This window comes from Novosphingobium sp. (genome assembly GCF_036803765.1).
In the GTDB taxonomy this organism is placed as follows: Bacteria; Pseudomonadota; Alphaproteobacteria; order Sphingomonadales; family Sphingomonadaceae; genus Novosphingobium.
Genome location: NZ_DAIRTS010000008.1, coordinates 114,870 through 169,049 on the forward strand (window position 1 = coordinate 114,870; position 54,180 = coordinate 169,049).

Annotated in this window: 64 protein-coding genes and 1 other annotated feature (2 of these 65 running past the window's edge); of the genes, 10 read left to right on the forward strand and 54 right to left on the reverse strand. The window is 66.5% G+C overall.

Annotation, left to right across the window (positions count from 1 at the left end; all coding sequences use genetic code 11):
• The 3 genes from V7Q48_RS07500 to V7Q48_RS07510 all read right to left on the reverse strand — a co-directional run.
• On the reverse strand, positions 1–759 hold the 5' portion of the coding sequence (locus V7Q48_RS07500; RefSeq protein WP_333837251.1) for a glucan biosynthesis protein. Its footprint begins 837 nt before the window's first position; 759 of the gene's 1,596 nt are visible here — the first part of the coding sequence; its start codon is at positions 757–759; its stop codon lies beyond the left edge, outside the window.
• 76 nt (positions 760–835) lie between these two features.
• On the reverse strand, positions 836–2,074 hold the full coding sequence (locus V7Q48_RS07505; protein WP_333837253.1) for an efflux RND transporter periplasmic adaptor subunit: 1,239 nt from the start codon (positions 2,072–2,074) through the stop codon (positions 836–838).
• Entirely contained in the window at positions 2,071–3,213 is a 1,143-nt protein-coding gene (locus tag V7Q48_RS07510; RefSeq protein WP_333837254.1) for a hypothetical protein, read from the reverse strand. Before V7Q48_RS07510 ends, V7Q48_RS07505 begins: the two co-directional genes overlap by 4 nt.
• Before the next feature lie 204 nt (positions 3,214–3,417).
• Between V7Q48_RS07510 and V7Q48_RS07515 the strand changes: the two genes are divergently transcribed.
• The 4 genes from V7Q48_RS07515 (at position 3,418) to V7Q48_RS07530 (ending at position 9,084) form a co-directional block, all read left to right on the forward strand.
• Positions 3,418–4,197, forward strand: coding sequence for an SDR family oxidoreductase (locus V7Q48_RS07515; protein WP_333837255.1), 780 nt, complete (start codon positions 3,418–3,420; stop codon positions 4,195–4,197).
• A gap of 27 nt (positions 4,198–4,224) precedes the next feature.
• The gene (locus V7Q48_RS07520) at positions 4,225–6,102 is read left to right on the forward strand and encodes an ABC-F family ATP-binding cassette domain-containing protein (protein WP_333837257.1); all 1,878 of its coding nucleotides are present in this window, start codon (positions 4,225–4,227) and stop codon (positions 6,100–6,102) included.
• 102 nt (positions 6,103–6,204) lie between these two features.
• On the forward strand, positions 6,205–6,564 hold the full coding sequence (locus tag V7Q48_RS07525) for a hypothetical protein (RefSeq protein ID WP_333837258.1): 360 nt from the start codon (positions 6,205–6,207) through the stop codon (positions 6,562–6,564).
• A 141-nt stretch (positions 6,565–6,705) separates the two neighbouring features.
• Positions 6,706–9,084: a membrane-bound PQQ-dependent dehydrogenase, glucose/quinate/shikimate family gene (locus V7Q48_RS07530; RefSeq protein ID WP_442947106.1), complete on the forward strand. Its 2,379-nt coding sequence runs from the start codon at positions 6,706–6,708 to the stop codon at positions 9,082–9,084.
• A 65-nt stretch (positions 9,085–9,149) separates the two neighbouring features.
• Here V7Q48_RS07530 and V7Q48_RS07535 read toward each other — a convergent pair whose 3' ends face one another.
• The 5 genes from V7Q48_RS07535 to V7Q48_RS07555 form a co-directional block, all read right to left on the reverse strand.
• Positions 9,150–10,631, reverse strand: a complete 1,482-nt coding sequence (locus V7Q48_RS07535) for a SulP family inorganic anion transporter (RefSeq protein WP_333837261.1) — start codon at positions 10,629–10,631, stop codon at positions 9,150–9,152.
• A gap of 67 nt (positions 10,632–10,698) precedes the next feature.
• Positions 10,699–10,754: a sequence feature (sul1 is cis-regulatory element that is thought to sense ions involved in sulfur or methionine metabolism; They are found in Alphaproteobacteria), on the reverse strand.
• A 72-nt stretch (positions 10,755–10,826) separates the two neighbouring features.
• Positions 10,827–11,783 carry an EamA family transporter gene (locus V7Q48_RS07540; RefSeq protein WP_333837262.1) on the reverse strand — a complete coding sequence of 319 codons (957 nt, stop codon included), beginning with the start codon at positions 11,781–11,783 and terminating at the stop codon, positions 10,827–10,829.
• Between the two features lie 46 nt (positions 11,784–11,829).
• Positions 11,830–13,368, reverse strand: coding sequence for an oligosaccharide flippase family protein (locus V7Q48_RS07545; RefSeq protein WP_333837263.1), 1,539 nt, complete (start codon positions 13,366–13,368; stop codon positions 11,830–11,832).
• The gene (locus V7Q48_RS07550) at positions 13,352–14,446 is read right to left on the reverse strand and encodes a glycosyltransferase family 4 protein (RefSeq protein ID WP_333837365.1); all 1,095 of its coding nucleotides are present in this window, start codon (positions 14,444–14,446) and stop codon (positions 13,352–13,354) included. The genes V7Q48_RS07545 and V7Q48_RS07550 overlap by 17 nt, the downstream gene beginning before the upstream one ends.
• 5 nt (positions 14,447–14,451) lie before the next feature.
• On the reverse strand, positions 14,452–15,321 hold the full coding sequence (locus V7Q48_RS07555) for a glycosyltransferase family 2 protein (RefSeq protein WP_333837265.1): 870 nt from the start codon (positions 15,319–15,321) through the stop codon (positions 14,452–14,454).
• Positions 15,322–16,058: 737 nt separating this feature from the next.
• Here V7Q48_RS07555 and V7Q48_RS07560 point away from each other — a divergent pair.
• Positions 16,059–16,208, forward strand: coding sequence for a hypothetical protein (locus V7Q48_RS07560; protein ID WP_333837266.1), 150 nt, complete (start codon positions 16,059–16,061; stop codon positions 16,206–16,208).
• Between the two features lie 30 nt (positions 16,209–16,238).
• On the opposite strand, the gene V7Q48_RS07565 is transcribed toward V7Q48_RS07560, so the two are convergent.
• The 40 genes from V7Q48_RS07565 to rpsL form a co-directional block, all read right to left on the reverse strand.
• A complete protein-coding gene (locus tag V7Q48_RS07565; protein WP_333837267.1) occupies positions 16,239–17,114 on the reverse strand; it encodes a sugar transferase in 876 nt (291 codons plus the stop codon).
• A gap of 85 nt (positions 17,115–17,199) precedes the next feature.
• Positions 17,200–17,478, reverse strand: a complete 279-nt coding sequence (locus V7Q48_RS07570; protein ID WP_333837268.1) for a hypothetical protein — start codon at positions 17,476–17,478, stop codon at positions 17,200–17,202.
• A 125-nt stretch (positions 17,479–17,603) separates the two neighbouring features.
• Complete coding sequence (locus V7Q48_RS07575) at positions 17,604–18,422, reverse strand: NUDIX domain-containing protein (RefSeq protein ID WP_333837269.1); 819 nt, start codon at positions 18,420–18,422, stop codon at positions 17,604–17,606.
• A 359-nt stretch (positions 18,423–18,781) separates the two neighbouring features.
• A complete protein-coding gene (gene grxD / locus V7Q48_RS07580) occupies positions 18,782–19,108 on the reverse strand; it encodes a Grx4 family monothiol glutaredoxin (RefSeq protein WP_333837271.1) in 327 nt (108 codons plus the stop codon).
• Positions 19,109–19,132: 24 nt separating this feature from the next.
• Positions 19,133–19,366 (reverse strand): BolA family protein, encoded by a 234-nt coding sequence (locus tag V7Q48_RS07585; protein ID WP_333837273.1) that lies wholly within the window; start codon positions 19,364–19,366, stop codon positions 19,133–19,135.
• Positions 19,366–19,689 (reverse strand): DUF1476 domain-containing protein, encoded by a 324-nt coding sequence (locus V7Q48_RS07590; protein ID WP_333837275.1) that lies wholly within the window; start codon positions 19,687–19,689, stop codon positions 19,366–19,368. The genes V7Q48_RS07585 and V7Q48_RS07590 overlap by 1 nt, the downstream gene beginning before the upstream one ends.
• 64 nt (positions 19,690–19,753) lie before the next feature.
• A complete protein-coding gene (locus tag V7Q48_RS07595; protein WP_333837277.1) occupies positions 19,754–21,883 on the reverse strand; it encodes a prolyl oligopeptidase family serine peptidase in 2,130 nt (709 codons plus the stop codon).
• A gap of 246 nt (positions 21,884–22,129) precedes the next feature.
• Positions 22,130–24,316, reverse strand: coding sequence for a prolyl oligopeptidase family serine peptidase (locus V7Q48_RS07600; protein ID WP_333837279.1), 2,187 nt, complete (start codon positions 24,314–24,316; stop codon positions 22,130–22,132).
• A 142-nt stretch (positions 24,317–24,458) separates the two neighbouring features.
• The gene (gene rplQ, locus V7Q48_RS07605) at positions 24,459–24,884 is read right to left on the reverse strand and encodes a 50S ribosomal protein L17 (protein ID WP_333837281.1); all 426 of its coding nucleotides are present in this window, start codon (positions 24,882–24,884) and stop codon (positions 24,459–24,461) included.
• Positions 24,885–25,010: 126 nt separating this feature from the next.
• On the reverse strand, positions 25,011–26,072 hold the full coding sequence (locus V7Q48_RS07610) for a DNA-directed RNA polymerase subunit alpha (RefSeq protein WP_333837283.1): 1,062 nt from the start codon (positions 26,070–26,072) through the stop codon (positions 25,011–25,013).
• A 121-nt stretch (positions 26,073–26,193) separates the two neighbouring features.
• Complete coding sequence (rpsK, locus tag V7Q48_RS07615; RefSeq protein WP_008065643.1) at positions 26,194–26,583, reverse strand: 30S ribosomal protein S11; 390 nt, start codon at positions 26,581–26,583, stop codon at positions 26,194–26,196.
• Positions 26,584–26,638: 55 nt separating this feature from the next.
• Complete coding sequence (gene rpsM / locus V7Q48_RS07620) at positions 26,639–27,007, reverse strand: 30S ribosomal protein S13 (RefSeq protein WP_333837296.1); 369 nt, start codon at positions 27,005–27,007, stop codon at positions 26,639–26,641.
• A gap of 358 nt (positions 27,008–27,365) precedes the next feature.
• Positions 27,366–28,436: an SRPBCC domain-containing protein gene (locus V7Q48_RS07625; RefSeq protein ID WP_333837298.1), complete on the reverse strand. Its 1,071-nt coding sequence runs from the start codon at positions 28,434–28,436 to the stop codon at positions 27,366–27,368.
• A 47-nt stretch (positions 28,437–28,483) separates the two neighbouring features.
• A complete protein-coding gene (locus tag V7Q48_RS07630; RefSeq protein WP_333837299.1) occupies positions 28,484–29,128 on the reverse strand; it encodes an adenylate kinase in 645 nt (214 codons plus the stop codon).
• 35 nt (positions 29,129–29,163) lie between these two features.
• The gene (secY, locus tag V7Q48_RS07635; protein ID WP_333837300.1) at positions 29,164–30,531 is read right to left on the reverse strand and encodes a preprotein translocase subunit SecY; all 1,368 of its coding nucleotides are present in this window, start codon (positions 30,529–30,531) and stop codon (positions 29,164–29,166) included.
• Between the two features lie 137 nt (positions 30,532–30,668).
• A complete protein-coding gene (rplO, locus tag V7Q48_RS07640) occupies positions 30,669–31,148 on the reverse strand; it encodes a 50S ribosomal protein L15 (protein WP_333837301.1) in 480 nt (159 codons plus the stop codon).
• A gap of 452 nt (positions 31,149–31,600) precedes the next feature.
• The gene (gene rpmD / locus V7Q48_RS07645; protein WP_333837302.1) at positions 31,601–31,777 is read right to left on the reverse strand and encodes a 50S ribosomal protein L30; all 177 of its coding nucleotides are present in this window, start codon (positions 31,775–31,777) and stop codon (positions 31,601–31,603) included.
• Positions 31,778–31,783: 6 nt separating this feature from the next.
• Complete coding sequence (gene rpsE / locus V7Q48_RS07650) at positions 31,784–32,503, reverse strand: 30S ribosomal protein S5 (protein WP_333837304.1); 720 nt, start codon at positions 32,501–32,503, stop codon at positions 31,784–31,786.
• Between the two features lie 2 nt (positions 32,504–32,505).
• Positions 32,506–32,856 carry a 50S ribosomal protein L18 gene (gene rplR, locus V7Q48_RS07655; RefSeq protein ID WP_333837307.1) on the reverse strand — a complete coding sequence of 117 codons (351 nt, stop codon included), beginning with the start codon at positions 32,854–32,856 and terminating at the stop codon, positions 32,506–32,508.
• Positions 32,856–33,389, reverse strand: a complete 534-nt coding sequence (gene rplF, locus V7Q48_RS07660) for a 50S ribosomal protein L6 (protein ID WP_333837309.1) — start codon at positions 33,387–33,389, stop codon at positions 32,856–32,858. Before rplF ends, rplR begins: the two co-directional genes overlap by 1 nt.
• Positions 33,389–33,784, reverse strand: coding sequence for a 30S ribosomal protein S8 (gene rpsH / locus V7Q48_RS07665; protein ID WP_333837311.1), 396 nt, complete (start codon positions 33,782–33,784; stop codon positions 33,389–33,391). The genes rplF and rpsH overlap by 1 nt, the downstream gene beginning before the upstream one ends.
• An 11-nt stretch (positions 33,785–33,795) precedes the next feature.
• Positions 33,796–34,101: a 30S ribosomal protein S14 gene (gene rpsN / locus V7Q48_RS07670; RefSeq protein ID WP_333837313.1), complete on the reverse strand. Its 306-nt coding sequence runs from the start codon at positions 34,099–34,101 to the stop codon at positions 33,796–33,798.
• Between the two features lie 28 nt (positions 34,102–34,129).
• Entirely contained in the window at positions 34,130–34,711 is a 582-nt protein-coding gene (gene rplE, locus V7Q48_RS07675; RefSeq protein ID WP_333837315.1) for a 50S ribosomal protein L5, read from the reverse strand.
• Positions 34,704–35,021, reverse strand: coding sequence for a 50S ribosomal protein L24 (gene rplX, locus V7Q48_RS07680; protein ID WP_333837317.1), 318 nt, complete (start codon positions 35,019–35,021; stop codon positions 34,704–34,706). Before rplX ends, rplE begins: the two co-directional genes overlap by 8 nt.
• The gene (gene rplN, locus V7Q48_RS07685; protein ID WP_333837319.1) at positions 35,021–35,389 is read right to left on the reverse strand and encodes a 50S ribosomal protein L14; all 369 of its coding nucleotides are present in this window, start codon (positions 35,387–35,389) and stop codon (positions 35,021–35,023) included. Before rplN ends, rplX begins: the two co-directional genes overlap by 1 nt.
• Positions 35,390–35,475: 86 nt before the next feature.
• Positions 35,476–35,745 (reverse strand): 30S ribosomal protein S17, encoded by a 270-nt coding sequence (rpsQ, locus tag V7Q48_RS07690; protein ID WP_333837321.1) that lies wholly within the window; start codon positions 35,743–35,745, stop codon positions 35,476–35,478.
• 11 nt (positions 35,746–35,756) lie between these two features.
• Positions 35,757–35,960, reverse strand: a complete 204-nt coding sequence (gene rpmC, locus V7Q48_RS07695) for a 50S ribosomal protein L29 (protein ID WP_333837323.1) — start codon at positions 35,958–35,960, stop codon at positions 35,757–35,759.
• 12 nt (positions 35,961–35,972) lie between these two features.
• On the reverse strand, positions 35,973–36,407 hold the full coding sequence (gene rplP / locus V7Q48_RS07700) for a 50S ribosomal protein L16 (protein ID WP_110762455.1): 435 nt from the start codon (positions 36,405–36,407) through the stop codon (positions 35,973–35,975).
• A 22-nt stretch (positions 36,408–36,429) separates the two neighbouring features.
• Positions 36,430–37,125 carry a 30S ribosomal protein S3 gene (rpsC, locus tag V7Q48_RS07705; RefSeq protein ID WP_333837328.1) on the reverse strand — a complete coding sequence of 232 codons (696 nt, stop codon included), beginning with the start codon at positions 37,123–37,125 and terminating at the stop codon, positions 36,430–36,432.
• A 3-nt stretch (positions 37,126–37,128) separates the two neighbouring features.
• Positions 37,129–37,506, reverse strand: coding sequence for a 50S ribosomal protein L22 (gene rplV, locus V7Q48_RS07710; RefSeq protein ID WP_333837330.1), 378 nt, complete (start codon positions 37,504–37,506; stop codon positions 37,129–37,131).
• Positions 37,506–37,784 (reverse strand): 30S ribosomal protein S19, encoded by a 279-nt coding sequence (gene rpsS, locus V7Q48_RS07715; protein WP_333837332.1) that lies wholly within the window; start codon positions 37,782–37,784, stop codon positions 37,506–37,508. The genes rplV and rpsS overlap by 1 nt, the downstream gene beginning before the upstream one ends.
• 6 nt (positions 37,785–37,790) lie before the next feature.
• Positions 37,791–38,627, reverse strand: coding sequence for a 50S ribosomal protein L2 (gene rplB / locus V7Q48_RS07720; protein ID WP_333837334.1), 837 nt, complete (start codon positions 38,625–38,627; stop codon positions 37,791–37,793).
• A 16-nt stretch (positions 38,628–38,643) separates the two neighbouring features.
• Positions 38,644–38,949, reverse strand: a complete 306-nt coding sequence (locus V7Q48_RS07725; protein ID WP_317975809.1) for a 50S ribosomal protein L23 — start codon at positions 38,947–38,949, stop codon at positions 38,644–38,646.
• Positions 38,942–39,565, reverse strand: coding sequence for a 50S ribosomal protein L4 (rplD, locus tag V7Q48_RS07730; RefSeq protein ID WP_333837338.1), 624 nt, complete (start codon positions 39,563–39,565; stop codon positions 38,942–38,944). The genes V7Q48_RS07725 and rplD overlap by 8 nt, the downstream gene beginning before the upstream one ends.
• A 3-nt stretch (positions 39,566–39,568) precedes the next feature.
• Positions 39,569–40,294 (reverse strand): 50S ribosomal protein L3, encoded by a 726-nt coding sequence (rplC, locus tag V7Q48_RS07735; protein ID WP_333837340.1) that lies wholly within the window; start codon positions 40,292–40,294, stop codon positions 39,569–39,571.
• A gap of 341 nt (positions 40,295–40,635) precedes the next feature.
• Positions 40,636–40,947, reverse strand: a complete 312-nt coding sequence (gene rpsJ, locus V7Q48_RS07740; protein ID WP_068072885.1) for a 30S ribosomal protein S10 — start codon at positions 40,945–40,947, stop codon at positions 40,636–40,638.
• Between the two features lie 146 nt (positions 40,948–41,093).
• Entirely contained in the window at positions 41,094–42,284 is a 1,191-nt protein-coding gene (gene tuf, locus V7Q48_RS07745) for an elongation factor Tu (RefSeq protein ID WP_333837344.1), read from the reverse strand.
• A gap of 89 nt (positions 42,285–42,373) precedes the next feature.
• Positions 42,374–44,446, reverse strand: coding sequence for an elongation factor G (gene fusA, locus V7Q48_RS07750; protein ID WP_333837345.1), 2,073 nt, complete (start codon positions 44,444–44,446; stop codon positions 42,374–42,376).
• Positions 44,447–44,551: 105 nt separating this feature from the next.
• Entirely contained in the window at positions 44,552–45,022 is a 471-nt protein-coding gene (rpsG, locus tag V7Q48_RS07755; protein ID WP_022675066.1) for a 30S ribosomal protein S7, read from the reverse strand.
• Between the two features lie 102 nt (positions 45,023–45,124).
• Positions 45,125–45,496, reverse strand: a complete 372-nt coding sequence (rpsL, locus tag V7Q48_RS07760; protein ID WP_022675067.1) for a 30S ribosomal protein S12 — start codon at positions 45,494–45,496, stop codon at positions 45,125–45,127.
• A gap of 584 nt (positions 45,497–46,080) precedes the next feature.
• Between rpsL and V7Q48_RS07765 the strand changes: the two genes are divergently transcribed.
• A complete protein-coding gene (locus tag V7Q48_RS07765; RefSeq protein WP_333837347.1) occupies positions 46,081–46,770 on the forward strand; it encodes an energy transducer TonB in 690 nt (229 codons plus the stop codon).
• A gap of 39 nt (positions 46,771–46,809) precedes the next feature.
• Here V7Q48_RS07765 and V7Q48_RS07770 read toward each other — a convergent pair whose 3' ends face one another.
• From V7Q48_RS07770 to V7Q48_RS07785, 4 genes are all read right to left on the reverse strand, one after another.
• A complete protein-coding gene (locus V7Q48_RS07770) occupies positions 46,810–47,355 on the reverse strand; it encodes a MarR family winged helix-turn-helix transcriptional regulator (protein ID WP_333837348.1) in 546 nt (181 codons plus the stop codon).
• Positions 47,356–47,395: 40 nt separating this feature from the next.
• Positions 47,396–47,845 (reverse strand): hypothetical protein, encoded by a 450-nt coding sequence (locus V7Q48_RS07775; protein WP_333837349.1) that lies wholly within the window; start codon positions 47,843–47,845, stop codon positions 47,396–47,398.
• A 36-nt stretch (positions 47,846–47,881) separates the two neighbouring features.
• The gene (locus V7Q48_RS07780; RefSeq protein WP_333837350.1) at positions 47,882–48,301 is read right to left on the reverse strand and encodes a hypothetical protein; all 420 of its coding nucleotides are present in this window, start codon (positions 48,299–48,301) and stop codon (positions 47,882–47,884) included.
• A gap of 62 nt (positions 48,302–48,363) precedes the next feature.
• Positions 48,364–48,903: a helix-turn-helix transcriptional regulator gene (locus V7Q48_RS07785; RefSeq protein ID WP_333837351.1), complete on the reverse strand. Its 540-nt coding sequence runs from the start codon at positions 48,901–48,903 to the stop codon at positions 48,364–48,366.
• A gap of 285 nt (positions 48,904–49,188) precedes the next feature.
• Between V7Q48_RS07785 and V7Q48_RS07790 the strand changes: the two genes are divergently transcribed.
• Together V7Q48_RS07790 and V7Q48_RS07795 are read left to right on the forward strand one after the other, a co-directional pair.
• On the forward strand, positions 49,189–50,931 hold the full coding sequence (locus tag V7Q48_RS07790; RefSeq protein WP_333837352.1) for a sensor histidine kinase: 1,743 nt from the start codon (positions 49,189–49,191) through the stop codon (positions 50,929–50,931).
• Positions 50,932–50,942: 11 nt separating this feature from the next.
• Positions 50,943–51,602 carry a response regulator transcription factor gene (locus V7Q48_RS07795; protein ID WP_333837353.1) on the forward strand — a complete coding sequence of 220 codons (660 nt, stop codon included), beginning with the start codon at positions 50,943–50,945 and terminating at the stop codon, positions 51,600–51,602.
• Between the two features lie 21 nt (positions 51,603–51,623).
• Here V7Q48_RS07795 and V7Q48_RS07800 read toward each other — a convergent pair whose 3' ends face one another.
• On the reverse strand, positions 51,624–52,469 hold the full coding sequence (locus tag V7Q48_RS07800; protein WP_333837354.1) for a class III extradiol dioxygenase family protein: 846 nt from the start codon (positions 52,467–52,469) through the stop codon (positions 51,624–51,626).
• Complete coding sequence (locus tag V7Q48_RS07805; RefSeq protein ID WP_333837355.1) at positions 52,466–52,888, reverse strand: protocatechuate 4,5-dioxygenase subunit alpha; 423 nt, start codon at positions 52,886–52,888, stop codon at positions 52,466–52,468. The genes V7Q48_RS07800 and V7Q48_RS07805 overlap by 4 nt, the downstream gene beginning before the upstream one ends.
• 188 nt (positions 52,889–53,076) lie before the next feature.
• Here V7Q48_RS07805 and V7Q48_RS07810 point away from each other — a divergent pair, with 188 nt between their 5' ends.
• Complete coding sequence (locus V7Q48_RS07810) at positions 53,077–53,376, forward strand: hypothetical protein (RefSeq protein WP_333837356.1); 300 nt, start codon at positions 53,077–53,079, stop codon at positions 53,374–53,376.
• A 177-nt stretch (positions 53,377–53,553) separates the two neighbouring features.
• On the forward strand, positions 53,554–54,180 hold the 5' portion of the coding sequence (locus tag V7Q48_RS07815) for a type I secretion system permease/ATPase (RefSeq protein ID WP_333837357.1). 1,146 nt of this gene lie beyond the right edge of the window; the window shows 627 of its 1,773 coding nt (coding positions 1–627); it begins with the start codon at positions 53,554–53,556; its stop codon lies beyond the right edge, outside the window.

The following is a 54,180-nucleotide window of genomic DNA, read 5'->3' on the forward strand; positions in this document are numbered from 1 at the left end:
CGCCGTCTGGCGGGTGTCGAAGGCATAGACGCCGGTCAGCGACGGCCCCTCGAGCAGCGCATGGATGACGATATGCGCGCCGGCGTCCGCGCCCGATGCGGTGTCTCCCTTGTCCTCGATCCAGAACTCGGTGAACTCGGGAAATTCCTCGGCACCGGGCATAGTGCCCGTGTCGATCGCGATGCCCCGCGCCGAGAGGCCGAACTGGTTCTTGTCCCCCGCCGCGCGGAAATAGGAGGCGCCCAAGAACGCCAGCCAATCGGCGTGGCCATCGGGGTAAAGCACGCGAAAACCCGCGGCCTCGGCGGGGCGGTCGGTCCCGAACAGGCCCTTGCTGCCGATCAGCGCGCGTGCCTGTCCATTGGCGACGACGTTGATGCCGACCGCGAAGGGCGCCGTTTCCACGCGCGTCGGAAACAGACGGATATGGCCGGGCAGGCTCTGCGCCGCGCCATAAGTGATGCGCGCGTGATCGTCGAAACTGGCGGCGGCGACCCGCGAAACCTGGCGCGGCGCGAAGGGCTTGCGTGCGGCGGCCTGTGCCCGTGCCACGAGGCTTTCGAAGGAAAACGGCCGGGGCGGTCCGAAGTCGGCCGCCAGATCGGCAGGCAGCGCGCCGGCCGCGGCCGCCTCGAGCCGGCGCGAACCTGCCGCAGCGGCGGCGAACGCGAGGGCCAGGGCGGAGAATGTCCGCCGCGTATAGGTAGCGGCAAGGGCGGCGACGGGACGGTCGGCGGGGGGCGGAACGGTATCGGTCATGCTGTGCCCAACGCGGGCGCCCCCTTCCGGGTTTCGGCGCCCGTTCCGGCAAACGAAGCTTGCGCGATGGATATCCTCACTTGACGGCTGGTCCGCGCGGCGCACCGGGGCGCACGATTTCGCCGGGCGTGCGACGCCCGATGATGACCTCGGCGCCCGGTTCGAGCGCGGCGGCGAGGATCTCGGTGCGCTTGCCGTCGCTGGCGCCGGTCGCCACGGCAACCTGGCGCGGTTCGTTGTCGCCATCGAGGATATAGATCACGCCGGTCCGCGGCCGCACGCCTTCGGGGGTGAAACCAAGCGCGGCATTGGGGACGAGCAGCACCCCGGCGCAGGCGGGCAGGTCGATCTCGACATTGGCGGCCATTCCCGGGCGCAGCACGACTTCGCCTGCCCCAACCTCTGCTTTGCCCTCGGCAGCGGACGGCGCGACATCGAGCGCGAACAGCGCGACGCGGTCCGTGCCCGGTGCGTCGCTGGCCGGCTCGATCCGCACAAGGCGGGCGGCGCGAACCTTGTCGGTGCTGGCGGCCAGCAGGACACGCGCGCGCGCATTGGCGGCGATGCGTTGCGCGTCCTCGCCGCGCAGCGGCACGCGAATGATCAGCCGATCGAGACCGGAAGCAAGCGTGACCAGGGGCGTGCCCGGCCTCACCAGTTGGCCCGGCGCCACGGCGCGCGACACGACAATGCCGTCGAACGGCGCCCTCACGGTGGCGCCGGCCAAGCGTTCGCGGGCCTCGGCGGCGCGCTGGCGCGCCAGGGCCCGCGCGGCATCGGCCTGGGCCACCGCCGCTGTCGCCTGCGCGAGCGCGGTGCGCGCGGCCTCCATCTCGTTGACCGCCGGCACCCGGCCCTGCGAGCGGCGCCAGACCCCTTCGTAGCGATCGAGCTTGGCCCGCGCGGCATCGGCATTGACCTGCGCCGCAGCCACGGCCCCGTCCGCCGCCGCCCCCGCCGCTTCGGCACTGGCCAGCGCGGCCTCGAGCGGTGTGGTATCGAACACCGCGATCGGTTGCCCCGCGCGCACCACGCCGTCGCCCGGGCCCAGCAGCGAGCGCACGACGCCGTCCTGCTCGGCACGCAAGGTCACTTCGTCGGCGGCGTGGATCGTCCCTTGCGCGCTCAGCGCGGGCGTCAGACTGCCCCGTTCGAGCGGGGCGCTGTAATAGGGCATTTCCGGCCCGTCGACGAAGCGCACCAGCAACCACAAGGCCGCTGCCGCCGCCGCCAGCAGCAGCGCGGCCGTTGCCCATCGCGCCATGCGCCGGCGCGGCGTGGCGCCAAGGAAAGCGTCGAGATCGCGTTCGGTCACGGGCGCCCCGAGCAGGTGGCGGGGGCGATTTCGGGCGCCTTGGGCGTGAGGTCTTCGGCACGCCAGCCCAGCCCCTGTGCGGTCCAGGCCTGCACTTGCGCGCGGGCGAGCCCGGCCTGCGCCTGCGCCGCAGCCTCGCGCGCCGCCTCGGCGGCGGCCTCGGCGACGTAGAGCGTGGCGAAAAGCTCGGTTCCAGCACGATAACCGGCGCGGGCATCGCGGGCCGCGCGCTCGGCCTGCGCCAGTGTGCGCGTCGCGGTATCGGCCAGTGCCCGCGCGGCCTCGACGGCACGGGTGGCGCTGTCGATGTCCTGCGCGCTCATCGCCGTGGCACTCGCCAGCGCGGCGCGTGCGGCGTCTTCGGTCGTTCCCTGCCGGGCGAGCGCGGCAGCCTGCTCCTGCCGGCGGGCCAGCACGCCCACCGGGCGCGGTGCGGGCGCGTCGGGCAGGGCAAGCGATGCAGGCAGCGTCGGCGGCTCGGCCAGCGCGGCCGCGATCGTGTCGTCGCCAAGGCCGGTCTCGGTGGCCAGCCGGGCGCTTGCCTGCGCGAACGCAGTCTCGGCCGCGGTGACGGCATCAGCGTCGAGATCGACCATCACGCCGGCAAGGCTGCCGTCGATCGCGGAGACCAGCCCCGCTTCGCGGCGAAACCGCGCAATCTCGGCATTGTCCTGCCAGGGGGCCACGGCCTCGCGGCGCATCGCCAGCCGCGCCTGCGCCAGCCGCGCCGCGATATAGGCCTCGGCGATCGCGCCAGCGCGGCGATTGGCCAAGGCCGCATGGGCATAGTGAACGGGCGCAATCGTCGCCTCGCCCGCAGCTCGCTTGGGTGCGAAGAGGCGGCGCATCGACAGGCGCTTGGCCCGCGCGGCATCGCGCTTGTCCGCCTCGGCCAGGGAAATCGCGTCGCAAGCCAGCGCAGTATCGTGGGCCAGCCCTTCGCGGACCAGCCGTGCGAGCACCGGGTCGCCGGCCCGCGCCCACCAGGTCGCCCCCTCCTGCGGGGCATCTTCCACCGCGGGGTTGGTTACCGAAAGGTCGGGCGGAACGACCGGCGCGGCGGCACAGCCACCGCAGGCCAGCGCAAACGCAAGGACGGGGATGCGCGCGCGCATCATGGGAAGGACAGCACCGGACACGGGCGAGCGCTTAGCAAAATATCACCGTCTGGCAATTGAAGGGCTCATAGGGACGCACATGGCCGGCCGTCTGCGCGGCGCGCTTCAACCCTGTCTGCCCCACCGTTGAACCGCACAGGCAGGCACTTGTTCCCTGTGATCGCGACGATAAACAAACGGGCGTCGCGCGGCGTGTCGCGCATCCGTTTTTTGGGGAAAAGACCAATGGATCTGGGCATCAAGGGCCGCAAGGCGATCGTCTGTGCATCCTCGCGCGGGCTGGGGCTGGCGTGTGCCACGGCCTTGGCGCGCGAGGGGGCGCAGGTGTGGATCAACGGCCGCGACGCCGCGCGTCTCGATGACGCTGCCGCCCGGATCGAGGAGCAGACCGGCGCACGGGTCACCAGCGTTGCCGCCGACGTCGGCAGTGCCGAGGGCCGCGCCGCGCTGCTCGCCGCCTGCCCGGACCCCGACATCCTCGTCAACAACAACCACGGCCCGCGCCCTGGCCACTTCGACAGCCTGACGCAGGACGACTTCCTGGCCGCGCTCGAGGGCAACATGCTCGCGCCGCTGGCGCTGATCCAGGCGGTGATCGGCACGATGCGGGCGCGCAAGTTCGGCCGCATCGTCAACATCACCTCGGCGCAGGTGCGCATGCCCACTGCCAACATGGGCCTCTCGGTCTCGGCCCGCGCGGGGCTGATGGCGATGGCCAAGGTGCTGCAGTTCGATTGCGTGGCCGACAACGTCACGGTCAACAATCTCCTGCCCGGCCCGTTCGACACCGACCGGCTGGCGAGCCTTGCCGAACAGATGATGGCTGATCGCGGTCTGACCCGCGAGCAAGCCTATGCCGGGATCGGCGCCCGCGGCCCCGCCGGGCGGATCGGCCAGCCGTCCGAATTCGGCGATGCCTGCGCTTATCTTTGCTCGGCGCAGGCCGGCTTCATTTCGGGCCAGAACCTGACGCTCGATGGCGGCGCCTACGCAGGGTTGTTCTGATCGGCGCGGTGCTTTAGGCGCACCGCCATGCTGACGATCTCCGGTATCACCGTGCGCCTGGGCGGCCGCACCATCATCGACCGTGCTTCGGCCACCTTGCCGACGGGGTCGCGCGTGGGTCTGATCGGCCGCAACGGCGCGGGCAAGTCCACGCTGATGAAGGTGCTGATCGGCGAGATCGATCCCGACGAGGGCAGCGTCGAGATGCCGCGCCGCACGCGCATGGGCTATATCGCGCAGGAAGCCCCCGCCGGTACCGCCACGCCGTTCGAAACCGTGCTCGCCGCCGATACCGAGCGCGCCGCGCTGCTCGCGGAATCGGAGACCTGCACCGATCCCGACCGGCTGGGCGACGTCCACGAGCGGCTGATCGCGATCGACGCCTATACCGCCCCGGCCCGCGCCGCGCGCATCCTCATCGGGCTGGGCTTTGACGAGGCGATGCAGGCGCAGCCGCTCGACAGTTTCTCGGGCGGGTGGAAGATGCGCGTCGCCCTCGCCTCGCTCCTGTTCTCGCAGCCCGACCTGCTGCTGCTCGACGAACCGTCGAACCACCTCGACCTCGAAGCGACGCTGTGGCTGGAGAATTTCCTGCGCAGCTATCCCGGCACGCTGGTGGTCATCAGCCACGAGCGCGACCTGCTCAACAACGTGGTCGACACCATCCTGCACCTGCAGGGCGGCAAGATCACGCTCTACGCGGGCGGCTACGACAGCTTCGAGCGGCAGCGGGCCGAGCGCGCGGCACAGGCCGCCGCCGCCAAGGCCGCGCAGGATGCCCAGCGCGCCAAGCTGGAGGATTATGTGCGCCGCAACAGCGCCCGCGCCTCCACCGCCAAGCAGGCGCAGAGCCGGGCCAAGATGCTGGCCCGTATGCAGCCCGTAGTGGCGATGCTCGACGATCCCAGCCTCTCGTTCGACTTCCCCAACCCGGCTGAACTGCGCCCGCCGCTCATCACGCTGGACCAGGCCTCGGTCGGCTATGCCCCGGGCCAGCCGATCCTCAAGCGCCTCAACCTGCGCATCGACCCGGACGATCGCATCGCCCTGCTGGGCCGCAACGGCAACGGCAAAACCACGCTGGCGCGGCTGCTGGCCGGCCAGCTGGAGGCGATGGACGGCAGCATGAACACCTCGGGCAAGCTGGCGATCGGCTATTTCACGCAGTACCAGGTCGAGGAACTGGCTGGCAGCGACACGCCGCTGCTGCACATGACCCGCGCGATGGAGGGCAAGACCCCCGCCGCCGTGCGCGCGCAGCTCGGGCGTTTCGGCTTCTCGGGCAACAAGGCGACCACCGCCGTCTCGCAACTGTCGGGCGGCGAGCGTGCGCGCTTGGCCCTCGCGCTGGTGACGCGCGATGCCCCGCACCTGCTGATCCTCGACGAGCCGACCAACCACCTCGACGTCGACGCGCGCGAGGCACTGGTCCAGGCGCTCAATTCCTACGAGGGCGCAGTCATTCTCATCAGCCACGACCGCCACATGGTCGAGCTGACCGCCGACCGGCTGGTGCTGGTCGATGGCGGCGTCGCGCAGCCCTATGATGGCAGCATGGAGGACTACATCGACTTCGTGCTTGGCCGCAACCAGCCCAAGGCCGATACCCCAGCCAAGGGCGCGGCCACTGGTAGCAAGCCGGTGCAGGACAAGGTAGCGACGCAGGCCGCGTGGCAGGAACGCCGCGAACTGGGCAAGCGCGTCGCCAAGGCGGAAAAGGAGCTGGCCAAGGTCACCGCCCGCCTCGCCGATCTCGATGCCGCGCTCGCCGATCCGGCCCGCGCGCCCAAGCCCTTTGCCGGCATGGCGATCTGCGCGATGGGCAAGCTGCGCGAGGAACTGGCGCGCGAGGTGGACAAGCTCGAAGCCGACTGGCTCGCGCTGAGCGAAGCCATGGAGGCCTGAGGCAAGCGCAGCGACCCGGCCGCGTGTTTTTCAGCTTGGGATTCCTACCTTACGTCAATTACATAAGCCCTTTGCGTCACGAAAGGGCGTGACATGATTCCCGTGGCTGCCATCGCTCTGGCCTCAGCCTCCATCGCCTGGGGCGCACCCGCGCCGTCGGCGGTCGTACTCGCCGGGCCAGAGCCTACGATGACCGTCGATGCCCAAACCCATCGGCGGGAGTGTTTCGTGCGCTACCGCTTCAGGGCCCGCGACACGCTTGAAGCCATTGCCGAATTCTACCTGCGCGAAGCGCGCGACAATGGCGCGGTCCTGCTCGACGATACGGCAACCAGGATAGCCGGCTATCGCGCGATCACCTTCACCCGGCACAAGTTCATGTTCGTGACCCTCTCGCGCCAATCCGGCGTAGTGGTGGGCGATGTCGTGTTCCAGCCGCCGGGGGGCTGCACCGCGCCCTGATCCGGCCGCCCTCCCCACGGCCCCGCGCGGCAACGGGAGTGACGCTAAATGCTTCAAACGTGGCGGAACTTTCGGGCAATATGGCGATTGACCAGCGGGACCCCAATTATTGCTGGAGTGTGAACGATGGACCCGTCAGCCATGCCTAGGGGGTCCGCGCGACCCGTCGCGCCCTTGATACTTGGGGTCGTGATTGCCGCGATCGGCCTGGTCCTTGCCATCGGCGGCGCCTGGCTCGCGGTGCTGGGCGGCTCGGTCTATTACGTGCTGACGGGCGTGGCGATGATCGCATCGGGCGCCCTCCTCGTGCGCCGCCGCCTGCTGGGCGGCTGGCTCTATTGCGCCGTGTTCGTGATCACCGTCATCTGGGCCTTTGCCGAAGTCGGTGCCAACGACTGGGCGCTCGTCCCCCGGGTGATCGCCCCGCTGGTGCTGCTGATCGCCACCCTGCTGGTCATGCCCACGCTGTCGACACACCGGTCGCGCTGGAAACTGGGGCTTGGCGCCAGTGCCGTCGCCATCGTGCTGACCGCGGTCACCGGCACGGTCTTCGCCCGCATGGCCGATAGCGCGCCAATGGAAGCCCTGCCCGACTTGCGCTACGCCATGGGCGACCCTTCGCTGGCCCAGGCCGGTGACGACTGGCCTGCCTATGGCGGCAGCGAAGCCGCTCGCCGCTTCTCGCCGCTTGGCCAGATCACGCCCGCCAACGTCAGCCAGCTCAAGCGTGTCTGGCTAACGCACACCGGCGACATGCCGTCCTCGGCGCAGATCGCCAAGACCTATGGCGGCGAGAACACCCCGCTCAAGGTGGGCGACACGCTGTACGTCTGCACCCCCAAGAACATGGTGCTGGCGCTCGACCCCGCCACGGGCAAGCAGCGCTGGAAGTTCGATCCCAAGGTCTCGGACGAGGCCATCCCGTATACTGCGGCCTGCCGCGGCGTGAGCTATTACAAGGTGCCCGACGCCAGCGCCGACCAGCCCTGCGCGGCGCGCATCATCTATGGCACGCTCGATGCGCGCCTGTTCGCCATCGACGCCCGCACCGGCGCGCGCTGCACCGGCTTCGGCAGCAATGGCGAGGTCGACACCAAGATCGGCATGGGCAACACGCCTCCGGGCTATGTCTCGATCAATTCGCCGCCCACCATCGTGCGCGGGGTCGTCGTCACGGGACACCAGGTGCTCGATGGCCAGGATCGCTGGGCGCCGTCGGGCGTGATCCGCGGCTACGATGCCGTCACCGGCAAGCTGCGCTGGGCCTGGGACATGATGCACCCCGACTGGAACGGCTATCCGCCGCAGGGCCAGACCTGGGCGCGCGGCACCCCCAACATGTGGACCATCGCCAGCGGCGACGAGCAGCTCGGTCTGGTTTACCTGCCCATGGGCAACGCGGCAGCTGATTACTATTCGAGCCTGCGCCGCCCCGAGGAGCGCGAATTCGCCACCTCGCTGGTCGCGCTCGACGTCGCCACCGGCAAGCCGCGCTGGAAGTTTCAGGCCGTGCGCGACGACGTCTGGGACTACGACTTCGGCGCGCAGGCCACCCTGGTCGACTTCAAGGGGGCGCCCGCGCTGGTCTTGCCGTCCAAGCAGGGCGATATCTATGTCCTCGACCGCCGCACCGGCCAGCCGCTCACCCCGGTGGGCACGATCAAGGCCCCCGGCGGCGGTGTCGAACCCGCCATGCGCGCCCCCACCCAGCGCGTCTCGCTGTGGCACACGCTGCGCAAGGCCGACCTCACCGAACGTGACATGTGGGGCATGTCGCCGATCGACCAGATGGTCTGCCGCATCCAGTTCCGCCGTGCGAGCTACAAGGGCTTCTTCACTGCGCCCGAAAGCGATCGCCGGTCGATCGAGTACCCGGGCTACAACGGCGGCACCGATTGGGGCGGCGTGGCGGTCGATCCGCGGCGCGGGGTGATCGTCGCCAATTACAACGACATGCCCAACTACGTGCGCCTCGTCCCGCGTGCCGAAGCCAATCGCAAGGGCTGGGCTCCGCGTGACCAGGCCCGCGGCAGGATCGGCGGCGCAGAGGGTGCCGGCGACCCGCAGGCCCACACCCCCTATGCGATCGACGTCAATGCCGGCTGGCGCCTGCCCTTCACCGGCATGCTGTGCAAGCAGCCTCCCTATGGCGGCATCCGCGCGATCGACATGGCGACCGGCAAGACCATCTGGGACAAGCCGCTGGGCGAGGCGCGGACCAATGGTCCGTTCGGCATCCCCTCGATGCTGCCCGTGACGATCGGCACGCCTAACAACGGCGGCTCGGTGGTGACGGCCGGCGGCGTGATCTTCGTGGCCGCCGCGACCGACAACCTCATCCGCGCGATCGACCTCAGGACCGGCAAGGTGCTGTGGAAGGACGTGCTCCCCGCCGGCGGGCAGGCAACGCCGATGACCTACATGGTCAACGGCAGGCAGTACCTCGTCATCGCACCTGGCGGGCACCACTTCATGGAGACCCCGATCGGCGACCAGGTCATCGCTTACGCCCTACCCTGATTGCCGATCGCGTTTGCGGATGCATGCCACGCGGCGTGCATCCGCAAAGGACGCGAAGACCGGGCTCAGCCCGCCGGGGTCGCCACCGCGGGCGCCAGCCGGTCGACCAGGATCGCACTTGCCCGGTTGAGGCCGATGACCTCGACCACGACGCCATGATGGCGCATGCGCGTGACGACCTCCTCCAGCGCCCCCACCGCCGTCACGTCCCACAGGTGTGCGGCGGTCAGGTCAATCCGGACCCTGGCGGCGGTATCACGCAGGTCGAACCGGTCGGCGAAGATGTCCGCACTGGCGAAGAACACCTGTCCCGAGACGACGTACGTCCGCGTGGCGGTCGGCGCGTCATAGGTCTGGGTGACCTCCATCATCCGCGTCACCTTGAACGCGAAGAATACGCCGCTCAGCAGCACCCCCACGGCCACACCTGCCGAAAGGTCGTGCGTGGCGACCGTGACCACGACCGTCACCACCATGACCGCACCCGACACCTTGGGATGGCGCGCGAGATCGCGGATCGAACCCCACGAGAACGTGCTGATCGACACCATGATCATGATCGCGACCAGCGCAGCCACCGGCACTTGCGCCACCCACGGGCGCAACGGCACCATGACCACCAGCAGGAACAGCCCCGCGACAAACGTCGAGAGGCGACCGCGCCCGCCATAGCGGACGTTGCCGACCGTCTGCCCGATCATCCCGCAGCCGGCGATCCCGCCGAACAGTCCAGCGGCCAGGTTGGCGAGGCCAAGGCCGGTGCATTCGCGCGCCTTGCTGCTGGTGGTCTCGGTCAGGTCGTCGACGACGCTGGCGGTCATCATAGATTCCAGCAGTCCGACCGCCGCCATGGCAACGGCATAGGGAAAGACGACAAGCAGCGTCTGCCATTCCACGGGCACCGCCGGCCAGGTCAGCGACGGCAGCGACGACGGCAGGCGGCCGAGATCGGCGACGGTATGGATCGGCATGGGAAAGGCGATGCTGATCGCCGTCAGCACCACGATGCAGACCAGCGGCGAGGGAATGGCGCGGGTCAGGCGCGGCAGGCCATAGATGATGACAAGCCCGGCCGCGATCATGGCATATGTATGCCAACTCACATGCAGCATCTGCGGCACTTGTGCCGAGAAAATCAGGATGGCCAGCGCATTAACGAAGCCTGTCCGCACGGAGCGCGAGACGAAGCGCATCAGCACATCGAGCTTCAGCAGACCGAACGCAACCTGCAGCACCCCTGCCAGGAGCGTCGCTGCCAGCAGGTATTGCAGGCCATGGGCATGGACCAGCGCGGCAGCGACAAGCGCGACCGATCCCGCCGCGCCAGAGATCATCGCAGGGCGCCCACCGGCAAACGCGATCACGATGCCGATCACGAACGAGGCGAACAGGCCCACTTCGGGGTCGATGCCCGCCACGAACGAAAAGGCGATGACTTCGGGAATGAGGGCGAAAGTGCCGACCATGCCGGCAAGGATGTCGCGACGGGCGCCGGACGCACCGTCGAACCATTCGGCGCGATACCGCGCAAAAGCATTTGGGTTCATTTTTGAAAACCGACGAAGTCGCAAGTGGGGCGGCGTCGTGACGCGAAGCCGAAGATTGTGCGACGTACGTTGTCCGGCGGATCGGCGGCCGGAATAGCCACCCGGAGTTTCACCGGGTCCTTGCGAATGTGGCCGCCTTACCGATCCAGCCGCACATGTGCAATGCCGCGGCACGGCACGCTTGGCATGGGTCGCTCAGGCTACCGGAAGATCCTCGATAACAGGCGCAGGTCGCACGGTCAGCGCACAGCCGGCCGATGCCGCCATGACGAAAGCGATGGCGCCCCATTGCGAAAGGGTCAGGCGTTCGCCCAGCACGAGGAAGCCCGACAAGGCCGCCACGGCAGGCGAGGCGCTGGCCAGCAAGCCGAACGCCGCCGCCGGCAGGCGCTGCATGGCCTTCATTTCCAGCGAATAGGGCAGCGCGCTCGACAGCAGCGCGATGGCGATGCCGATCATCAGCACGTGTGGGCTGACCAGCGCCGGACCGGCCTGTCCCAGTGCCACCGGCACGAACACCACAGCAGAGATAAGCATGCCCCAGGCCACGGCATCGCTGCCCAGTGTCGCAGCGACATGCTTGCCCGCCAAAATATAGAGGGCCCAGCACAAGCCCGAGGCGAGCGCGAACGCGACACCGACGGGATCGAGGACGGCCTCGCCAACGCGCGGCACCAAGAGCGTCAGGCCGATTACGGCAAGCGCCAGCCATCCAAGATCGCTCATCCGTCGCGAGCCGACGAGCGCAACCCCGAGCGGTCCAGTCACTTCGATCGCCACGGCCAGCCCGATCGGTATCCGGGCAAAGGCTTGGTATATCAGCATGTTCATCAGCCCCAGCGTGATGCCATAGATCACCACGCCGAGCCGCAGCGAACGCGGCACGCGCCGACGCCATGGCCGCAAGACCACCAGCAGCATGACGGCGCCCAGTCCGATCCGCAGCCCGGCAATGCCGACCGCCCCAACCACCGGGAACAGCAACTTGGCAAATGTCGCCCCGATCGTGACCGAGACCATGGCGGCAAAAGCGGCCCCCGCCCCCACCAGGGCAGAGCGTGATTGCGTTGCATCGCCGGCACTTGCCGGTTCGGTGCGCCCGGCGGCCCTGGTGCGCGGGTTATCATCGGTCGATGCGGCAGGGATCGTCATGCCTTGGCTATAGCCGAAGCCGTGACGAACGCGAGGGACCTTGCGCTCAGTGCCCCACGGCCGCCACCGCCGCGCGCAAGGCCTTGCCCTGCACCACCAGCGCCAAAAGCCAAGCCAAGGCACCAGCCGCAACGGTGATGGCGAGCGCCCCGAATGGGGAAACGGGCAGCGAGGACAGGACGGCGCGCGCGCAAAGCGCTGCCAGGGGGGTGACAAGGCTTGGCAGCAGGACAAGCCAGGCGACGCTGCGGGCTTCGGCACCCGATGCAGGTTGCACGCGCCACGCTTCCCACGCCAGCGCTGCTGCCCAACCCACCGCCACGCCAGCAGTGGCGATCCCGGCCGCGACCGGACCGCTCGCAGCCATCAGCAGCGTGAGCCCCGCCGTGGCAAGTGCGGCGGCCGCCTGGACCCAGAAAACGCGATCCTGACGGTCGGCCACGACCAGAACCGCCGAGGCGACCGCGATCGGCAGTGCGGCCAGACGTGCGATGCAGAACACGGCGATGATCGGCCCCGCCCCTGCCCAGGCCGGGCCGAGCAGGAGCGGCGCGATCCAGTCGGACACGACGGCAAGCCCTGCCAGCGCGGGCCAGCACAGTGCGCCGAACAATCCGGCGGCGCGGAGCCACGGGGCATTCGTCCCGGTGCCGTCCCCTCCCCGCGCCCGAATGGCCGCAAGGCTGGTGGTGGCCAGCAGCCCTGCAGGCTGGACGAACATGTCCGCCAGCGCCGAGACCACGCGATTGCCGGCGCGATAAAGCCCGGAGGCAGCCGGCGAGAACACCGCGCCAAGCAGGAGGTCACCACTGTAGTTCGCCAAAAACCCGACGAAAATGGAGGCATATCGGCTGCGCGACCATGCCAGGATCGCGATCGTCTGTGCCCGTGTCGGCGCGGGCAACGGGGGCAAGACCAGCGCCACGCGATAGGCCAGCACAAAGATCGCCAGCCGTACATAGACCTGCACGACCAGCGCCCAAAGCCCCCAGCCGGCGACCAGCAGCAGGATCGCGGCGAGTGCGGCGAACAGTTCGGTCGCAACCGTGATCGCGTAATAGCGCCGCACCGCCTGCCCGCGCAGCACCATCGCCTCCTCCCACCCGGCCACGGCGGCCAGAAAGTTGGACGGCGCCAGGGCGAACAGCAGCATCCCGACACCGCTGCCCCGAAAGAGATAGGGCGCCGCCAGCCCGCACAGGCACAGGCCGATACACCAACTCAAGGCGACGAGCCCATTCGCCGCCAGCCCGGCGCTCGCCACTGCCGGCGCATCCTCGGCTCTCGCCTTGAGGACATATTCGAAGGGCCCCGTGTACAGCATGGTCCGCGACAGGGTGAGGAACGCCGCCGCGATCGCGAAAACGCCGAAGTCCGCCGGGGACAAGGATCGTGTGGCCACCAGCGTGACCAGCAGGAGCGCAAGTTGGCTGCTGGCGCGCGCAGCCATCGCAATGGCGGCGGTCAGGCTGCCGGACCGCCACCAGTGCGCCAACCGCCAGCTCGGTTTCCGCCTGTGGTCGGGCGCGGCATGGGGCAGCGGCGATGTCGCCTCGGCGCTCATGCGGTCATTGCCGCGCGGCATCGATCAGCAGGCCGAGCAATGCCTGCCCCGCACTGCGCCAGGTGTAGCGGCTGGCGCGCTCGCGCCCCGTCGCGATCACGGCGGCGCGGACGGCGGGATCCTCGAGCGCGTCGAGTTGATCGAGCCAGGCATCAGGCTCGTCCGGCGACGCCATGAGCGCGGCGTCGCCGCAGACCTCGGGCACGGCGCCGCAGGGCGCGGCGATCACCGGGCATCCGCACATCATCGCCTCGACCGGGGGAAGACCGAACCCTTCGGTGCGTGATGGGAACAGCAAGGCCTGCGCGCCTTCGTACAGGGCGCGCAGCGTGGCATCGTCGCATGGGCCCGCGAACACGGCATCGGATGGCGCAGACAGCCCTGCCGCGACCAGCGCCGCGCGCCCCGGCCCGACGATGACCAGCGGACGTGGCGAACCCGTTCCCTGCATCGCGCGCCGGCGCAGTGCTTCGAAGACGACCGCGTTGTTCTTGTAGGCTTTCACGCTACCGAACATGAGCCAATATCCCTGCGGCTTCAGGCGAAGCCGCGCCAGCGCATGCGGATCCGCTCCCAGCTCGAGAATATGGTCCGCGCCGTTGTGCAGGATCTCGACGCGCCCGCGTCCGATGACGCCGTAGCCAGCCAGGTCGCGCCGGGAATAGTCGGACACGGTCAGGACCAGCCGGCTGCTTCGTGCCATCAGCGGCGCCAGCAGGCGGTATCCGGCACGCTGGCGCCAGGGATAGGAACAATCAGGCCGGCAGAACTGCGCATCGTGCAGCATGGTGACCTTGGGCCAATGCAGCACCGGCGCCAGGTTGGCGAGATTGACCAGCAGTGCCCCCCGCACTAGCCAGGGCAATCGGCGCTGCTCCCACGATGGGCTGGCCGGCCGATCGTCCTGCTGAATGGCGATCACACGATAGGTCGGCGCCGACGAGCAGCCCGCCGGCATGACGAGGCGGACATCCGGCCGATCCGCAAGCGGCATGGCGGCAAGGAGATCGTCGACCTCGGCGATCAGGCGATCCGCCACGCGCCACACGCCATTGTGCTTTCCGGCGCGAAACTTGCCGTTGAACGCGATCGCGCGCATCCGCGTCACATGCTCTCGATCTTGCGCGGATCGAGGCGCCCGGTGAGCAAATCGGCCAGCGCCAGGCCATTGCCGCGCAGCCGGCCGGCACGGTCGATCCACGGTTCGGGAAATGGCGCGCGCAACACATTGGCGACGACGTTGCGCCAAAGGAGCTTGCGAGCCAGCGCACGCGGGATCGTGCCCTTGCGCATCAGGTAGACGATATTGGCGATCTGCGAATAGCCGAGCCGCCGGCCCGATGTCCGCCCGCCCTTGACGCCGAGGTGGACGCCCGAAACCAACCCCGTCGAGATCAGGCGCCCACGCCGCGACAACCGCATCGTAAAATCGATGTCCTCCTGCCAACCATAGAGCGGCAGAGATTCGTCGAAGCGCAGTTCCCGGATATGCGCCATGCGCAGCGCCATGTTGCAGCCGTATAGCGCCTCGCGCGGCACGATCGCCGGATCGAGCTGCAATGTGCGCGCGGCGATGAGGGCCTGCGCCTGGGCGATGCCGTAGCCACCGTGCCGCACACCGTCGCCAGCCAGGTTGCCGGTAATGCCGGCGACATCGGGGTGCGCGAGGAACAGGCGTTCGACCGCCGCGAGATAATCGGGCGCGGCGACGAAGTCGTCGTCGAAGAAGACGATCACGTCGGCTTGGCCGGATAGCAGGTCCAGGGCGCGGTTGCGCTGACGACACAGGCCACGCGGCGCAAGTTCGCAGCGCGGCGCCAAGGTGCCTTGCGCAATGCCCTCGACATCCTCGGGCGTGGCACCGACGACCACGACGCCGTCGGGCGGGCGCGATTGACCGGCCAGGAGATCGATCGTCTGCCTTGCCAGGTCGGCCCGCCCGACCGTGGCAACGGCAACGTATATCCGCAACATCGCCACAGTCTCCCGTGATGGAACAGCCGGGGAAGTCCTAAGCGGAACGGCCCGGGCGTCCACGCGGGTTGCCTCCGATCCCGAGAGACCGACGCGCTCTCAATCCCGGGCAGGCGATACACCGCCCCCAAAAAAATGGGCTGAGCAGGAAAAAATCATGCTGCATCGCGAAATTGGACCGGGGTGCAATCGTCCTTATCGACGCGCCGGATCGGATCAGTCGCTGTTCGCACCCGCAGTAGCCCATCCCGAGGCGCGGTCACGAAACCGGGGGTTCCCTCGCAATGCGTGTACCTGGATCGCACATCGGCGACGCTGGGAAATGTCGAAACTGCCTGAAAGTAAGGCAGTTTGATGACACGCTGGAAGTCCGACAGCGCGCGTGAAACGCCATCGGGTAATACGGTGCAGCCACAATGCCGTCACATATCGGACTAACCCGGCTTGTGCACCGCGTCATAACGCCGCGATAAAGTTTTGGATCGTACGCATTGCCGGACAAAACAGCGCGTTTTGCGGCGCATCCAGGCGCAAATCCGGCGGGATTCACGGATTTACAAGGAAGTTTCACTATGAAAGACCAAACGGAACGAGGCGAACGGCCAGTGCCTCGTGGCGGCGAACATGACCTTTGGGACCATGGGAACCGTCGACCGGCCAAGAGCGTATAACGAACAAGGCGAACGGCCCAAATCGGGCGTCTAACTGTCAGAAACAAAACTACAAAGGGTTGCAGGATGCCGTCGACTCAGACTTTCCGTGAAGACCGGCTGGTTTCGTTCCACGAAGCGCCCTCGGGTGAGCGGACGTCTGCGGCAAAGGGTCTGCTCATCGGTCTGGCGCTGAGCCAGGTGTTCTGGATCGGGCTGGCCGTTCTCGTATTCTGAAAGCCAGGGCCAAGCTGACGGCTTCCCTCGTCAGAATGCCCCTTTGGCCAAAACCACGCTGGGCGGAGTAAGCAAGAGTATTCGCAGGTAAAGCCTGACCGAGCAGCTCCGCCGATATACCACATCGCACGCAACGCGCCTGCGATAGCTGGTCTTCCGGGATCGGACGACTTGCCACAGTCCGGTAAGGCCTGGCCGCCCGACGCAATAGGCGGCAAAATGCCGACCATATCGCGCGATTTCAGAGTCCACGATCGGCCTCGGCCCTACCAGGCTCATATCCCCCAGCCATACGTTGATCAGTTGCGGCAACTCGTCGAGGCTGCTCTTGCGCAGAAACCGGCCGACGACCGTCACGCGCGGATCGTGTTGCAGTTTCTGGGTTGCGATCCATTCCGCGCGAGCATCGTCGTCGATCGCGAGCAGCGCGCGTAAACGCGCGTCGGCATCCACGACCATCGAGCGAAACTTGAGGCACGCGAAATGGCGTCCGCCCGCCCCGATGCGGCGATGATGGAACAGGACCGGCCCGCCGTCGCTGACGAACACGGCCAGTGCAATGACGAGCATCAGCGGCAGGAAAACCAGCAGGGCGAGCGAGGACAAGATGACATCGAGCGCGCGCAACCAGCGCCCTGCCCCGTCAGGTGCACGGTTGTAAGTCCCGGTGTCAGCACCCTTGGGAATTTCCCGCGCGGATGGAAAGCCGGACGCATCGCGCAACAGACCGGCGACGACGGCCGACCGCCCCTTGTCCAGGGGTGCCGAGGCTTCGACAGCCCCGAGAGACACTGCCGTCCCCGCGTTGCTGACAAAGGCACCACGATCCAGGATTGGCACGGTCTGGCGCTGCTGCACGACGTAACCCCCATCGTCGGCGCCGAACGGTAGCGCCTGTAACGTCACGTTTGGGGGCGGCCCTGCAGCGCGTCAGCGCGCGAAAGACCCGAGATGGTTGCGTAGCGCGGGGGCTTCGGTGATTCGCAATGGGTCAGCCCAAGAATAGCCAGGCGATGCCCGCCCACATCGCGCCGGAAACGACGATCGGAAACGTGCGACGGAACCACAGGGGATAAAGCGCGTCAGACGGCTCGGCTGCGGGAAGCGTCTGCGCCTCGATCGCTTCATGCATGCGATGAACCGGCGAGCGGACGGGCATTTCGCGCCCATCCGCCAGCCAGACGGCAGGATCGGCGGGTGGCGGGGCCGCAGGGGTGATCGGCGATGGCAGCGGATTGAGCGCGGGCATGGTCGTGTCCTCCACCACCATGATCGCACCGCGCCCTTACCGGCCCGGCATAGGCATCCCACGCAGGATTACGTATTGCCTCAACGCCTTAGACGTGTGGCCACCGGCGCTGCCATGTCTCGATAGTGGATGCAATGCAGAGCGGTCTAGCCCCGCGCCACCTCGTCCAACCGTTGCCGAAGCACCGGGTAGCCCAGACCATCCGGAATCGTCAGCCAGTCCACGCCGTCGTCACGCACCACGTACGGCTCGATGAGGGTCACCGGCGTCGCGTGGGCATGGGCGGTGCAGGCCGCGGCGCTATCGAACTGCGCCAGCCTTTCGAGGTTCCGCCGCGTCGGGAAAATCACCCGAATGTCGCCCCGGTCCGCCATGGCCAGCGCCTCTGCAGCACTGGCCCAGAACAAGTGCCGGTTTTCCGAACGATCGGCAGAGACACCGACAGCCCCGGTGCCGAGGTCGGCCAAATAGAAGCGGGCGTCGAAAACCCGCACATGCGGCCCCGTCGGCCGCCACCGCGCCCAAGGGATGAGGCGCGTCAGGTCGAGAGTCCAGCCCATGCGAGCCAGAACTGCGGCGAAATCATTGGCGGATGCCAGCGCCTCCCGCGCTGCCTCGGCATCGGCTTGGGTGATCGTGCGATCGGTGGAACGCAGCGCCAGCGCCAGCCCCGTTTCCTCGAGCGTTTCGCGCACCGCCGCGATCCGGGCCGCCATGTCATCGAGGGCAGCGCCCGAACGCGCGTGTGCCACAAGTTGCTGCGCCAGCGCCCCGTCACCGGGCTCGACGCGGCCACCGGGAAAGACGGTCGCGCCCCCTGCGAAGGCCAGCCCCTCCGACCGTTCCGCCAGCAACAGTTGCGGAGGCCCGCCGTCCGGGCCGCTGCGCATGACGATCACCGTGGCGGCCGCGATCGCCGGGACTGTGCCGCTACGATCCGAGGCGTGAGGTGAGATATCCTGCATCCCGATACAATGGCGACCGGTGCTGCTGGTGCCAAGCGGAGCCGAACGACGACATGTCGGACAAATTTACAATTGGGTCGCCTGCGGTTTTAGCCAAAACCCCTGTAGGTTAGAATATTCGGGAACTTACCGATGTTGGCACAGCTCATGCATTGTCTGAAATACCCCGAAGATTCAATCTTCTCGAGGCGAAGCCGGCCCCTACCCCCATGGTCTCCCCGGCTTCGCCTCTCCCGGGGCCTTCCCATCGACACCACACTGCAAATGCAAAAGCGCGGCCGCCCTGGCAGGAAGCCGCGCCTTGGCATTTATCAGTGCCGTACAAACCCGGGGCGCAACCGCACCCGGGTTTCGAGCGATCAGGCCTGCTTGACCTTGGCCTCGGTCATCAGTTCTTCGAGTTCGCCGGCCTCGAACATTTCCATCATGATGTCCGAACCGCCCACGAACTCGCCCTTGACGTAAAGCTGCGGGATGGTTGGCCAATCCGAATAGGCCTTGATGCCCTGGCGGATTTCCATGTCCTGCAGCACGTCGACGCTGGCGTATTCGACACCCAGGCGCTCGAGGATGGCGATGGCGCGGCTGGAGAACCCGCATTGCGGGAACAGCGGGGTCCCCTTCATGAACAGGACGACGTCGTTGCCCTTGACGATCTCGTCAATGCGCGCGTGGGAATTGGACATGGCTGAAGAAGTTCCTTTCGCCGCCTAGTTGGGGGCCGAGGTGGTCAGTTGCAAGGCGTGGAGCACGCCGCCCATGCGCCCGCCGAGCGCGGCATAGACCGCCTTGTGCTGCGCGACGCGGCTCATCCCCGCAAAAGCGGGCGAGACGACGTGCGCGGCATAGTGATCGCCGTCGCCGGCAAGGTCCGTGATCGTGACTTCGGCATCGGGCAGCGCTGCCCGGATCATCGCCTCGATCTCGCCGGCTGCCATCGCCATCAGACTTCGCCCATCAGCTGGCGGCGGGCGTCGATGGCCTTGGCGTCCATCGCGGCGCGGATCTCGGCCTCGTTGCTGTCGACCCCTGCGGCGATCAGGTCACCCAGCAGCTTGCGGATGACGTCCTCGTCGCCGGTCTCCTCGAAGTCGGCCTGGACCACCGACTTGGCGTAAGCCTCGGTCTCGGCCGGGCTGAGCTTCATGCGATCGGCCGCCCATTGCCCGAGCAGGCGGTTGCGGCGCGCGTGGACGCGGAACAGCATTTCCTCGTCATGGGCGAACTTGGCCTCGAATGCGCGTTCGCGATCGTCGAACATGGTCATGGTGGTCGATCCCGTTGATGGTCCCTCCCTGTGCGGATAGTCACGCACCGGGCACGCTGCAAGCCTATTGCGGGGCGGGCGTCGGCGCAACGGGCGCAACCGGTGCAGCCAGCCCGGTATAGGCAGCGAGGAACGCCAGCACGTCGGCGCCCGTGGCGATGATCTTGTCGACCGGCTTGCCGCCACCATGCCCCGCCCCCGCCTCGACCCGCAGGAGATGCGGGCGGGCCCCTATGTCGGCCGCTTGCAGCGCGGCGACGTATTTGAAGCTGTGCGCGGGCACGACACGATCGTCGCTGTCCGCGGTGGTGACGAGGATCGCCGGGTATGGCGTCCCGCTGCGGATGTTGTGATAAGGCGAATAGGCACGCAGGACGCGCCAGTCCGCCGCCTTGGCTGGGTCGCCATAATCGTCGAGCCAGAAACGGCCGGCGGTGAAGCGGTCGAAGCGCAGCATGTCCATCACCCCGACGTCGGGATTGGCCGCCGCGAACAGGTCGGGCCGCTGGTTGACCACCGCGCCGACCAGCAAGCCGCCGTTGGAACTGCCCTGGATCGCCAGCCCGTGCCGCGGGGTGATCCCTTGCGCGATCAGATATTCGCCGGCGGCGATGAAATCGTCGAAGCTGTTCTGCTTGGCCGCGCGCCGTCCGCCATCATGCCACTCCTCGCCGAACTCGCCGCCGCCCCGGATGCTCGCCAAAGCAAAGGCGCCACCCGCTGCCAGCCAGGCCATGCGCACCGGCGACCAGCCCGGCGTCAGCGAGACGTCGAAGCCGCCATAGCCATACAGCAGCGTCGGCAGGGCCTGCCCCGCCTCGGCCGCGTGACGGCTGCGCACGAGATAGAGCGGCACCATCGTGCCGTCCTTCGACGAATAGCGGCGCTGCTCGACCACGTAGTCCGCCGGGTCGAACCCGAGCTCGGCGCGCGCGAACGGCGCGACCTGGCCGCTGCGCAGATCGAGCCGGTAGATCGTCGGAGGCGTGATGAAGCTGGAGAACTGGTAGAACGTCTCGGGGTCGCCCGGTCGACCGACGAAGCCGGAGGCGACGCCGATCCCGTTGAGCGTGATTGCCCTCGCGGGGCGCCCCTTGAGATCGGTGACGACCGCCGTTGTGCCGCCATCCTGCCGATAGGACAGGACGAGGCGCGTGCCGACGACCGCCGCCGCCGCCAGCGTCTGCACGCGTTCGGGAACGATGACCCGCCATTGCGGCTGTTGGCCGCCAAGGTCGAGCGCGACGAGCATGCCGTTGGCGGCACCGGCATCGGTGATGAACCACAGGCGGTCGCCCATGCCCTCGACGATCTTCCAGTCATGATCGAACGTCTCGACCAGCGGCAACACGCGCCACGGGCGGTTGCGCTGGCGCAGGTCGATCAGGCGGATCATGCGGCGATCGCCGGTGCCGGCCTCGGTGGTGATGACCGCCCAGCGGCTGTCGCTCGTCACGAAGGCCTTGTGGCTCCAGTCGGGATGGTCGGGCGTTGCATAGACCAGCGTGTCGGCGGATTGCGGGGTGCCGATACGATGGAACCACACCGCCTTGTCGGCCAGCACCGCCCGCGACGCCTCTCCGTCCACGGGCGCGGGATAGCGCGAATAGAAGAAGCCAACATCGCCCAGCCATCCGATCAGCGTGTCACGCGCCCATTCGAGCCGGTCGGGCAGGAGCGCGCCGGTGCCCGCGTCGACCACGCCCAGTGTGCGCCAGTCACTGCCCGCGCACTGTCGGCCGAACGCGACGTAGCGCCCTGCCCGCGATGGCACCCACACGTCGAGCGCCTCGGTTCCGTCGGCCGACCAGGCATTGGGATCGAGCAGCACGCGTGGCTCTGCCGCCAAGCCGTCCTGCACCGTCAGCACCGACTGGTTCTGCAGCCCGCTGTTGCGCATGGTGAAGTACCGGCGCCCCGCCTTGCGCGGCAGCGAGATCCGCCCGTAATCGTAAAAACGGCGGATCGAAGCGGCAAAGCCCGCCCGCCCCGGCAGCTGGCCGAGGAACTGCGCACTCAGACGATTTTCCGCGGCCACCCATTGCGCGACTTCAGGTTTGGCTTGCGGGTCACCCTCGAGCCACCGCCAGGGATCGGCGACCGGCTCTCCGAACGGGGCCTCCACCACGCCATCGCGTCGCGCCGGCGGGTAGGCATTGCGCGGAAGGGCCAGCGCAGAGGTGGCCGAAAGCATGGGTGCCGACCAAGACTGCACGGCCGCGGTCGTCGCGGGCGTATCGGCGCACGCCGGCGCGCTACACAAGAGGCACACTGCGAGCGCCATGGACAGGCGATGCACCGCGCTTGGCGCCATGGCACCCCATCCTGTCCCGTTCACCGTCATTGCGCCCCGCCTAGCATCGCCGGAGTTGCGAGGCCAGCGGGGCGCATGGACAGGTCAGCGAAGACCGGCCCGGGCCAAGGGGTCAGGGCCAGAAAGTCAGGGCTTGGGCTTCAGCCCCGTCCAGTGTGCCAGAAACGCCTGCACGTCGGCGGTTTCCTCGATCATCTTGTCGACCGGCTTGCCCGAGCCGTGGCCGGCGCGGGTCTCGATCCGGATCAGGTGCGGCTTGCTGCCCAGCGCCGCGGTTTGCAGGGCCGCGGCATACTTGAAGCTGTGCCCGGGCACGACGCGGTCGTCGGTATCGGCGGTGGTCACCAGGATCGCCGGATAGTCCACCCCGCTGCGCACGTTGTGATAGGGGGAATAGGTGCGCAGCACGCGCCAGTCGGCTTCCCTTTCGGGATAGCCATAGTCGTCGACCCAATAGCGGCCCGCGGTGAACTGGTCGAAGCGCAGCATGTCCATCACGCCCACGGCCGGGCTTGCCGCCGCGAACAGGTCGGGGCGCTGGTTGGTCACCGCGCCGACGAGCAGGCCACCGTTCGAACCGCCCTCGATGGCGAGGCCATGCCTGGGCGTGACCTTGTTGGCGATCAGCCACTCGCCCGCCGCGATGAAGTCGTCGAACACGTTCTGCTTGCGCGCGAGGCGGCCGGCATCGTGCCAGGCATCGCCATACTCGCCGCCGCCGCGCAGGTTGGCCACCGCCAGCGCACCGCCGCTAGCCACCCAGTTCATGAACCCGGCCGAGAACCACGGCGTCAGCGGGATGTTGAACCCGCCATAGCCATAGAGCAGCGTCGGCACCGGCCCGGTCGCATCCTTGCGACGGACCACGAACATCGGAATCCTGGTGCCGTCCTTCGACGGATAGAACACCTGCTCGACGCCGAAGTCGGCCGGATCGAACGTCAGCTTGACCGGCTCCCAGGCCGAGGTCTTCGCGGTCGCCGGATCGAGGCGCAGTACGGTGCCCGGCGTGGTGAAGCTGCTGAACGACAGGAACGCGGCGGAGTCGCCCGGGCGGCCGCTCAGCCCGGCGGCGCTGCCGATGCCCGGCAGCGACACTTCACCCACCGGCTTGCCGTCGAGATCGAAGGCCAGGACCGCGCTCTTGGCATCGTGGATGTAGCTGGCGAACAGGCGGTTGCCGGCGATCGTCGCGCTGTCGAGGTTGTCCTTGCTTTGCGCGACGATGGTGTCGAAGCGCGGCTGCGCGCCCGACAGGTCGACACGCACGATCTTCTTCAACGGCGCGCCGTCACCCGTGGTGAACCACAGGCGATCGCCGATGCCGTCGATGAAGTCCCACTGCGCCTTGAGGTCGGGCACCAGTGCGATGACCGGGCCGATCTTGCCCCCCGTCACCTTGGCGACGTGTACGGTGTTGACCGGATCGGTGCCTTCGGAACTGGTGATGACGATCCAGCGCCCGTCGCTCGAGACACTGGCACCATGGCCGCGCTTGGGCAGGTCGGGCGTCGCGAAGACCGGCTGGTCCGCGCTTTGCGGCGTGCCGAGGCGATGCAGCCAAACCGTCTGGTTGTAGTTCAGCGCCTGGAAGGCCGCGCCCTCCTTGGGCTCGGGGAAACGCGAATAGAGCACGGCATCGTTGCCGAGCCAGGCCAGCCCCGAGAACTTCACCCACTTCAGCTCGTCGGGCAGCGCCGCGCCGTCCGCCACCTTGGCAAAGCGCACGGTGCGCCAGTCCGAGCCACCATCCTGCACCGAATAGGCCAGCACTTGCCCGTCATCCGATGGCGCCCAGGCGTCGAGCGCGGTCGCCCCGTCCTTGGCCCAGGTGTTGGGATCGAGCAGGACGCGGCCCTTGGTGCCGACCGGCGCCGTCGCATCGCGTACCAGCAGCTGCGCCTGGTTCATCAAGCCGCTGTTCCAGGTGTAGAACAGCGCATGGCCACGCTGGCGCGGCAGGCCGAACCGCGCGTAGTCGATCAGCGCCTTCATCCGCTGCTCCAGCACCGGGCGCTCGGGCAACTGCTTCAGATAGGCGGCGGTGAACTGGCTCTGCGCCTGAACCCAGGCCGCAACCTTGGCATCGGTGCGCACGTCCGCCTCGAGCCAGCGCCAGGGATCGGACACCTTCTCGCCGAAGTGATCCTCCACCAGCGGAACCTGCGGGCTGGCGGGATAAGGCGGCAATTGCGGCGCAGCGGCAGTCATCGGGGCATCCTTGGCGTGGGCGATCGGGGCTGTGGCAATCGGCAGGGCGGTGACGAGCGCGATCGGCGCGGCGGCAAGCGCCAGGCGCAGGCGGAAATTCATGGCGGCATCCCTGTTGCAAAATCGGTTGCCACCGAAACTAGCGCCAGATTTCCCTTGCGCAACAAACGAAAACGGGCGGAGCCTTGCAGCCCCGCCCGTCGATCCGTCGTTCCTGTGCGGAGGGCCGCAGCCCTCCGGACGATCACGCGTCTTCGAGTTCGTCTTCGTCGGCAGTCAGGACCGGACCCGAGTCCAGGCCCTTGGCCGAGGTGTCGCGATCAACCAGTTCGATCACGGCGATCGGAGCGGCGTCCGAAGCGCGGTAGCCGGCCTTGATGATGCGGGTATAGCCACCGTTGCGGTCGGCGTAGCGCTCGGCCAGAACCTCGAACAGCTTCTTTTCCTGGACGTCGTCGAGGATACGCGCGTGGGCGAGACGACGGTTCGAAAGACCGCCGTGCTTGGCCAGCGTGATGAGCTTTTCGACGTAGGGACGCAGTTCCTTCGCCTTGGGCACGGTGGTGGTGATCTGCTCGTGCTTGATCAGCGCGGCTGCCATGTTGCGCAGCATCGCGATACGGTGCGACGAGGTACGACCCAGCTTACGCTGTCCCAGCTTATGACGCATGTTCCATTCTCCGTTCGTAGGGGGGCCGTATGAGGTACCCCGATCCAGGCCTGCTTGAGGGGAGGCCCAAAACCCTCGTGGGCCGGTCGGCGCAGGCCATCAGCCCGCGCCGGTCCGGCGGCCCGATCAGCCGAGCAGTTCCTGCTCGAGCTTCTTGGCCATTTCCTCGATGTTTTCCGGCGGCCAGCCAGGGATGTCCATGCCGAGGCGCAGACCCATCGACGAGAGCACTTCCTTGATCTCGTTGAGCGACTTGCGGCCGAAGTTCGGCGTACGGAGCATCTCGGCCTCGGTCTTCTGGACCAGGTCGCCGATGTAGATGATGTTGTCGTTCTTCAGGCAGTTGGCCGAACGCACCGACAGCTCGAGCTCGTCCACCTTCTTGAGGAGGTAGCGGTTGAGCTGGTTGGCGTCGTTCTCTTCCGGCGCATGCGCGGCAACGCCGGCAAGCGAGGGAACGTGGCCGGTGGGCATCTGGTCGTCGAAGTGGACAAACAGCGCCAGCTGGTCCTGCAGGATGCGCGCGGCATAGGCCACGGCGTCCTCGGGCGTCACCGTACCGTCGGTCTCGACGGTCAGGCTCAGCTTGTCGTAGTCCAGCTCCTGGCCGATGCGCGCGTTGTCGACCTTGTACGACACCTGGCGAACCGGCGAGTAGAGCGAGTCGACCGGGATCAGGCCGATCGGCGCATCGATCGGACGGTTGGACACGGCGGGGACGTAGCCCTTGCCGGTGTCGGCCGTCAGTTCCATGTTGAAGGTCGCGCCTTCGTCGAGATGACAGATCACGAGATCCTTGTTCATCACCTCGATGTCGCCGGTCACGGCGATGTCGCCGGCCTTGACTTCGCCCGGCCCGATCGCGGAAAGCTGGAGACGCTTGGGGCCTTCGCCCTGCATCTTCAGTGCAATCTGCTTCACGTTGAGCACGATGTCGGTCACGTCTTCGCGCACGCCGGCGAGAGACGAGAATTCGTGGAGCACGTTCTCGATCTTGATCGAGGTGACCGCTGCGCCCTGCAGCGAAGACAACAGCACACGGCGCAGCGCGTTGCCGAGGGTGAGACCAAAGCCCCGCTCAAGCGGTTCGGCAACGAAAGTCGCGCGACGCTTCGAGTCGGTGCCAGGCTTGATCTCGAGATTGTTGGGCTTCTTCAGTTCCTGCCAGTTCTTGATGTTGACAGTCATGGAATTCCCCTAGGGTTTTTCGGGAGCGCCGGCAGTCGGCCACGAGGGCGCCGCAACCGGTCAAGGTATTGGGCGGGTGTGGCGCGCGTGGTACCTCGCGCGCCACTCGCCAAAAGGCAGGTTAGACGCGGCGACGCTTGGAGGGGCGCACGCCGTTGTGGGGGATCGGGGTCACGTCGCGGATGGCGGTGATGGTGAAGCCCACCGCCTGCAGAGCGCGCAGCGCGCTCTCGCGACCCGAACCCGGGCCCTTCACTTCCACTTCAAGGGTGCGCACGCCGTGTTCGGCGGCCTTCTTGCCGGCGTCGTCCGCGGCCACCTGAGCGGCGTACGGGGTCGACTTGCGGCTGCCCTTGAAGCCCATCATGCCGGCAGACGACCACGAGATGGCGTTGCCCTGGGCATCGGTGATGGTGATCATGGTGTTGTTGAAGCTGGCGTTCACGTGCGCAACACCGCTGGTGATGTTCTTGCGCTCGCGGCGCTTAATGCGCTGGGGTTCGCGTGCCATGTGCTGAATTCCTGTCGAGAAACCGTTGGGAAGATCGAAGCCTTAGCGGCCGATCTTACTTCTTCTTGCCGGCGATCGGCTTGGCCTTGCCCTTGCGGGTGCGCGCATTGGTGTGCGTGCGCTGGCCACGAACCGGCAGGCCCTTGCGGTGACGCAGGCCACGGTAGCAGGCGAGGTCCATCAGGCGCTTGATGTTCATCGCGGTTTCGCGACGCAGGTCGCCTTCCACGGTGTGTTCGGCGTCGATGGCTTCACGGATCTGGAGCACTTCGGCGTCCGACAGATCCTGAACGCGGCGGGCGTGATCGATGCCGAGCTTGTCGGCGATCTGGCGGGCCTTGTACGAGCCGATGCCATGAATGTAGGTCAGCGCAATGATCACGCGCTTGTTGGTGGGGATGTTTACCCCGGCAATACGAGCCACTTGTTTCTCCGTTTGCTCCACAGGGCAGCGACTCGCAGCCGACACCCTATCTCATCGCGACAACACCCTCAGCGAAAACGAGAATTGCCGGCCCGCGCAAGCATTTGCATCGGACCTACAAGTACCTCTCTCGCTAGAGTGAAAGGCGCGCTTAAACTTTTCGGGAACCAACGTCAACCACAAAGGGACGAGAGCGCGCGACACCCTCCCACGATCACGGGAAGACTGCGCCGCCGATGGGTGACCTTATATCGCAAGTCGCGCCAAGGGTCAAAGCGGCGATTGTCGCAGCCCGTCCGGTTTCGGACCAGTCCCGCCGTCATTTCGGACGAATCGCCCCCGGTCCTTTGGTGCAGGATCAGTCGCCGCCCAGGGCGGCATCGAAGGCGGCGCGGGCATCGTCCTGCGCTCCCGCCTCGTTGTGCCCGTCGCGCGTCGTCGAGGGTGGCAGCGTCGTGCTCCGCTTGGGTGCCGGCTTGACGGGAGCCTTGGCGGCGGTGGCAGCCGTCGACTTGGGCTTCGCGCTTGCCGGAGTCGCCGCAGGCTTGGCCGGGACGGGTTTGCCAGACGTCGATCGCGCCACCGGCGCAGCGGATGGCTTGGGCGGCGCCACGCCCACGAAGGGCTCGTCGTCGGGCACGGTGAGACCGCCGCCCGTACCGCGCGCGGCGGGAAGCGATCCGCCCCGCATGCCATCGATCCCGCCCGAGGGCGCAAGCCGCGGCAGCATGGCTGACAAGGGCGCTCCATCGGGCCGCAGCGACGGCCCCTGCGGCGCATCACGCAGCACGGGACCGGACAGTCCGCCCTTGCCGCTCGAGGCGCGGCCGGTCGCAGCGCCGCTGTCGCCCTCGCCCGGCAGCGCGCCGCCCAGCTTCCCGGCAAGATTGCGCAGCTGCTGGCCCAGCATGCGATCCATGGCAGGGGCGATCTGCTCCGGCTTGAACCGCATGTAGCCGCCGACGACATATTCGATGAGAATGCGCGTGCCGCGACCCGCGGTCTTGAGCGTCACGGTCATCGTGCCGAGCAGCGCCTCGCTCTGCAGCGGCCCCAGCGCGCCCGTCATGCGCAGCGCCCGGCCCGGCTCGACATAGACGACGCGCATGTGCTGCACGCCGCCGGGTGCTCCCCCTGCCCCCGCTTCCTTGGCCGGAGCCAGTTTCTCGCAGAAACAGCCGCCCGTCACCGGATCGAGCGTGAGATTGGCGGCACTGCCCGAGAAGGTGTGTTCGTCCGACCACCAGGTGGCGGGCTTGACCAGCGTGCGCCAGGCGTCGGGCACGGCGGCGGGCACCTCGACCACCTCGCGCACCACAAAGCCGCCCTCGCCCTGGGCCATGACCTCGGCCTGCGTAAACTCCGGGGCCGCCAGCGCCGCCCCGGCCAGCAAAAAGGCGGGTCCGATCCGTGAAACCCGTGACCGCATACCCGCCTCCTGCTGGCGGCGAAAACGCCGCATCATGTGTGCCGAACTCAGGCCAGGATGGCCTCGATCGCCGAGGTCACCGCGTCCATCTCGGCCATGCCGTCGACGCGCGAGACGATGCCGCGCGCTTCGTAGAGCGGCAGGATCGGCGCGGTCTTGGCGCGATACTCGGCCATGCGCGTGCGCACGGTTTCCTCGTTGTCGTCCGGGCGGCGCTTGAACTCGTGGCCACCGCACTTGTCGCACGTGCCGGCAACCTTGGGCTGCTCGAACGTGTCGTGATAGCCCTTGCCGCAGGTCGCGCAGGTGTAGCGGCCGGTGATGCGCTCGACCAGCGCGTCCTCGTTGACTTCCAGCTCGATCACGCGGTCGAGCTTGCGGCCGCGGCTCTCGAGAATCGCATCGAGCGCGGTGGCCTGCGCCGCCGTGCGTGGATAGCCGTCGAAGATCGCGCCGGTGCCGGCACCCATCGCGTCCAGCTCGTCACCGATCAGCGCCGAGACGATCTCGTCCGAGACCAGCTCGCCCGCTTCCATCACGGCCTTGGCCTTGAGGCCCACCGGCGTGCCGGCCTTGACCGCAGCGCGCAGCATGTCGCCGGTCGAGAGCTGCTTGAGCCCATGGCGCTCGACCAGGCGCTGTGCCTGCGTACCCTTGCCCGCACCCGGCGGCCCCAAAATGATGATGTTCACTTGGCCCTACCCCCTTAGTCGTTTGTCACAGCGCCTCAGCGCATCCGGCCCTTCAGCTTGGCCTTCTTGATCAGGTCGCCATACTGGTGCGCCAGCAGGTGCGACTGGATCTGCGTGATCGTATCGACCGTGACGTTGACCACAATCAGCAGGCTGGTGCCACCGAAGAAAAGCGAACCCATGCCTGTCTCCGCCATGATCCACTCGGGCACGACGCAGACGAAGGTGATGTACGCGGCACCGAGCACGGTGATGCGCGTCAGCACGTAGTCGAGGTACTTCTCGGTGTTCTTGCCGGGGCGGATGCCGGGAATGAACCCGCCATTGCGCTTGAGGTTCTCGGCCGTCTCTTCCGGGTTGAACACGACGGCGGTGTAGAAGAAGCTGAAGAACACGATGCCGAGCGCATAGAGGATCATGTACAACGGCTTGCCGTGGCCGAGGTACTGGTTGAGGCCGATTATGACCTGCCCCCAGGTGGTGTCGGGCGAGATCGACTTGCCTGCGAACTGGGTGATGGTCAGCGGCAGCAGCAGCAGCGAGCTGGCGAAGATCGGGGGGATTACGCCGGCGGTGTTGAGCTTGAGCGGCAGGTGGCTGCGATCGGCGGCCATCATCCCGCGCTGCGTGGCGCGCTTGGGATACTGGATCAGCAGGCGGCGCGTGGCGCGCTCGAAGAAGCAGATCAGCACGACGACGCCGAGCAGCAGCACGATCACGCCGGCGATCACGAAGCCGTTGAGCTGGCCGGTGCGGCCCTGCTCGAACAGGTTGCCGATGAACTTGGGCATCTGCGCGACGATGCCCGCCATGATGATGAGCGACGTGCCGTTGCCGATGCCGCGCGAGGTGATCTGCTCACCCAGCCACAGCAGGAACATCGTACCGCCGATCAGGCTGATCACCGCGGTGATGCGGAACATGAAGCCGGGCAGCACGACCGCCTGGATCCCGCTCGACGCACCATAGGCCTCGAGGCCGGTGGCGATGGCATAACCCTGCACCGCGGTCAGGAACACCGCGCCATAGCGGGTGTACTGGTTCAGCTTCTTGCGACCGCTTTCGCCGTCCTTCTTGAGCGCGGCGAGCGCCGGATGGAGCGAGGCAGCCAGCTGCACCACGATCGAGGCGGTGATGTAGGGCATCACGCCAAGCGCGATCAGGCTCATGCGCTGGAGCGAACCGCCCGAAAACGCGTTGAAGATGTCGAGGATGCCGCCACGCGTCTGGTTGTAGAGCGACTCGAGGATCAGCGGGTTCACACCGGGCAGCGGCACGAAGCTGAGGAACCGGAAAACGATCAGCGCGCCGACGGTGAACCAGATGCGGTTCTTCAGTTCGGTCGCCTTCGAAAAGTTCGACAGGTTGAGATTGCTGGCGATGTTATCGGCGCGGGATGCCATGGTTCGGTATCAAGCCTTGCTGTGGCCCGCGTGGCTCTGGGCCACCGGGCAGCGCATCAATATGGACGAAGGCCATATAGGACGGGCGCAGGGATGCAATAACCCCCGCGCCCGAATTTACGTCAACGCTGGAAGTCTCAGGCCTCGGCTTCAGCCTTGACCACGAGAACCTCGACCGCGCCGCCCAGCTTCTCGACGGCAGCCAGGGCGCCCTTCGAGGCGCCGGCAACCTTGAAGCTGGCCTTGGTGGTCAGTTCGCCCTTGGCGAGCAGGCGCACGCCGTGCTTGCCGCCACGCGCCAGACCAGCGGCCTTGAGCGCGGCGTGGTCCACCACGCCGGCGACGTCGAGCTTGCCCGCGTCGATCGCCTTCTGGATCATGCCGAGGTTCACTTCGGCGTAGTCCTTGGCGAAGATGTTGTTGAAGCCGCGCTTCGGGATACGCATGTGGAGCGGCATCTGGCCACCCTCGAACCCGTTGATCGAAACGCCCGAGCGTGCCTTGGCACCCTTCTGGCCGCGACCGGCGGTCTTGCCCTTGCCCGAGCCGATACCACGGCCCACGCGCATGCGACCCTTGCGGGCGCCGCCATTGTCGGAAATCTGGTTGAGCTTCATGATGTGCACTCGCTTTCGCTTTGTTCGCGCTGATGGAAGCTGCGGCCCCTAGTCGATCGCAGGCGGCTTGTCACCCCCTTGAGTCCAGGCGCGCGTTACCGGGATCGGGTCAAAGCCATTCGCGGCGGAAATCGGCGGAACTGGACGGGGGCATAAACCCCTCATGCACCAACTCCGTTGGGGCTGAGCCTGTCGAAGCCCGGTTGCAGCAAGCAGGTTTCCAACCTGGACTGCGCAGGAGTCGCGCTGCCGCCCTTCGACAGGCTCAGGGCGAACGGGCGTCGCTTAAGACATGTCTCACCAGAAACGCGACTTTATCCCGCCCCGTTCGGGCTGAGCCTGTCGAAGCCCCGCACCCGAAGCCCGGCGTACGAGGCCGCAGAAACAGAAAACCCCGCGCATCCTTGCGGACGCACGGGGCTTTGCTGATTGGGTGCCGTGAGGCAGCCGGGTCAGTCGACCACGGCCACCATGTGCGGCAGCTTGGCGATGGCGCCACGGTTCTCGGCGGTGTCTTCCACCTCGACCACGCGGTTCATCTTGCCCAGGCCCAGACCGATCAGGATCTTCTTCTGGTGCTCGGGGCGACGGATCGGCGAGCCGATCTGCTTGATCTTGATCTTCGCCATGACCGATTACTCCGCGATGGCTTCGGCAGCGGCTTCGGCTTCGACCTGCGAAGCGCCACCACGGCCGAGCAGATCAGCGACCTTCTTGCCGCGACGCTGGGCAACCGACTTCGGCGAAGTCTGGTCAGTCAGCGCGTCGAAGGTGGCGCGGATCATGTTGTAGGGGTTCGAGGTGCCGACCGACTTGGTCACCACGTCGTGAACGCCCAGGCTTTCGAAGACGGCGCGCATCGGACCGCCGGCGATGATGCCGGTACCGGCCGGTGCGGAACGGACGTTGACCTTGCCCGCACCGAAACGGCCCTTGCCGTCGTGGTGGAGGGTGCGGCCTTCCTTCAGCGGAACGCGGACCATCTTCTTCTTGGCCGAGGCGGTCGCCTTGGTGATGGCCTCGGGCACTTCGCGTGCCTTGCCATGACCGAAGCCGACGCGACCCTTGCCGTCGCCCACCACGACCAGAGCTGCAAAGCCGAAGCGCTTGCCGCCCTTCACGGTCTTGGAGACGCGGTTGATGTGAACGAGCTTTTCGATCAGCTCCTCACCCTGGTCCTCGTCGTTGTTGTTGCGGCCACGACGGTCGTCGCGACGGCCACGGCCGCCACGATCACCGCGGTCACCGCGCTCGCCACCACGGCCACGGCCACGACCGCGACCTTCGCGCTGCTCGCCACCGGTCTGTTCGACGGGTGCAGCGGCATCGCCCTGCAGGTTGGTTTCGTCAGCCATGATCAGAACTCCAGGCCGCCTTCACGGGCGGCATCGGCCAGCGCCTTGACGCGGCCATGGAACAGGTAGCCGCCACGGTCGAAGACGACGGTGGTGACACCGGCGGCCTTGGCCTGTTCGGCGATCTGCTTGCCCACCAGGGCAGCAGCTTCGACATTGGCGCCGATCGACTTCTCGCCCTTCACCAGCGACGAGGCGGCGGCCAGGGTACGGCCGGCAGCATCGTCGATGATCTGCGCGTAGATGTGACGGCCCGTGCGGTGCACGGAGAGACGCGGACGGCCGCCGGCACGCGCCTTGAGCGCGGTACGGACGCGGCGACGGCGGCGATCGAAGAGAGACAGCTTGGCCATTACTTCTTCTTCCCTTCCTTGCGGAAGATGAATTCGCCGCGGTACTTGATACCCTTGCCCTTGTAGGGTTCGGGCTTGCGCCAGCGACGGATTTCGGCCGCAACCTGGCCGACCTTCTGCTTGTCGATACCCGAGATTTCGACCGTGGTGTTATCCGGGGTCTTGATCTCGATGCCTTCCGGCACGGCGAAGTCGACGTCGTGGCTGTAGCCGAGCTGCAGCTTCAGGTTCTTGCCCTGAGCGTTGGCGCGGTAGCCGACGCCGGTGATGTCCAGGATCTTGGTGTAGCCCTGAGTCACGCCGGTGACGAGGTTGGAGACGAGCGTGCGCTGCATGCCCCAGAACGCGCGAGCGCGCTTGGTGTCGTTAGCAGGCTGCACCGAGATCGTGCCATCTTCGACGGCATAGTTGATCTCGTCGACGAGCGGGAGCGTGAGCGAGCCCTTCGGGCCCTTCACGGTCAGCAGGCCGTTCGCGATGTCGGCGGTCACCCCGTTGGGGATTGCCACCGGCTTCTTGCCGATGCGGCTCATCAGAACACCTCCGCCAGCACTTCGCCACCGACGTTGGCAGCGCGCGCTTCGGCATCCGAAAGCACGCCCTTGGGCGTCGAGACGATGGTGATGCCAAGGCCGTTGCGCACAACCGGGAGTTCCTTCGAACCCGAGTAGACGCGGCGGCCAGGCTTGGAGACGCGGGCCACATGCTTGATCGCGGGCTGGCCTTCGAAGTACTTCAGCTCGATGCGAAGCTGCGGATGGGCGCCGGTGGCGTCTTCCGAGAAGCCACGGATGTAGCCTTCGCGCTGGAGAACTTCGAGAACGTGCGCACGCAGCTTGGACGCGGGCGAGATGACGGAGTCCTTCTTCGCCTGCTGGCCGTTGCGGATGCGGGTGAGCATATCACCCAGGGGGTCGGTCAATGCCATCGTGAGGCTCCTTACCAGCTCGACTTCGTCACGCCGGGGATGAGCCCCTTGTTGGCGAGATCGCGCAGTTCGATGCGGCAGAGACCGAACTTGCGGTAGTAGCCACGCGGGCGGCCGGTGGTGTTGCAACGGTTGCGGACGCGGGTCGGGTTCGCGTTGCGCGGCAGCTCGGCCATCTTGAGGCGGGCGATGAGGCGCTCGGTTTCGTCGAGCGATTCGTCGTCGGCCACGGCCTTGAGTGCAGCGAACTTTGCCGCGTACTTATCAACGAGCTTCTTGCGACGCTCGTTCTTGTTGATCGAACTCAGTTTCGCCATGGACTTAAGCTCTTTCCTATGACTGGCTTCAGGCGGCCTGCGCCTGTTCGGCGGCTTCCTGCGGGAACGGGAAACCGAAAAGGCGAAGCAGCTCACGCGCCTCGTCGTCGGTCTTGGCGGAGGTGGTCACGATGATGTCGAGGCCACGCACCTTGTCGATCTGATCGTAGCTGATCTCAGGGAAAATGATCTGTTCCTTGAGGCCCATCGCGTAGTTGCCACGGCCATCGAACGACTTCGGGTTCAAACCACGGAAGTCGCGGATGCGGGGCATGGCGATGGTGATCAGGCGGTCCAGGAATTCGTACATGCGTTCGCGGCGCAGGGTGACCTTGCAACCGATCGGCATGCCTTCACGCAGCTTGAACTGCGCGATCGACTTCTTGGCCTTGGTGATGACGGGCTTCTGGCCAGCGATCAGCTCCATTTCCGCAGCAGCGGTCTGGACCTTCTTCTTGTCCTGGCTGGCTTCGCCAACGCCCATGTTCAGCGTGATCTTCTCGATCCGCGGAATTTCCATGTCGTTCTTGTAGCCGAACTTCGCCTTCATCGCGGCAGCGATCTCGGCGTCGTACTTGCCCTTAAGGCGCGGCGTGTACTTGTCAGCCATCGATGGCCTCCCCGGACTTCACGGCCACACGAACCTTCTTGCCATCGCGGGTCTCGAAGCGGACGCGGGTGGGCTTGCCATCCTTGTCGGCGACCGAAACCTTCGAGATGTGCATCGGCGCTTCGAAGCGATCGATGCCGCCCTGCGGGTTCTGCTGGCTCGGCTTGCGGTGACGCGCGGCGACGTTGACGCCGGCGACCACGACCTTCTCATCCTTGGGCAGGACCTGCAGCACCGTGCCGGTGCGGCCCTTGTCCTTGCCCGAGCGAACGACGACGGTGTCGCCCTTCTTGATCTTGGCGGCAGCCATCACAGCACCTCCGGCGCGAGCGAGATGATCTTCATGAAGCCCTTGGAGCGCAGTTCACGCACCACGGGGCCGAAGATACGGGTGCCGATGGGCTCTTCGTTCTTGCCGACGAGCACGGCCGCGTTACCGTCGAAACGGATGACGCTGCCATCGGGACGACGAACGTCCTTGCGGGTACGCACGATCACCGCACGGTGAACGTCGCCCTTCTTGACACGGGCGCGGGGCTGCGCCTCCTTCACCGACACCACGATGATGTCGCCGACGCTCGCGGTACGACGCTTCGACCCGCCCAGCACCTTGATGCACTGGACGCGCTTGGCGCCGCTGTTGTCCGCGACGTCGAGATTGGATTGCATCTGGATCATTGATCCGGTTCCTTCTCACTGGCTTGCCGGAACCAGTCCGGCAGTTCCAAAAACGATGCGCTCCCCTACAGGGAACGCACGCTTTGTCAAACGTCCGCTTCGATCGCGGCGGTCTTCCCGGCCAGAACCCGGTCGATAACCTTCCAGGTCTTCAGCTTGGAATAGGGTGCGGTCTCTTCGATCCGCACCGTCTCGCCGGTCTTGAACGAGTTTGCCTCGTCATGGGCGTGATACTTCTTCGAGCGACGGATGATCTTCCCGTAGAGCGGGTGCTTCACCTTGCGCTCGACCTTCACGACCACGGTCTTGTCGGTCTTGTCGGAAACCACGGTCCCGATAAGGATACGCTTGGGCATCGTGTGTCTCCTTAAGCCTTTGCAGTGCGAGCACGCTCGCCCTGCAGAGTCTTGATCCGCGCGATGTCGCGGCGCACTTCCTTGATGCGCGCCGGACGCTCCAGCTGGCTCGTGGCCGCCTGGAAGCGCAGGTTGAACTGTTCGCGCTTGAGCTCGCCGAGGTCAGCAGAGAGCTGGTCGTCGCTCTTGACGCGGAGGTCTTCGAACTTGGCCATCATTCCTACTCCTTACTCGCCACCGAGGTGCGACGTGTCACCGAGACGCGCCACAACCTTGGTCTTGATCGGCAGCTTCATCGCTGCGCGGCTGAAAGCCTCGGCGGCCAGGGGGCCGGCGACGCCATCAAGCTCGAACAGGATCTTGCCCGGCTTCACGCGGGCAGCCCAGTATTCCACCGAACCCTTGCCCTTGCCCTGACGGACTTCGGCAGGCTTCTTGGTCACCGGAAGATCCGGGAAGATCCGGATCCAGAGGCGACCCTGGCGCTTGATGTGACGGGTGATCGCGCGGCGAGCCGCTTCGATCTGACGGGCGGTGACCCGCTCCGGCTCGAGGGCCTTGAGGCCGTACGAGCCGAAGTTGAGGTCGGTGCCGCCCTTGGCGTTGCCGTGGAGACGGCCCTTGAACGCCTTGCGGAACTTGGTCTTCTTGGGTTGCAGCATGGTGCTAGCCTATCCTCAAGCCTCAGCGCGCCGGACGGACACCGGAGGTCTGTGCCTCCAGCATCAGGCGGTCCTGCGCCAGCGGGTCATGACCCAGGATCTCGCCCTTGAAGATCCAGGTCTTGATGCCGATCACGCCATAAGCGGTGTGGGCTTCGGCTTCGGCGTAGTCGATGTTCGCGCGCAGGGTGTGCAGCGGAACGCGGCCCTCGCGGTACCATTCGACGCGGGCGATTTCAGCCCCGCCGAGACGGCCACCGCAAGTGATCTTGATGCCTTCGGCGCCAAGACGAAGGGCCGACTGGACCGCACGCTTCATCGCGCGGCGGAAGGCCACGCGGCGAACGAGCTGGTCAGCGATACCCTGGGCGACGAGCTTCGAGTCGATTTCCGGCTTGCGGATCTCGACGATGTTCAGCTTGACGTCGCTGTTGGTGAGCTTGGCAAGCTTGGCGCGGAGCTTTTCGATGTCCGCACCCTTCTTGCCGATGATCACACCGGGACGGGCCGCGTAGATCGAGATGCGGCACAGCTTGGCCGGACGCTCGATGACCACCTTCGAGATCGCTGCCTGCGGCAGGCTCTCGACGATGAACTTGCGGATCTGAAGGTCTTCCTTCAGCAGCTGCTGGTAGTTGCGCCCTTCGGCGTACCAGCGGCTGTCCCAGGTGCGGTTGATCTGCAGACGCAGACCGATGGGGTTCGACTTGTGACCCATGGATCAGGCCTCCTCGACTTCGCGGACGACGATCCGAAGACGCGAGAACGGCTTCAGGATGCGGGTCGACTTGCCACGACCACGGGTGTGGAAGCGCTTCATCGTGATCGACTTGCCGACCGAGGCTTCCGCCACGACCAGAGCGTCGACGTCCAGGTTGTGGTTGTTTTCCGCGTTGGCGATCGCCGAGGCGAGAACCTTGCGGGCATCAACCGCCATAGCCTTCTTCGAGAAGGACAGGACGTTGAGGGCGTCTTCGGCCTTCATGCCGCGGATCAGGGCGGCGACGAGGTTGAGCTTCTGCGCCGAACCACGAATGTTCGTGTTCACGGCGAGGGCTTCCTTGTCACCGACGCGGCGGGGGGCTGCAGGCTTGCTCATCAGCGCTTGCCCTTCTTGTCAGCGGCGTGGCCGGGGAAGTTGCGCGTCGGCGCGAATTCACCAAGCTTGTGGCCGACCATCTCTTCGCTCACGGAGACGGGGATGAACTTCTGCCCGTTGTAGACGTTGAACGTCAGACCAACGAACTGCGGGATGATGGTCGAACGACGCGACCAGGTCTTGATCGGACCAGCGCGGCTGCCGGCATCCTGGGCCACTTCGGCCTTCTTCAGGAGGTGCAGCTCGACGAAGGGGCCCTTCCAGACGGAACGTGCCATGGGGTCTTACCTCTTCTTCTTCGCGTGGCGCGAACGAATGATGAACTTGTCCGTCTGCTTGTTGTGACGGGTGCGTGCGCCCTTGGTCGGTTTGCCCCACGGGGTAACCGGATGACGGCCGCCCGAGGTGCGGCCTTCACCACCACCGTGCGGGTGGTCGACCGGGTTCTTTGCCACACCGCGCGTCAACGGACGACGGCCAAGCCAGCGGTTGCGACCGGCCTTGGCAAGATTCTGGTTCGAGTTGTCGGGGTTCGACACGGCGCCGACGGTGCCCATGCAGTCGCCACGCAGGTAGCGCTGCTCGCCCGAGTTCAGGCGAACGATCACCATCCCGCGGTCACGACCGACGAGCTGGACGTAGGTACCGGCCGACCGTGCGATCTGACCGCCCTTGCCCGGCTTCATCTCCACGTTGTGGATGATGGTGCCGACCGGCATCTGCGACAGGAGCATCGCGTTGCCGGGCTTCACGTCGGTCTTTTCGCCGGCGACAACCACATCGCCCACGGCCAGGCGCTGCGGCGCCAGGATGTAGGCCTGCTCACCGTCCTCGTACTTGACGAGCGCGATGAACGCGGTGCGGTTGGGGTCGTACTCGAGACGCTCGACGGTAGCCGGCATGTCCCACTTGCGACGCTTGAAGTCGACGTAGCGGTACTTCTGCTTGTGGCCGCCGGCGATGCCGCGCGAGGTCACGTGACCCTTGTTGTTACGACCGCCGGTCTTGTTCTTGCCTTCGGTCAGAGCCTTGACGGGCTTACCCTTCCAAAGCGCCGACTTGTCGACGAGGACCAGGCCGCGGCGGGCGGGGCTGGTCGGATTGTAGCTCTTGAGTGCCATGGTCTATGCCTTCGCCTCAGATACCGCTGGTGACGTCGATCGACTGGCCGGCGGCCAGGGTCACGACAGCCTTCTTGACGTCGGTGCGCTTGTAGGGCTTGCCCTTCCAGCGCTTGGTCTTGCCCTTCTGGGTCAGCGTGTTCACCTTGGTGACCGTGACGTTGAAGAGGGCTTCCACCGCCGCCTTGATCTCCGGCTTGGTCGCCTTGTCGGCAACCTTGAAGACCACAGCGTTGTTCTCGCTCAGCAGCGTCGCCTTTTCGGTGATGTGCGGAGCGACGATCACGTCATAGTGACGCGTGTCGATTGCGTCCTTAGCCATTGAAACGCGCCTCCAGCTTCTCGACCGCGGCGCGCGTCAGCACCAGCGTATCATGCTTCAGGATGTCGTAGACATTGGCGCCGATCGCGGGGAGCACGTTGACGCCGACGATGTTGCGGGCAGCGCGGGCGAAGCCCTCGTTGACCATGTCACCGTCCACGACGAGCACCTTCTTGCCGAAGCCCGCGTTGGCGAGCTGGCCGACCAGAACCTTGGTCTTGGCGTCGGCGAGTTCGAGATCGTTGATCACGACAAGGCCGTTCTGGGCCTTGGCCGAAAGCGCCATCTTGAGACCGAGCGCACGGACCTTCTTGTTCAGCGAGACATTGAACTCGCGAACGCGGGGACCATGGGCGCGACCACCACCGATGAACACGGGCGCCTTGCGGTCGCCGTGACGGGCGGTACCGCCACCCTTCTGGCGGCCGAACTTCTTGCCGGTGCGGGCAATGTCCGAACGCTCACGAGCGGCGCGGGCGATGCCGCGACGGTTTTCGAGCTGCCAGGTAACGACGCGGTGCAGGATGTCGGCGCGCGGTTCGAGACCGAACACGTCATCTGCGAGTTCCACGTCACCGGCGGCCGAACCGTCCAGATTGAGGACCTGAACCTTCACGACTTAGCCCTCCTGGCCATCGGCGGCTTCGGGAGCGGCCTGTTCGTTGGTGTTGGCGGCCTTGAGGCCGGCGGGATAGGGCGCTTCGCTGTGGCGCGAGACCTTGACCGCGTCACGAACGAGCAGCCAGCCGTTCTTCGCGCCCGGGACCGAGCCCTTGACGAAGATCAGGCCGCGCGCATCGTCGGTGCGAACGATCTCGAGGTTCTGCTGGGTGCGCTGACGGTCGCCCATGTGGCCGGCCATCTTCTTGTTCTTGAAGACGCGGCCCGGATCCTGGCGGTTACCGGTCGAACCGTGGGCACGGTGCGAAATCGACACGCCGTGCGTGGCGCGCATACCGCCGAAACCCCAGCGCTTCATGGCACCGGCGAAGCCCTTGCCCTGCGTGTGGCCGGTGATGTCGACATACTGGCCAGCGACGAAGTGCGAAGCGGCGATGCTGGAACCGACATCGAGCACGGCGTCGTCGGCGACGCGGAACTCGGCGACCTGCATCTTCAGCGCGACTTCTGCCTTGGCAAAGTGCTCGCGCTGCGGCTTGGCGACGTTCTTCTGCTTGGCCTCGCCGGCACCCAGCTGCAGCGCGACGTAACCGTCACGTTCAGCGGTGCGGACCGAAACCACCTGGCAATCTTCGAGCGAAAGGACGGTGACCGGCACGTGCCGACCATCTTCCTGGAACAGGCGGGTCATACCCACCTTCTTCGCGATCACGCCGGTGCGCATGATCTCATACTCCTCACAGAGGCCTTCGAGGGCCCATCCCCCAAAGGCGTGTTCAGCCCGTATGATAAGCATGCCCCGTCCGGGCTGAATGCCCCTGCCTGAACAGGAGCGAACGGGGGACGCTTTCCCGACCCTGACGCTGGACCCGAGGGCGCAGCTGAAAGGCCGGAGGTATCCCTTTTGTCGCGACAGGACGAATTTCCCGCCAGCCGGCCTCAGGGCCGGAAAGAGATGGTGGATCCCGAGGGAACCGAAACTGAAAGACCGATGAGGCTCGGTCGGGCCGCCCTGCCCGCCACGGTCTAGATAGACACTTGGGCGGCGGGGCCTGGGGCGCTGGCTCAGGCCAGCTTGATCTCGACGTTGACGCCGGCAGCGAGGTCCAGCTTCATCAGCGCGTCGACGGTGGCAGCGTTGGGCTGCACGATGTCAAGCAGGCGCTTGTAGGTGCGGACTTCGAACTGCTCGCGCGACTTCTTGTCGATGTGCGGGCCACGGTTGACCGTGAACTTCTCGATGCGCGTCGGCAGCGGAATGGGGCCGCGGATCAGAGCGCCGGTGCGGCGGGCGGTGTCCGCGATTTCACCAGTGGCCTGGTCCAGTACGCGATGATCGAAGGCCTTAAGGCGAATGCGGATGTTCTGGGCTTCCATGTCCGTTTACCGATGCGAAAGAGCGAAAACAAAAAGCCAGCCGCCCTGCCCTCTGATCCCCTCCCAAAGAGAGGGGAGAAAGCGGGACGACTGATCAAAATACCGTCCGGCGGGAGAGCGAATCTCCCGCCGGTCCGGCGCCTATATTACTTCGTGATCTTGCTGACAACCCCCGAACCGACGGTACGACCGCCTTCACGGATGGCGAAGCGGAGACCTTCGTCCATGGCGATCGGCGCGATCAGCTTGACCGACAGGGTCAGGTTGTCGCCCGGCATCACCATTTCGGTGCCCTCGGGAAGAACCACCTCACCGGTGACGTCGGTGGTGCGGAAGTAGAACTGCGGGCGGTAGTTGGCGAAGAACGGCGTGTGACGGCCACCTTCGTCCTTGGACAGCACGTAGACCTCGGCCGAGAACTCGGTGTGCGGCGTGACCGAACCGGGCTTGGCCAGAACCTGACCACGCTCGACTTCTTCACGCTTCACGCCGCGAACCAGCGCGCCGATGTTGTCGCCGGCTTCACCCTGGTCGAGCAGCTTGCGGAACATTTCGACGCCGGTGACGGTGGTCTTCTGGGTGTCCTTGAGGCCGATGATCTCGACTTCTTCACCCACCTTGACGATGCCGGTCTCGACGCGGCCGGTCACGACCGTACCACGACCCGAGATCGAGAACACGTCTTCGACGGGCATCAGGAACGGCTTGTCGGTCGGGCGCGGCGGCTGCGGGATGTAGCTGTCGACAGCGTCCATCAGCGCGTTGATCGAGTTCTTGCCGATGTTGTCGTCGCGGCCTTCGAGAGCGGCCAGAGCCGAACCCTTGACGATCGGAATATCGTCGCCCGGGAAGTCGTACGACGACAGCAGTTCGCGAACTTCGAGTTCGACGAGCTCGAGGATTTCCTCGTCGTCGACCTGGTCGACCTTGTTCATGTACACGACCAGAGCCGGCACGCCGACCTGGCGGGCGAGCAGGATGTGCTCGCGGGTCTGCGGCATCGGGCCGTCAGCGGCGTTCACGACCAGGATCGCGCCGTCCATCTGGGCGGCACCGGTGATCATGTTCTTCACGTAGTCGGCGTGACCCGGGCAGTCGACGTGCGCGTAGTGACGGTTGGCCGTCTCGTACTCGACGTGCGCGGTCGAGATGGTGATGCCGCGCTCGCGCTCTTCGGGAGCCTTGTCGATGTTGGCATAATCGGTGAACTGAGCGCCGCCGGTTTCTGCCAGAACCTTGGTGATCGCTGCGGTCAGCGTGGTCTTGCCATGGTCGACGTGACCGATGGTGCCGATGTTGCAGTGCGGCTTGTTCCGCTCAAACTTAGCCTTGGCCATTGTTCAAACCTTCTATTCGCTTGTCTGTGAATTCTGCGGGGTACGGCACCCGACGGAATCAGGCGCCGCCCCTAGCCTGATCTCAGAGATCAGGCAAGCTTCTCCTTGACCTCAGCCGCGACATTCGCCGGGACTTCGTCATAGTGAGAGAACTGCATGGTGTACTGTGCACGGCCCTGAGTGAACGAGCGGAGCTGGTTCACGTAGCCGAACATGTTGGCGAGCGGCACCATGGCCTCGACGACCTGGGCGTTGCCCCGGCTGTCGGTGCCCTGGATCTGGCCACGCCGCGAGTTGAGATCGCCGATCACGTCACCCATGAATTCCTCAGGGGTAACGACTTCGACGCTCATGATCGGCTCGAGCAGCTTGATGCCCGACTTCTGGGCAACTTCGCGCATCGCGCCGCGACCGGCGATTTCGAAGGCCAGGGCCGACGAGTCGACGTCGTGGTACGCACCGTCGTAGAGCAGGATTTCAAAGTCGATGATCGGGAAGCCGACGAGCGAGCCGGTAGCGGCCGTTTCGCGCATGCCCTTTTCAATCGCGGGGATATATTCCTTGGGAATATTACCGCCCTTGATCTCGTCCTTGAAGATGATGCCCGAACCGCGCTCGCCCGGCGTGACCTTGACCTTCACGCGACCGAACTGGCCGGTACCACCCGACTGCTTCTTGTGGGTGTAGTCGAGGTCGACGGCCTTGCCGAGGTATTCGCGGTAAGCCACCTGCGGCGCACCGACGTTGGCTTCGACCTTGAACTCGCGACGCATGCGATCGACGATGATGTCGAGGTGCAGTTCGCCCATGCCCTTGATGATCGTCTGGCCCGATTCGTGATCGGTCGAGACGCGGAACGAGGGATCCTCGGCCGAAAGGCGATTGAGCGCGATGCCCATCTTTTCCTGGTCAGCCTTGGTCTTGGGCTCCACCGACAGCTCGATGACCGGCTCGGGGAATTCCATGCGTTCGAGCACGATCGGCGCGCGTTCGGCGCAGAGCGTGTCGCCCGTGGTGGTTTCCTTCATGCCGGCCAGCGCGATGATGTCGCCGGCGAACGCCTCTTCGACGTCCTTGCGGTCGTTGGCATGCATTTCGAGCATGCGGCCGACCTTTTCCTTCTTCTGCTTCACCGAGTTCAGGTAGGTACCCTTGGTGAGCGTACCCGAGTAGATGCGGATGAAGGTGAGCGAGCCCACGAACGGGTCGTTCATGACCTTGAACGCCAGAGCCGAGAACGGCGCGTCGTCCTTGGCGGGACGGCTGTCCTTCTCGTCGCTGTCGACCTTGACGCCCTGGACGTCTTCGATGTCGAGCGGCGAAGGCAGGTAGTCGACGACGGCGTCGAGCAGGGGCTGCACGCCCTTGTTCTTGAACGCCGAGCCGCAGCAGACCGGCACGAACGCGTGGTTCAGCGTACCCTTGCGGATCAGCTTCTTGAGCGTCTCTGCGTCGGGCTCGTTGCCCTCGAGGTAGGCTTCCATCGCCTCGTCGTCCTGTTCGACAGCGAGTTCGATCAGCTCCGAGCGGTAGATCGCGGCTTCGTCAGCGAGGTCGGCCGGGATTTCTTCGTAGAAGAATTCGGCGCCGAGCGATTCGTCCTTCCAGATGATCGCGCGGTTGTTGACCAGGTCGACCAGGCCCTTCAGGTCGGCTTCGAGGCCGATCGGAATGTAGAGCACGGCGGGCTTGGCACCGAGGCGGTCGATGATCGACTGCACGCAGTACTTGAAGTTCGCACCGGTACGGTCGAGCTTGTTGATGAAGCACATGCGCGGCACGCCGTACTTGTCGGCCTGGCGCCACACGGTTTCCGACTGCGGCTCAACGCCGGCCACGCCGTCGAAGCAGGCCACGGCACCGTCGAGCACGCGCAGCGAGCGTTCGACTTCGATGGTGAAGTCGACGTGCCCGGGGGTGTCGATGATGTTGATGCGGTGATCGTTCCAGAAGCAGGTCGTGGCGGCCGACGTGATCGTGATGCCGCGTTCCTGTTCCTGTTCCATCCAGTCCATGGTCGCGGCGCCGTCGTGCACTTCGCCGATCTTGTAGGACTTGCCGGTGTAGTAAAGGATGCGCTCGGTCGTCGTCGTCTTGCCGGCGTCGATGTGCGCCATGATACCGATGTTGCGGTAACGCTCGAGCGGATGGCTGCGGGCCATGGTGGTGTTCCTTGGGTTCGGGAAGGGCCGGATTGCTCCGGCCCACCCCATATGGTTACTGCAGTGACCGTTTGAAGACGGCCACGTGACCAGTTTATCGGAAGCTTACCAGCGGTAGTGGCTGAACGCGCGGTTGGCGTCGGCCATACGGTGGGTGTCTTCGCGCTTCTTGACCGCGTTGCCACGGTTGTTGGCAGCGTCCAGCAGCTCCGCCGAAAGGCGCGCCGACATGGTGGTTTCCGAGCGGTTGCGGGCCGCGGTGATCAGCCAGCGGATCGCCAGGGCCTGGGCACGCTCGGGGCGCACTTCGACGGGGACCTGGTAGGTCGCACCACCGACACGGCGCGAACGCACTTCGATGTGCGGCTTCACGTTGTTCAGCGCATCGTGGAACAGCTGCACCGGATCCGCCTTGGCGCGGGTCTGCATGGTGTCGAGAGCGCCATAGACGATGCTTTCGGCAACCGACTTCTTACCGTCGAGCATGAGGTTGTTCATGAACTTCGACAGGACCTGATCCCCGAACTTCGGATCGGGCAGGATCACCCGCTTTTCCGGACGACGACGACGAGACATCTTGAATTCCTTCTGATCGGGCCGGTTTGCGCCGGCCTCATTCCAGCGGGACGGTGGGAGCGGGCCCTTCAGGCCGCCAGCCGCACCATCACACGGCCACGATTACTTGGGACGCTTGGCGCCGTACTTCGAACGGCTCTGCTTGCGGTCCTTCACGCCCTGCGTGTCGAGCACGCCGCGCAGCACGTGGTAGCGCACGCCCGGAAGGTCGCGCACACGGCCGCCGCGGATGAGCACGACCGAGTGCTCCTGCAGGTTGTGGCCTTCGCCGGGAATGTACGAAATGACTTCGCGGCTGTTGGTCAGACGGATCTTGGCGACCTTCCGGAGAGCCGAGTTCGGCTTCTTCGGGGTAGTCGTGTAAACGCGGGTGCAAACGCCGCGCTTCTGCGGGTTCTGCTCCATCGCAGGGACCTTGCTCTTGGCCTTCTGCGGAACGCGACCCTTGCGGATCAGCTGGTTGATCGTAGGCATGAAGTACTCTTCACCTTGGTTGTGGCATCGCCGGGCAAGGATGAAGGCAGACGGAAACCTCACGCCGCACGCCATCAGACCATGGACCGACCCCCAGGGAGCCGGCGAACGCCTGCGACGCCGCATGAGCCGAAAACACTCCACCCGAGCCCATCGGCACCGGGTTACTTTGTCGGCTTGCAGTCCTGCCGGCCCCTCGATTCGCCGAGGGCTGCCAAACGGGAATGGGGCCAGCCCATGGCGGAATTCCGCCATTTGCAGCCCCCGTTACGCACCGCCAATGTTCAGCTCTGTGTCTGGCCGGTGGCGCGTGAACGCCCCGGAACGAGGTCGCCCCTACGCCAATGCCCCCTTCCGGTCAAGCATCGCGCCCGCTGCACGTCGCGCGCGGGGGCCGGCCGCCTGGTTGGGTCACGCCTGGTCCGCGCCTGGTCGAGCCAATTATCTATCAACCCGGTTGAGATTTCGCTTTCCGGTCCTGCGGCATGTGATATCATCACCTCTCGACGGACCGCTGCATGGGCGCGTGACTCGACGTACCCGTGAAGGCGACCCGCGATGGGATTGGCTGAAAGGAGATCGTCATGGGTTTTGCGGACCGTGCTTCCCGAACGTCGTCTGTTCGGATCGGGATCATCACTGGCCTCTTGCACGTCGGGCTCGGCGCGGCCGTGCTGTCCACCTTCACCGGCGGCGCCATCGGCACCGCGATCCGCAACACGCTCGTCGCCAACGACTGGACTTATGTCCCGCCGCCACCCAAGGCCCCCCTGCCCAAGCCTCCGGCCACGACGCACCCGCTGGATGCAACCCATTCCGCACCTCTGCCCGATCCCCGGCCGCTCGCCCCGCTGGCGCCGCTGGACCTGCAACCTCCTGGGCCCATCGGCATCGCGCCCATCGGAGATGCCTTCCCCGGCGGCGGCGTCTCGCCCTTTCCCGAAAGTTCGCCCCAGCCGCTGCCGTCGGCCAGCGCAGCGCCGCTGCGCGCCGTGCCGCGCGGCGACCCTGCTGCCTGGATCACGCGCAACGACTACCCGGCGCAGGCCCTGCGCGCCGGGTGGGGCGGTGTGACCCGCTTCCGCCTGGCGATCGGCAGCGACGGGCATGTGACCGACTGCACGGTGACGGCAACCAGCGGGCACGACCTGCTCGACGCCGTGGCCTGCGAGCGCATCACCCGCCGCGCCAGCTTCAAGCCGGCACGCGACGAAACCGGGGCGGCGAGCCCCGGCGTCTATGTCGGCGCGCTCCGCTGGGAGATCACCGACTGATCCTGCGGCAGGCTCTGGACCGGACCTGCCGGCGCTGCGTCAGAGGCGCAGCGCCAGCAGGTCGTCGGCGCAGGGGTGATGCCCGGGGGCATGGATGGCCGGGCCGGCCAGGGTATCCTCGCTGGCGAGGATGACCTGGGCCGGACGCGGCGCCACGTTAATGGCGGCATGCCACTGCATCATCAGGCCGTTCATCGCCTCGATACCCTGGCTCGTCAGGCATACGAAGGTGCGTCGCCCGTCGGCGCCGTCGTCCTCGCGCTCCACCAATCCGCGCGCTTCGAGCACGCGCAGCCAGCGCAAGGCCGTCGTCGGCGGAACGTGCGCGCCGATGCACGCGCTGGTCGTCGGCACCGACCGACCTTCCCCCGCCGCGATATAGAGATCGAGCAGGATATCCCACGTCGGCTCGCCGAACAGGTCGGCGGCGAGGAAACGCTCGCGCCGACGCCGGCCGGCATAGGCATTGCGCGCCGCCACGAGGCCAGCCTGGGGGATCGCAGGACGCGAAGCGGCCTTGTCCGCCCTCGCACCGCCCCGCCGGCCGACCGTTTCGCCGGCGGCGGCCATGGATCGTACCGTCATGCCGCCTCTCCCGAAACGAAGCTCACCCGAGGTGCCGCAGTCAGACCGTACGCCAGCTCTTGTAGAAGCCGATGCGACGCCGGCGCAGCATATGCGCCCAGGTCCCGGCTCCGAGGATCAGCAGTTGCAGAACAAACGGGATGTTGGTCATGGCCCAGTACGTCTTGCGCACCATGGCCAGCTCCCACAACTTGGCGATGTGGCCGAGAATGACGAGCGCCTGCGCTGCGCAGACCGCAAGCGGCCAGGCGCGATTGGCGCGGACTGCGATCCACAGCAGGACCAGGAAAGCCCAGGTGTCGATAACCAGATGACCGGGGTTCACCGCAAACCATGCGGGATCTCCAAAAATGGCGTGGTTGGCGACGTCGAGCGCGAATGTCGCGAGCAGGACGGCCGCCACCGATTGTTCGGGTTCGCCGCCTCTGCGGGCAGCAAACAGGACGGCACCGGCCAGGAGGGAGCGTGTCAGCCACAGCGTCGTGGACATGGGTCGCACCTCCTCCTGGCGGCTACCGTCGGGCGATCAGGCCGCGCGCGACAGCGCATGGCGCGGCGACGGCCCGGCATCGGCGCCATCCAGCGCTTCGTCCGCCAGTTCGGCCGTCTTGGGGCACTCGTCGTTGCCCCCCAGCTTCTCGACCGAGATCGTGCTCAGCCGGCCATGCACGCGCGCCAGTTCCCCTCCGGCGTCGAGCATGGCCTGCTGGCTGCGCAGCAGCCGCAGCAGCGCGTCCTGCCCCTCGAACGGCGCGAGGCCGGTCGCGCGGCGGGCGCTGACCATGGTGGAAAGTAGATTGGCTTGGCGGATCAGCGCTTCGTCGAGCGCCGCTTCGGCCTGATGCAGGTCACGCGTCACGCGCAGCTGTGCCACCGCAGGCGTCATCGCGCCCGCATTCGAAACGCTGTTAACCGGGCTGGGCTTGATCATCGTCGTATCAACCATCGCTCGTTGCCTCCACACGGCGCATCGCGCCGTCCCCTGTTCCACGGAGAGGTCCGCCGGCTTCAGCGATCGACGATGTGGGACAATTGCGCGAACAGCGTCAGACCACCCAGTACCGTCAGGATCAGGATCATCGCGATCAGCGCCGTGGCGCCGAGCCGCATCAGTGTCCCGTATCGACCGTCAAACATCTCCGGAAGGACGCGGTGATCGACTTCGCCGGACACGGGGTCGGCGACGCTGGCAGACTGTGCCGGCTCACGCTCGCTCCCGTTGGTTCCGGCCTGTGCCGCACCGCGTTCTTCCCCGTCTTGGTGGGGCATACCGAGGTCGGTGGCGATATCCGGTGAACCATATACGGGTCTTTGGGATACGGGTTCTCCCTGATCTCCCTCCTGTTCGACGAGGGCGCGATAGGCCTGTGCGACCTCGCTGCGGGTGGTGACCTGCAGCTTTCCACGGGCCAGCAGGATGCGCTGATCGACGGTATAGGGCGATATTCCCAGGATCCGGGATATCTCCTTGGAGGTCTTGTGCTGGATCAGGAGGTCGAGCACTTCGCGCTGCTTGGGAGTCAGGGCCTCGAGCGGACTGTCTGGCACTTGCGCACTTGGCATTATCCCGAAATTCCCTGTCGCATACTGCTCAGTCGCATATTCCCAAACGATTCGTCGCCAATGACCGGCGTCGCCTTGGGTGTCCCCGCGTCGCACGGGAATGCTGACCAAAGTTGATCATGCGGCCGATACGGTCGCCCTAACCGACGATAATTGCAAGACCTTGGCACTTACCCATGGTTAACACATCGCATTTTGCGGGGCGACTCGGCCGGGATTGCATATCGACAGGTTCGATCGCATACCCCGCTTCATGGGACCTTCGGACGCGTGAAACCCGCGAACTTCTTCACGCGGCGCAGCGCACGCTGCCTAGCGATCGGTCGCCTCGCCTTCGCCGTTCTCTATATGGTGAGCACCTGGGTCGCCGGGATGCTGGCGAACGGCACCGCAGGATCGGCAGGATCGACCGGGCCGACCGGGTTGGACCTGGCCAGCCCTATGCCGGTCATGGCCCTCCCCTCGCTCGCCGTGCCGCTGCTCTATGTGATGGTCGCCAGCACCCTGCTCGCCATCGCCTGGATCGACGTCTGGCTGGACTGCCGGGTCGCCCCGTTGGCGCTGGTGCTCGATCTCGCAGCCTTCGCCTCGACCGTCGTGCAGCGCCTCGACAGCCACGTTCATTCGGGCGCCCCCATCCTCGCCTTCGCGACCTTCCTGCTGGTCATGGCGATGGTCCGCTGGAACCGCAGCGGCGTGGTCCTGACCGGCCTGGCGCTGGGCGCCATCTGGCTGGTCGGGCATTCGCTCGGCGGGCATCATGCCGGCGGCGGATTTCCGGTGCATGTCCTGACCGATTTGCTGGCCCTGGCGCTCGTCACCATGCTGATCCTGTGGACCGCCGCCCGACAGCGGGTCTTGCGGCCCGTGGCCTTGAGCGAGCCCGCGGGCGCCCCCGGTGCGCGCCGCAGCCGTGTCCTGGCAAGCGCACTGGCCGACGCGCGCACCATGATGGGCGGCACCGGCGCCGCCATCGCCGTGTCCTGGGGCGAGGAGCCCTGGGTCGACCTGCTGATCCTGAACGGGGACACGACGACCAGCGACCGGCAGGGGCCCGGTTCAGTGGCCGAAGCGGCGGCGACACCGGGATGGCCCACTTTGTTCGACATGCGACGGCGCCGACGCATCACCCTCGTGTCCGAGCAGCGCATCGAATTCCGCAATGGCCCCTTCCCCGCACCGCTCGCCGAACGCTGTGGCGTGCAGACCGGTATCGTCGCGCCCTTCGCCTCGGTGTCCAGCCAGGGGCAGTTGCTCGTCTGGGGCATTCCCGACATGGCCGTGGACGACCTGCCGCTGATCGGCGCCATTGGCCGCGCCATCGGCCAGGCCCTGGATCGCGAGGAGATGGCCGCGCTGGCCAAGAATGCCGCGGTCGCCGAAGTGCGCAACGCGCTCGCCCGTGATCTGCACGACAGCGTGGTGCAGTTCCTTGCCGGGACGATGTTTCGCCTCGACGCGGTGCGCCGGCGCCTGCGCGACGGCAAGGATGCCGAGGCCGAAATCGTCGCGATGAAACAGGCGCTGCAGCAGGAACAGGCGCAGTTGCGCGCCATGATCGACCGTCTGCGACGCGGCGAGGACGGAGACCGGACCACCGACATCGCCGAGGAACTGCGCGGCCTTGTCGAGGAGATCAGCGCGCATTGGCATATCCGGGTGACGGTCGAGGCACCCGGGACGCGGCTGGCGGTGCCGATACGCCTTGCCTATGAATTGCGCCAGATGATCCGCGAGGCTGTTGCCAACGCCGCCCGTCACGGCCATTGCCGCGCCGTGTCGATCCTCCTTCAGCATGACGCCGCCACCCTGAAGGTGCGGATTACCGACGACGGCCATGGCTTCGCCCATGCCGCCGGCACCGCTCGCGCTGCGCAGCCGCGCTCGATCTCCGAACGCGTCACCGCGCTGGGCGGCCATGTCCGTGTCAGCGCGCCCGCGTCACCCGGTGGCGGCGCGGCAGGCTCCGGCGTATGCCTCGACATCGAACTGCCTTTGCGGAGGCCGGTGTGAGCGAAACTGGCATGAACGAGCCTCACATGAGCGACGGCAGCGCGCGCGTGCCGATCCTGGTGGCCGACGACCATGGCTTCATTCGTACCGGAGTCGAAGCCGTATTGCGCGACAGCCGTTTCCACATCGTCGCCGCCACCGCCAGTGGCGAGGAAACCCTTGCCGCGATCGACACGCACGACCCCGAAATCGTCCTGCTCGACATCAAGATGCCGGGCATGAGCGGGGTGCAGGTGCTCGAGAGGCTGCGCACGCGCAGCGACCGGCGCCGCGTGGTGATCCTGACTGCCGAGCTGAGCGACACCAACCTGCTGGCGATCATGCGTGCCGGCGTCGAAGGCGTGGTCTCGAAGGAGGGCGCCGGCGACGGACTGGTCGAAGTGCTCGAACGCGTCGCCATGGGCGAACGCGTCATCGCCCCCGACCTGCTTCAGCGCGCGCTCGACCTGTCGCTGCGCCCCGAGGGCGCCGGCCCGCTAGACCGGCTGACGCCGCGCGAAAAGCGGATCGCCCGCCTCGTCGCGCGCGGCATGCGCAACCGCGACATCGGAGCCGAGCTGGACATCGGCGAAGGGACCGTGAAGGTCTATCTTCACACGATGTACCAGAAGCTCGGCATCGAGAACCGCACCGAACTCGCGCTGATGGCGGTCAACGGCTTCGACGACTGACCGCCGACAGCGCGTGGCCCATCACGCGCTGGCCAGCACCAGCGTTGCGGCAGCGGTGTTGCTGATCGGGATGTGATAGTTGCGCGTCACTTCGCACAGCGGTGCATCGCCCAGCGCCCCGCGCGCCGCGATCCAGTTGAGGATTTCAACCCCCTGCGTCCCGGCGATCGCGGCCACTTCCTCGGCGGAGTGTCGCAGCAGGGCTTGCGGGTCGGCCGCCAGGTGATCGAGGCAGAAGCGGTCGTAGTCCGCGTTGACGAAGCCGGCCCGCGCGCCGTCGAGCTGGTGCGAAAGCCCGCCCGAGCCGACCACCACGACCCGCGTGTCGTCCTGCCAGCTTTGCAACGCGCGATGGACTGCCTGGCCCAGCGCGTGGCAGCGCCGCGGCGAAGGCAGCGGATACTGCACCGTATTGATCGCGATCGGCACGATCTTGACCGGCCAGGCGTCGGCATCCGGATAGGCCAGCTCGAACGGTATCGACAGCGCATGGTCGACCTTCATGCGCTGGCACATGGTCACATCGAAATCGCTGCCGACCAGTTCCTCGATGATGTGCCACGACAGGCCGGGATCGCCCGCGAAGGTCTTGTACACCGGCAAGCCCCACCCCTCGTCCTCGTTGGGATATTCCGCTGCGGCACCGACCGCGAACGTGGGCAACGCATCGAGGAAGAAGTTGAGGCCATGGTCGTTGTAGAACACCACCGCCACATCGGGGCGGGCGTCGGCCAGCCAGCGCTGCACCGGCGGATAGCCGTCGAAGAACGGCTTCCAATAGGCCTCGCGCTGGTCGCCGCGGGCGATCGCCCCGCCGATGCCGGGGACATGGCTGCTGAAATAGCCGCCGACGATGGTCGCGCTCATGCCGCCACTCCCATGATCGGCGACGACACGCCGTCCGTGCCCCGGCCGATGCCCGCATCCGCCGCTTGGTCGAGCAGGTACTGCTTGAACTCCGCGACGCTCATCCCCGTCTGCAGTGCCCCCAGATCCTGGACGTTGAGCCCGAAGATGCCCGCAAGCTTGGCGAGGTAATAGACGTTGCCACCAGCCTCCAGCATGGCCGGAACATCGCGACGTGCCACGGCCGCCCGCTGCTCGGCGGTGAGCCCGTACTGCCGGCAATAGCCGTCCTCGTCGGCGAGGAAAGCCGCGCGGTTCGCTGCCTCGTTGAACGAGAAGCACATGGTGTTGAGCGCCAGGCCACGGCTCGCCAGTTCACCGTCGAACAGCACGGTGCCGGCGATCCCCCGCCGTAGCGCCAGATTTTCCGGATTGGTCATTGCTAGCATCCTCCAGCGGCACGGACCTTGCGGCCGGCCTTGTGAGGGAGGCTAACGAAGGCGAAGAACGGCTGCCTTGACGCAGGTCAACGTCCCGGGCCCCCACTCCTGCAGAAATTGCCTACGCAACGCTACGCAAGCAGCCGCCCGGTCTTTCCAAGGCGTGCGCCGCACAGTCTAGACGGGCGATGCCTCTCTCCAACGCCGAACGCCAGCGCCGCTATCGCCAGAAGCTCAAGGCACGCGCATCGGGCGAGGCGGTGGAGGAGTGGGTACACACGCTCGCCCGTCAGGCATGGCGCGTATTGGCAGATCTGCCGGAGGATCCGTTGCGCGCGCCCGGCGGCGGGGCGCGCCCACTGGTCGAGGCGTGCCGAATCGCACTCGCCGGCAGCGCATCGCTCGATGGCCAAGAGGCCTACGTGCTCCACCGGATCCTCGTCATCGACGCCATCATCAACACCGGAGGGCCTTCTGCCGGTCCGTAATGGCCCGTTTCGGTGGAAACGTCGCGAGGTCCAGCGCGCAGCGAATTGCGAAGGACTACATAATGTTGCACCCACATCCGTACGACGCGGCGGGCGAAGGTTCCGCGCCGGAGGTTTCTGGTGCTTGCGACATGGCAAGGGGATGCCATGCAGGCCGCTGTGAATGCGGGGGGTAACGTGGATCGGCAACTGCTGCGCGTGTTCATGCGCAGGTATCGCGGCAATCTGGTGATCGTCGGCATCGCCAGCATCCTGCTCAACGTGCTGGTCTTCGCCGGCACGGGGTACATGATGCTGGTCTACGACTCGGTCCTGCCCAGCCGCAGCATCCCGACCTTGCTCGGCCTCTTCGCGATGCTGGCGCTGATCTACGTGTTCCAGGCCGTGTTCGAGGCGATCCGCGCCGAAGCCTTGCTGGGCGTCGCCAATGGCGTCCACGACGACCTCTTCGCATCGGTGCATTATGCCACGGTATCGCGCCCGCTGCGCGCCGGCGCGGACAAGGGCGATGGCCTCCAGTTCGCCCGCGACCTCGATTCGATCCACGCCTTCCTGGCCGGCGCGGGCCCGGTTGCGCTAATCGACCTGCCCTGGGTCCTGGCCTTCCTGCTCGTACTCACGGCGTTGCACTGGTGGCTCGGGCTGACGGCGCTGGCCGGTGTCGCGGTGATGACCGTGCTCGCGCTGGTCTCCAACCGCAGCACGCAGGCCGCCTCGCGCGAATTGGCGTCGATCACCGGACAGCGCAGCGCCGCCACGCTTTCCGAGATCCGCTTCGCCGAATCCGCCTTCGCCATGGGCATG

Bases quoted from the DNA above. Each gene is read 5' to 3' on its own strand.
- rpsE (WP_333837304.1), bottom strand. From the start codon at position 32,503: ATGGCTGACGAAACCAACCTGCAGGGCGATGCCGCTGCACCCGTCGAA.
- rpsH (WP_333837311.1), bottom strand. From the start codon at position 33,784: ATGGCATTGACCGACCCCCTGGGTGATATGCTCACCCGCATCCGCAAC.
- rplB (WP_333837334.1), bottom strand. From the start codon at position 38,627: ATGGCACTCAAGAGCTACAATCCGACCAGCCCCGCCCGCCGCGGCCTG.
- V7Q48_RS07575 (WP_333837269.1), bottom strand. From the start codon at position 18,422: ATGCAGGATATCTCACCTCACGCCTCGGATCGTAGCGGCACAGTCCCG.
- V7Q48_RS07545 (WP_333837263.1), bottom strand. From the start codon at position 13,368: ATGCCGCGCGGCAATGACCGCATGAGCGCCGAGGCGACATCGCCGCTG.
- V7Q48_RS07585 (WP_333837273.1), bottom strand. From the start codon at position 19,366: ATGGCGATGGCAGCCGGCGAGATCGAGGCGATGATCCGGGCAGCGCTG.
- rpsK (WP_008065643.1), bottom strand. From the start codon at position 26,583: ATGGCACGCGAACCCCAGCGCATTAAGCGCCGCGAGCGCAAGAACATC.
- rpsG (WP_022675066.1), bottom strand. From the start codon at position 45,022: ATGTCTCGTCGTCGTCGTCCGGAAAAGCGGGTGATCCTGCCCGATCCG.
- V7Q48_RS07610 (WP_333837283.1), bottom strand. From the start codon at position 26,072: ATGACTGTCAACATCAAGAACTGGCAGGAACTGAAGAAGCCCAACAAT.
- V7Q48_RS07540 (WP_333837262.1), bottom strand. From the start codon at position 11,783: ATGACGATCCCTGCCGCATCGACCGATGATAACCCGCGCACCAGGGCC.
- V7Q48_RS07590 (WP_333837275.1), bottom strand. From the start codon at position 19,689: ATGACCATGTTCGACGATCGCGAACGCGCATTCGAGGCCAAGTTCGCC.
- rpsQ (WP_333837321.1), bottom strand. From the start codon at position 35,745: ATGCCCAAGCGTATCCTTATCGGGACCGTGGTTTCCGACAAGACCGAC.
- rplE (WP_333837315.1), bottom strand. From the start codon at position 34,711: ATGGCTGACAAGTACACGCCGCGCCTTAAGGGCAAGTACGACGCCGAG.
- V7Q48_RS07520 (WP_333837257.1), top strand. From the start codon at position 4,225: ATGCTGACGATCTCCGGTATCACCGTGCGCCTGGGCGGCCGCACCATC.
- rplX (WP_333837317.1), bottom strand. From the start codon at position 35,021: ATGGCTGCCGCCAAGATCAAGAAGGGCGACACCGTCGTCGTTCGCTCG.
- V7Q48_RS07770 (WP_333837348.1), bottom strand. From the start codon at position 47,355: ATGACGGTACGATCCATGGCCGCCGCCGGCGAAACGGTCGGCCGGCGG.
- rplQ (WP_333837281.1), bottom strand. From the start codon at position 24,884: ATGCGTCATAAGCTGGGACAGCGTAAGCTGGGTCGTACCTCGTCGCAC.
- rplN (WP_333837319.1), bottom strand. From the start codon at position 35,389: ATGATCCAGATGCAATCCAATCTCGACGTCGCGGACAACAGCGGCGCC.
- rpsS (WP_333837332.1), bottom strand. From the start codon at position 37,784: ATGGCACGTTCCGTCTGGAAGGGCCCCTTCGTCGAGCTGCACCTCCTG.
- rplO (WP_333837301.1), bottom strand. From the start codon at position 31,148: ATGAAGCTCAACCAGATTTCCGACAATGGCGGCGCCCGCAAGGGTCGC.
- V7Q48_RS07800 (WP_333837354.1), bottom strand. From the start codon at position 52,469: ATGAGCGCGACCATCGTCGGCGGCTATTTCAGCAGCCATGTCCCCGGC.
- V7Q48_RS07725 (WP_317975809.1), bottom strand. From the start codon at position 38,949: ATGGCTAAGGACGCAATCGACACGCGTCACTATGACGTGATCGTCGCT.
- V7Q48_RS07775 (WP_333837349.1), bottom strand. From the start codon at position 47,845: ATGTCCACGACGCTGTGGCTGACACGCTCCCTCCTGGCCGGTGCCGTC.
- rplF (WP_333837309.1), bottom strand. From the start codon at position 33,389: ATGAGCCGCATCGGCAAGAAGCCGGTGGCAATCCCCAACGGGGTGACC.
- V7Q48_RS07570 (WP_333837268.1), bottom strand. From the start codon at position 17,478: ATGGTGGTGGAGGACACGACCATGCCCGCGCTCAATCCGCTGCCATCG.
- V7Q48_RS07595 (WP_333837277.1), bottom strand. From the start codon at position 21,883: ATGCTTTCGGCCACCTCTGCGCTGGCCCTTCCGCGCAATGCCTACCCG.
- tuf (WP_333837344.1), bottom strand. From the start codon at position 42,284: ATGGCCAAGGCTAAGTTTGAGCGGAACAAGCCGCACTGCAACATCGGC.
- V7Q48_RS07810 (WP_333837356.1), top strand. From the start codon at position 53,077: ATGCCTCTCTCCAACGCCGAACGCCAGCGCCGCTATCGCCAGAAGCTC.
- V7Q48_RS07780 (WP_333837350.1), bottom strand. From the start codon at position 48,301: ATGGTTGATACGACGATGATCAAGCCCAGCCCGGTTAACAGCGTTTCG.
- V7Q48_RS07795 (WP_333837353.1), top strand. From the start codon at position 50,943: ATGAACGAGCCTCACATGAGCGACGGCAGCGCGCGCGTGCCGATCCTG.
- V7Q48_RS07625 (WP_333837298.1), bottom strand. From the start codon at position 28,436: ATGCGGTCACGGGTTTCACGGATCGGACCCGCCTTTTTGCTGGCCGGG.
- V7Q48_RS07535 (WP_333837261.1), bottom strand. From the start codon at position 10,631: ATGAACCCAAATGCTTTTGCGCGGTATCGCGCCGAATGGTTCGACGGT.
- secY (WP_333837300.1), bottom strand. From the start codon at position 30,531: ATGGCATCCCGCGCCGATAACATCGCCAGCAATCTCAACCTGTCGAAC.
- V7Q48_RS07515 (WP_333837255.1), top strand. From the start codon at position 3,418: ATGGATCTGGGCATCAAGGGCCGCAAGGCGATCGTCTGTGCATCCTCG.
- rpmD (WP_333837302.1), bottom strand. From the start codon at position 31,777: ATGGCGAAGATCAAGATCAAGCAGATCGGCTCGCCGATCCGTCGCCCC.
- V7Q48_RS07600 (WP_333837279.1), bottom strand. From the start codon at position 24,316: ATGAATTTCCGCCTGCGCCTGGCGCTTGCCGCCGCGCCGATCGCGCTC.
- rplV (WP_333837330.1), bottom strand. From the start codon at position 37,506: ATGAGCAAGCCTGCAGCCCCCCGCCGCGTCGGTGACAAGGAAGCCCTC.
- rpsJ (WP_068072885.1), bottom strand. From the start codon at position 40,947: ATGGAAGCCCAGAACATCCGCATTCGCCTTAAGGCCTTCGATCATCGC.
- V7Q48_RS07550 (WP_333837365.1), bottom strand. From the start codon at position 14,446: ATGCGCGCGATCGCGTTCAACGGCAAGTTTCGCGCCGGAAAGCACAAT.
- V7Q48_RS07530 (WP_442947106.1), top strand. From the start codon at position 6,706: ATGCCTAGGGGGTCCGCGCGACCCGTCGCGCCCTTGATACTTGGGGTC.
- V7Q48_RS07560 (WP_333837266.1), top strand. From the start codon at position 16,059: ATGCCGTCGACTCAGACTTTCCGTGAAGACCGGCTGGTTTCGTTCCAC.
- rplR (WP_333837307.1), bottom strand. From the start codon at position 32,856: ATGGCCAAGCTGTCTCTCTTCGATCGCCGCCGTCGCCGCGTCCGTACC.
- rpmC (WP_333837323.1), bottom strand. From the start codon at position 35,960: ATGGCCAAGTTCGAAGACCTCCGCGTCAAGAGCGACGACCAGCTCTCT.
- V7Q48_RS07765 (WP_333837347.1), top strand. From the start codon at position 46,081: ATGGGTTTTGCGGACCGTGCTTCCCGAACGTCGTCTGTTCGGATCGGG.
- rpsN (WP_333837313.1), bottom strand. From the start codon at position 34,101: ATGGCGAAACTGAGTTCGATCAACAAGAACGAGCGTCGCAAGAAGCTC.
- V7Q48_RS07555 (WP_333837265.1), bottom strand. From the start codon at position 15,321: ATGTTGCGGATATACGTTGCCGTTGCCACGGTCGGGCGGGCCGACCTG.
- rpsL (WP_022675067.1), bottom strand. From the start codon at position 45,496: ATGCCTACGATCAACCAGCTGATCCGCAAGGGTCGCGTTCCGCAGAAG.
- rpsC (WP_333837328.1), bottom strand. From the start codon at position 37,125: ATGGGTCACAAGTCGAACCCCATCGGTCTGCGTCTGCAGATCAACCGC.
- grxD (WP_333837271.1), bottom strand. From the start codon at position 19,108: ATGTCCAATTCCCACGCGCGCATTGACGAGATCGTCAAGGGCAACGAC.
- V7Q48_RS07805 (WP_333837355.1), bottom strand. From the start codon at position 52,888: ATGACCAATCCGGAAAATCTGGCGCTACGGCGGGGGATCGCCGGCACC.
- rplC (WP_333837340.1), bottom strand. From the start codon at position 40,294: ATGCGCACCGGCGTGATCGCGAAGAAGGTGGGTATGACCCGCCTGTTC.
- rplP (WP_110762455.1), bottom strand. From the start codon at position 36,407: ATGCTGCAACCCAAGAAGACCAAGTTCCGCAAGGCGTTCAAGGGCCGT.
- fusA (WP_333837345.1), bottom strand. From the start codon at position 44,446: ATGGCCCGCAGCCATCCGCTCGAGCGTTACCGCAACATCGGTATCATG.